Annotated in this window: 59 protein-coding genes and 1 tRNA gene (2 of these 60 running past the window's edge); 30 read left to right on the forward strand and 30 right to left on the reverse strand. The window is 72.3% G+C overall.

Going from position 1 to position 55,305, the window contains the following annotated elements; all coding sequences use genetic code 11:
• On the forward strand, positions 1 to 311 hold the 3' end of the coding sequence (locus ABUL08_RS14575; protein ID WP_350938407.1) for a MalY/PatB family protein. Its footprint begins 934 nt before the window's first position; only the last 311 of its 1,245 coding nucleotides appear in the window; its start codon lies beyond the left edge, outside the window; its stop codon occupies positions 309 to 311.
• Positions 312 to 495: 184 nt separating this feature from the next.
• Positions 496 to 1,455 carry a zinc metalloprotease gene (locus ABUL08_RS14580; RefSeq protein WP_350930457.1) on the forward strand — a complete coding sequence of 320 codons (960 nt, stop codon included), beginning with the start codon at positions 496 to 498 and terminating at the stop codon, positions 1,453 to 1,455.
• Positions 1,456 to 1,512: 57 nt separating this feature from the next.
• Here ABUL08_RS14580 and helR read toward each other — a convergent pair whose 3' ends face one another.
• Positions 1,513 to 3,666, reverse strand: a complete 2,154-nt coding sequence (gene helR / locus ABUL08_RS14585) for an RNA polymerase recycling motor ATPase HelR (protein WP_350930458.1) — start codon at positions 3,664 to 3,666, stop codon at positions 1,513 to 1,515.
• A 641-nt stretch (positions 3,667 to 4,307) separates the two neighbouring features.
• Between helR and ABUL08_RS14590 the strand changes: the two genes are divergently transcribed.
• On the forward strand, positions 4,308 to 4,997 hold the full coding sequence (locus ABUL08_RS14590; RefSeq protein ID WP_350930459.1) for a hypothetical protein: 690 nt from the start codon (positions 4,308 to 4,310) through the stop codon (positions 4,995 to 4,997).
• 7 nt (positions 4,998 to 5,004) lie between these two features.
• Here ABUL08_RS14590 and ABUL08_RS14595 read toward each other — a convergent pair whose 3' ends face one another.
• On the reverse strand, positions 5,005 to 5,733 hold the full coding sequence (locus ABUL08_RS14595; protein ID WP_350930460.1) for an NUDIX hydrolase: 729 nt from the start codon (positions 5,731 to 5,733) through the stop codon (positions 5,005 to 5,007).
• 369 nt (positions 5,734 to 6,102) lie between these two features.
• Here ABUL08_RS14595 and ABUL08_RS14600 point away from each other — a divergent pair, with 369 nt between their 5' ends.
• Genes ABUL08_RS14600 through ABUL08_RS14635 form a run of 8 tightly spaced genes read left to right on the forward strand, consistent with a single transcriptional unit; the run spans position 6,103 to position 16,258 of the window.
• A complete protein-coding gene (locus ABUL08_RS14600; protein WP_350930461.1) occupies positions 6,103 to 6,798 on the forward strand; it encodes a PASTA domain-containing protein in 696 nt (231 codons plus the stop codon).
• Entirely contained in the window at positions 6,786 to 8,804 is a 2,019-nt protein-coding gene (locus ABUL08_RS14605; protein WP_350930462.1) for a 5'-methylthioadenosine/S-adenosylhomocysteine nucleosidase family protein, read from the forward strand. Before ABUL08_RS14600 ends, ABUL08_RS14605 begins: the two co-directional genes overlap by 13 nt.
• A 43-nt stretch (positions 8,805 to 8,847) precedes the next feature.
• Positions 8,848 to 9,621, forward strand: a complete 774-nt coding sequence (locus tag ABUL08_RS14610) for a hypothetical protein (RefSeq protein WP_350930463.1) — start codon at positions 8,848 to 8,850, stop codon at positions 9,619 to 9,621.
• A complete protein-coding gene (locus ABUL08_RS14615) occupies positions 9,618 to 10,985 on the forward strand; it encodes a DUF4407 domain-containing protein (RefSeq protein ID WP_350930464.1) in 1,368 nt (455 codons plus the stop codon). Before ABUL08_RS14610 ends, ABUL08_RS14615 begins: the two co-directional genes overlap by 4 nt.
• Entirely contained in the window at positions 10,982 to 11,704 is a 723-nt protein-coding gene (locus ABUL08_RS14620; RefSeq protein ID WP_350930465.1) for a vWA domain-containing protein, read from the forward strand. Before ABUL08_RS14615 ends, ABUL08_RS14620 begins: the two co-directional genes overlap by 4 nt.
• A complete protein-coding gene (locus tag ABUL08_RS14625) occupies positions 11,697 to 12,842 on the forward strand; it encodes a protein phosphatase 2C domain-containing protein (RefSeq protein ID WP_350930466.1) in 1,146 nt (381 codons plus the stop codon). Before ABUL08_RS14620 ends, ABUL08_RS14625 begins: the two co-directional genes overlap by 8 nt.
• The gene (locus ABUL08_RS14630) at positions 12,835 to 13,956 is read left to right on the forward strand and encodes a hypothetical protein (protein WP_350930467.1); all 1,122 of its coding nucleotides are present in this window, start codon (positions 12,835 to 12,837) and stop codon (positions 13,954 to 13,956) included. Before ABUL08_RS14625 ends, ABUL08_RS14630 begins: the two co-directional genes overlap by 8 nt.
• 1 nt (position 13,957) lies before the next feature.
• Complete coding sequence (locus ABUL08_RS14635) at positions 13,958 to 16,258, forward strand: ATP-binding cassette domain-containing protein (RefSeq protein ID WP_350930468.1); 2,301 nt, start codon at positions 13,958 to 13,960, stop codon at positions 16,256 to 16,258.
• A 290-nt stretch (positions 16,259 to 16,548) separates the two neighbouring features.
• Here the strand turns inward: ABUL08_RS14635 and ABUL08_RS14640 are convergent, their stop codons facing one another.
• Positions 16,549 to 17,154, reverse strand: a complete 606-nt coding sequence (locus ABUL08_RS14640; protein WP_350930469.1) for a TIGR03086 family metal-binding protein — start codon at positions 17,152 to 17,154, stop codon at positions 16,549 to 16,551.
• A 36-nt stretch (positions 17,155 to 17,190) separates the two neighbouring features.
• Between ABUL08_RS14640 and ABUL08_RS14645 the strand changes: the two genes are divergently transcribed.
• A complete protein-coding gene (locus ABUL08_RS14645) occupies positions 17,191 to 17,646 on the forward strand; it encodes a MarR family winged helix-turn-helix transcriptional regulator (protein ID WP_350930470.1) in 456 nt (151 codons plus the stop codon).
• A gap of 60 nt (positions 17,647 to 17,706) precedes the next feature.
• Complete coding sequence (locus tag ABUL08_RS14650) at positions 17,707 to 20,979, forward strand: hypothetical protein (protein ID WP_350930471.1); 3,273 nt, start codon at positions 17,707 to 17,709, stop codon at positions 20,977 to 20,979.
• A gap of 17 nt (positions 20,980 to 20,996) precedes the next feature.
• On the opposite strand, the gene ABUL08_RS14655 is transcribed toward ABUL08_RS14650, so the two are convergent.
• A complete protein-coding gene (locus ABUL08_RS14655; protein WP_350930472.1) occupies positions 20,997 to 21,683 on the reverse strand; it encodes a hemerythrin domain-containing protein in 687 nt (228 codons plus the stop codon).
• Between the two features lie 172 nt (positions 21,684 to 21,855).
• Between ABUL08_RS14655 and ABUL08_RS14660 the strand changes: the two genes are divergently transcribed.
• Positions 21,856 to 23,046 carry a helix-turn-helix domain-containing protein gene (locus ABUL08_RS14660; protein WP_350930473.1) on the forward strand — a complete coding sequence of 397 codons (1,191 nt, stop codon included), beginning with the start codon at positions 21,856 to 21,858 and terminating at the stop codon, positions 23,044 to 23,046.
• A gap of 64 nt (positions 23,047 to 23,110) precedes the next feature.
• On the forward strand, positions 23,111 to 24,766 hold the full coding sequence (locus tag ABUL08_RS14665) for an FAD-binding dehydrogenase (RefSeq protein ID WP_350930474.1): 1,656 nt from the start codon (positions 23,111 to 23,113) through the stop codon (positions 24,764 to 24,766).
• 6 nt (positions 24,767 to 24,772) lie between these two features.
• On the opposite strand, the gene ABUL08_RS14670 is transcribed toward ABUL08_RS14665, so the two are convergent.
• Positions 24,773 to 25,684, reverse strand: coding sequence for an alpha/beta hydrolase (locus tag ABUL08_RS14670; RefSeq protein WP_350930475.1), 912 nt, complete (start codon positions 25,682 to 25,684; stop codon positions 24,773 to 24,775).
• A 62-nt stretch (positions 25,685 to 25,746) separates the two neighbouring features.
• Between ABUL08_RS14670 and ABUL08_RS14675 the strand changes: the two genes are divergently transcribed.
• Complete coding sequence (locus tag ABUL08_RS14675; RefSeq protein ID WP_350930476.1) at positions 25,747 to 26,292, forward strand: putative immunity protein; 546 nt, start codon at positions 25,747 to 25,749, stop codon at positions 26,290 to 26,292.
• Positions 26,293 to 26,314: 22 nt separating this feature from the next.
• Here the strand turns inward: ABUL08_RS14675 and ABUL08_RS14680 are convergent, their stop codons facing one another.
• The 9 genes from ABUL08_RS14680 to ABUL08_RS14720 form a co-directional block, all read right to left on the reverse strand.
• Positions 26,315 to 27,040 (reverse strand): tRNA-dependent cyclodipeptide synthase, encoded by a 726-nt coding sequence (locus ABUL08_RS14680; protein WP_350930477.1) that lies wholly within the window; start codon positions 27,038 to 27,040, stop codon positions 26,315 to 26,317.
• Complete coding sequence (locus ABUL08_RS14685) at positions 27,040 to 28,581, reverse strand: class I adenylate-forming enzyme family protein (RefSeq protein ID WP_350930478.1); 1,542 nt, start codon at positions 28,579 to 28,581, stop codon at positions 27,040 to 27,042. Before ABUL08_RS14685 ends, ABUL08_RS14680 begins: the two co-directional genes overlap by 1 nt.
• Before the next feature lie 473 nt (positions 28,582 to 29,054).
• Positions 29,055 to 29,294 carry a hypothetical protein gene (locus ABUL08_RS14690; RefSeq protein WP_350930479.1) on the reverse strand — a complete coding sequence of 80 codons (240 nt, stop codon included), beginning with the start codon at positions 29,292 to 29,294 and terminating at the stop codon, positions 29,055 to 29,057.
• 51 nt (positions 29,295 to 29,345) lie between these two features.
• The gene (locus tag ABUL08_RS14695; protein WP_350930480.1) at positions 29,346 to 29,873 is read right to left on the reverse strand and encodes a hypothetical protein; all 528 of its coding nucleotides are present in this window, start codon (positions 29,871 to 29,873) and stop codon (positions 29,346 to 29,348) included.
• Positions 29,874 to 29,968: 95 nt separating this feature from the next.
• A complete protein-coding gene (locus ABUL08_RS14700) occupies positions 29,969 to 30,481 on the reverse strand; it encodes a hypothetical protein (protein ID WP_350930481.1) in 513 nt (170 codons plus the stop codon).
• A gap of 299 nt (positions 30,482 to 30,780) precedes the next feature.
• A complete protein-coding gene (locus ABUL08_RS14705) occupies positions 30,781 to 30,954 on the reverse strand; it encodes a hypothetical protein (RefSeq protein ID WP_350930482.1) in 174 nt (57 codons plus the stop codon).
• Positions 30,951 to 31,169 carry a hypothetical protein gene (locus tag ABUL08_RS14710; RefSeq protein ID WP_350930483.1) on the reverse strand — a complete coding sequence of 73 codons (219 nt, stop codon included), beginning with the start codon at positions 31,167 to 31,169 and terminating at the stop codon, positions 30,951 to 30,953. Before ABUL08_RS14710 ends, ABUL08_RS14705 begins: the two co-directional genes overlap by 4 nt.
• Entirely contained in the window at positions 31,166 to 31,342 is a 177-nt protein-coding gene (locus ABUL08_RS14715; protein WP_350930484.1) for a hypothetical protein, read from the reverse strand. The genes ABUL08_RS14710 and ABUL08_RS14715 overlap by 4 nt, the downstream gene beginning before the upstream one ends.
• A gap of 213 nt (positions 31,343 to 31,555) precedes the next feature.
• Positions 31,556 to 31,876 carry a hypothetical protein gene (locus ABUL08_RS14720; RefSeq protein ID WP_350930485.1) on the reverse strand — a complete coding sequence of 107 codons (321 nt, stop codon included), beginning with the start codon at positions 31,874 to 31,876 and terminating at the stop codon, positions 31,556 to 31,558.
• Between ABUL08_RS14720 and ABUL08_RS14725 the strand changes: the two genes are divergently transcribed.
• On the forward strand, positions 31,863 to 32,624 hold the full coding sequence (locus ABUL08_RS14725) for a helix-turn-helix domain-containing protein (protein ID WP_350930486.1): 762 nt from the start codon (positions 31,863 to 31,865) through the stop codon (positions 32,622 to 32,624). The two genes, ABUL08_RS14720 and ABUL08_RS14725, sit on opposite strands and share 14 nt — an antisense overlap.
• Positions 32,625 to 33,276: 652 nt before the next feature.
• Positions 33,277 to 34,104, forward strand: coding sequence for a hypothetical protein (locus tag ABUL08_RS14730; protein ID WP_350930487.1), 828 nt, complete (start codon positions 33,277 to 33,279; stop codon positions 34,102 to 34,104).
• Positions 34,105 to 34,371: 267 nt separating this feature from the next.
• Here ABUL08_RS14730 and ABUL08_RS14735 read toward each other — a convergent pair whose 3' ends face one another.
• Positions 34,372 to 35,583 carry a helix-turn-helix domain-containing protein gene (locus tag ABUL08_RS14735; protein WP_350930488.1) on the reverse strand — a complete coding sequence of 404 codons (1,212 nt, stop codon included), beginning with the start codon at positions 35,581 to 35,583 and terminating at the stop codon, positions 34,372 to 34,374.
• A 392-nt stretch (positions 35,584 to 35,975) separates the two neighbouring features.
• On the opposite strand from ABUL08_RS14735, the gene ABUL08_RS14740 reads away from it, so the two are divergent.
• Positions 35,976 to 36,539, forward strand: coding sequence for an SMI1/KNR4 family protein (locus ABUL08_RS14740; RefSeq protein WP_350930489.1), 564 nt, complete (start codon positions 35,976 to 35,978; stop codon positions 36,537 to 36,539).
• Between the two features lie 5 nt (positions 36,540 to 36,544).
• Here ABUL08_RS14740 and ABUL08_RS14745 read toward each other — a convergent pair whose 3' ends face one another.
• A complete protein-coding gene (locus tag ABUL08_RS14745) occupies positions 36,545 to 37,051 on the reverse strand; it encodes a hypothetical protein (RefSeq protein ID WP_350930490.1) in 507 nt (168 codons plus the stop codon).
• Between the two features lie 67 nt (positions 37,052 to 37,118).
• On the opposite strand from ABUL08_RS14745, the gene ABUL08_RS14750 reads away from it, so the two are divergent.
• From ABUL08_RS14750 to ABUL08_RS14760, 3 genes are all read left to right on the forward strand, one after another.
• Positions 37,119 to 37,331, forward strand: coding sequence for a hypothetical protein (locus ABUL08_RS14750; protein ID WP_350930491.1), 213 nt, complete (start codon positions 37,119 to 37,121; stop codon positions 37,329 to 37,331).
• Between the two features lie 83 nt (positions 37,332 to 37,414).
• Positions 37,415 to 37,885, forward strand: a complete 471-nt coding sequence (locus ABUL08_RS14755; RefSeq protein ID WP_350930492.1) for a hypothetical protein — start codon at positions 37,415 to 37,417, stop codon at positions 37,883 to 37,885.
• Between the two features lie 163 nt (positions 37,886 to 38,048).
• Complete coding sequence (locus tag ABUL08_RS14760; protein ID WP_350938627.1) at positions 38,049 to 38,792, forward strand: SDR family NAD(P)-dependent oxidoreductase; 744 nt, start codon at positions 38,049 to 38,051, stop codon at positions 38,790 to 38,792.
• A gap of 98 nt (positions 38,793 to 38,890) precedes the next feature.
• Here ABUL08_RS14760 and ABUL08_RS14765 read toward each other — a convergent pair.
• Together ABUL08_RS14765 and ABUL08_RS14770 are read right to left on the reverse strand one after the other, a co-directional pair.
• A tRNA-Val gene (locus tag ABUL08_RS14765) sits at positions 38,891 to 38,965 on the reverse strand.
• Positions 38,966 to 39,017: 52 nt separating this feature from the next.
• On the reverse strand, positions 39,018 to 39,572 hold the full coding sequence (locus ABUL08_RS14770) for a TIGR02611 family protein (protein ID WP_350930493.1): 555 nt from the start codon (positions 39,570 to 39,572) through the stop codon (positions 39,018 to 39,020).
• Between the two features lie 272 nt (positions 39,573 to 39,844).
• Here ABUL08_RS14770 and ABUL08_RS14775 point away from each other — a divergent pair, with 272 nt between their 5' ends.
• A complete protein-coding gene (locus ABUL08_RS14775; protein WP_007457244.1) occupies positions 39,845 to 40,276 on the forward strand; it encodes an SsgA family sporulation/cell division regulator in 432 nt (143 codons plus the stop codon).
• Positions 40,277 to 40,363: 87 nt separating this feature from the next.
• Here the strand turns inward: ABUL08_RS14775 and ABUL08_RS14780 are convergent, their stop codons facing one another.
• Positions 40,364 to 41,140, reverse strand: coding sequence for a glucose 1-dehydrogenase (locus ABUL08_RS14780; protein WP_350930494.1), 777 nt, complete (start codon positions 41,138 to 41,140; stop codon positions 40,364 to 40,366).
• A gap of 143 nt (positions 41,141 to 41,283) precedes the next feature.
• On the opposite strand from ABUL08_RS14780, the gene ABUL08_RS14785 reads away from it, so the two are divergent.
• Positions 41,284 to 42,201, forward strand: a complete 918-nt coding sequence (locus tag ABUL08_RS14785) for a helix-turn-helix transcriptional regulator (RefSeq protein ID WP_350930495.1) — start codon at positions 41,284 to 41,286, stop codon at positions 42,199 to 42,201.
• Positions 42,202 to 42,208: 7 nt separating this feature from the next.
• Positions 42,209 to 42,664 carry an RrF2 family transcriptional regulator gene (locus ABUL08_RS14790; protein WP_242798259.1) on the forward strand — a complete coding sequence of 152 codons (456 nt, stop codon included), beginning with the start codon at positions 42,209 to 42,211 and terminating at the stop codon, positions 42,662 to 42,664.
• A 7-nt stretch (positions 42,665 to 42,671) separates the two neighbouring features.
• On the opposite strand, the gene ABUL08_RS14795 is transcribed toward ABUL08_RS14790, so the two are convergent.
• The 7 genes from ABUL08_RS14795 to ABUL08_RS14825 form a co-directional block, all read right to left on the reverse strand.
• Positions 42,672 to 43,286 (reverse strand): malonic semialdehyde reductase, encoded by a 615-nt coding sequence (locus ABUL08_RS14795; RefSeq protein WP_350930496.1) that lies wholly within the window; start codon positions 43,284 to 43,286, stop codon positions 42,672 to 42,674.
• Entirely contained in the window at positions 43,283 to 43,834 is a 552-nt protein-coding gene (locus tag ABUL08_RS14800; protein ID WP_350930497.1) for a flavin reductase family protein, read from the reverse strand. Before ABUL08_RS14800 ends, ABUL08_RS14795 begins: the two co-directional genes overlap by 4 nt.
• Complete coding sequence (locus ABUL08_RS14805) at positions 43,831 to 45,165, reverse strand: LLM class flavin-dependent oxidoreductase (RefSeq protein ID WP_350930498.1); 1,335 nt, start codon at positions 45,163 to 45,165, stop codon at positions 43,831 to 43,833. Before ABUL08_RS14805 ends, ABUL08_RS14800 begins: the two co-directional genes overlap by 4 nt.
• A gap of 10 nt (positions 45,166 to 45,175) precedes the next feature.
• Positions 45,176 to 46,030: an ABC transporter permease gene (locus ABUL08_RS14810; protein WP_350930499.1), complete on the reverse strand. Its 855-nt coding sequence runs from the start codon at positions 46,028 to 46,030 to the stop codon at positions 45,176 to 45,178.
• Positions 46,023 to 46,832: an ABC transporter ATP-binding protein gene (locus ABUL08_RS14815; protein WP_350930500.1), complete on the reverse strand. Its 810-nt coding sequence runs from the start codon at positions 46,830 to 46,832 to the stop codon at positions 46,023 to 46,025. The genes ABUL08_RS14810 and ABUL08_RS14815 overlap by 8 nt, the downstream gene beginning before the upstream one ends.
• Positions 46,829 to 47,863 carry an ABC transporter substrate-binding protein gene (locus ABUL08_RS14820; RefSeq protein ID WP_350930501.1) on the reverse strand — a complete coding sequence of 345 codons (1,035 nt, stop codon included), beginning with the start codon at positions 47,861 to 47,863 and terminating at the stop codon, positions 46,829 to 46,831. Before ABUL08_RS14820 ends, ABUL08_RS14815 begins: the two co-directional genes overlap by 4 nt.
• Positions 47,864 to 48,019: 156 nt before the next feature.
• Positions 48,020 to 48,097 carry a putative leader peptide gene (locus ABUL08_RS14825; protein ID WP_350938629.1) on the reverse strand — a complete coding sequence of 26 codons (78 nt, stop codon included), beginning with the start codon at positions 48,095 to 48,097 and terminating at the stop codon, positions 48,020 to 48,022.
• Between the two features lie 252 nt (positions 48,098 to 48,349).
• On the opposite strand from ABUL08_RS14825, the gene ABUL08_RS14830 reads away from it, so the two are divergent.
• Complete coding sequence (locus ABUL08_RS14830; RefSeq protein WP_242798252.1) at positions 48,350 to 48,529, forward strand: DUF4236 domain-containing protein; 180 nt, start codon at positions 48,350 to 48,352, stop codon at positions 48,527 to 48,529.
• Positions 48,530 to 48,640: 111 nt separating this feature from the next.
• Positions 48,641 to 49,156 carry a potassium channel family protein gene (locus ABUL08_RS14835; RefSeq protein WP_350930502.1) on the forward strand — a complete coding sequence of 172 codons (516 nt, stop codon included), beginning with the start codon at positions 48,641 to 48,643 and terminating at the stop codon, positions 49,154 to 49,156.
• Here ABUL08_RS14835 and ABUL08_RS14840 read toward each other — a convergent pair.
• Together ABUL08_RS14840 and ABUL08_RS14845 are read right to left on the reverse strand one after the other, a co-directional pair.
• Entirely contained in the window at positions 49,125 to 50,018 is an 894-nt protein-coding gene (locus tag ABUL08_RS14840) for a hypothetical protein (protein WP_350930503.1), read from the reverse strand. The two genes, ABUL08_RS14835 and ABUL08_RS14840, sit on opposite strands and share 32 nt — an antisense overlap.
• 24 nt (positions 50,019 to 50,042) lie before the next feature.
• Positions 50,043 to 50,564: a VOC family protein gene (locus tag ABUL08_RS14845; RefSeq protein WP_350930504.1), complete on the reverse strand. Its 522-nt coding sequence runs from the start codon at positions 50,562 to 50,564 to the stop codon at positions 50,043 to 50,045.
• Positions 50,565 to 50,614: 50 nt separating this feature from the next.
• Between ABUL08_RS14845 and ABUL08_RS14850 the strand changes: the two genes are divergently transcribed.
• Both ABUL08_RS14850 and ABUL08_RS14855 read left to right on the forward strand, forming a co-directional pair.
• On the forward strand, positions 50,615 to 51,076 hold the full coding sequence (locus tag ABUL08_RS14850; RefSeq protein WP_350938630.1) for a MarR family winged helix-turn-helix transcriptional regulator: 462 nt from the start codon (positions 50,615 to 50,617) through the stop codon (positions 51,074 to 51,076).
• Positions 51,077 to 51,134: 58 nt separating this feature from the next.
• Complete coding sequence (locus ABUL08_RS14855) at positions 51,135 to 52,664, forward strand: tetratricopeptide repeat protein (RefSeq protein WP_350930505.1); 1,530 nt, start codon at positions 51,135 to 51,137, stop codon at positions 52,662 to 52,664.
• A gap of 10 nt (positions 52,665 to 52,674) precedes the next feature.
• Here the strand turns inward: ABUL08_RS14855 and ABUL08_RS14860 are convergent, their stop codons facing one another.
• Positions 52,675 to 54,108, reverse strand: a complete 1,434-nt coding sequence (locus ABUL08_RS14860) for a sensor histidine kinase (RefSeq protein WP_377521778.1) — start codon at positions 54,106 to 54,108, stop codon at positions 52,675 to 52,677.
• An 8-nt stretch (positions 54,109 to 54,116) separates the two neighbouring features.
• Positions 54,117 to 54,776, reverse strand: coding sequence for a response regulator transcription factor (locus ABUL08_RS14865; RefSeq protein ID WP_350930506.1), 660 nt, complete (start codon positions 54,774 to 54,776; stop codon positions 54,117 to 54,119).
• 97 nt (positions 54,777 to 54,873) lie between these two features.
• Here ABUL08_RS14865 and ABUL08_RS14870 point away from each other — a divergent pair, with 97 nt between their 5' ends.
• Positions 54,874 to 55,305, forward strand: the beginning of a protein-coding gene (locus ABUL08_RS14870) for a LolA family protein (RefSeq protein ID WP_350930507.1). 720 nt of this gene lie beyond the right edge of the window; only the first 432 of its 1,152 coding nucleotides appear in the window; it begins with the start codon at positions 54,874 to 54,876; the stop codon falls past the right edge of the window.

The raw sequence follows: 55,305 nt of genomic DNA on the forward strand, positions 1-55,305 counted from the left end.
ACCTGCCGACGATCCCCTACCACCGCCCCGAGGGCACCTACCTCGCCTGGCTGGACTGCACGGGCCTCGGCATCGCCACCGCGCCGCCGGTGGACGGGCCGGGCGTGGTCAGCGACCTCGCCGGGCCGGCGCAGATGTTCCTCGACCGCGCGCGGGTCGCGCTCAGCTCCGGGCACGTCTTCGGCACCGGCGGGACGGGCTTCGTCCGGCTCAACTTCGGCACCTCCCCCGCGATCCTCACCGAGGCCGTCACCCGGATGGGCCGCGCGGTCGACGCGCACCGGGCCGCGCCGGTCCGGCCCGCCGAGTAACGCGCCGGCCACCCCGGTCGCTGTTCGAACGAAGGCCGCCGTCCCGGCGGCCGGGGCCTGTCGTTCCCGTCCGCGACGTGTTCAAATACCGGGACGACCAGCTCAGTGGCCTTGCCGCGCGGCGGACTCCTCCCCTACCCCCGCCGCGCGAACCCCTTCATCCCCATGCGCGAGAGGTGCAAGTATGCGCAGAAGATCTACCTTTCAGCTGGCGGTCCTGACCGCCACCGCGGCGACGTTCCTGACCGCCGGCGGTGCCTCCGGTGCGCTGGCCGGCGCCGCGCCCGCCGCCCCCGGCAAGGGTGTCGCGGCGTGCGAGCCGGGTGCCGGCGGGAGCAGCGCGGCCCGGGTGGCCGAGGGTGCCACCGCCAAGGAGCCGGAGCTGTACTCCAAGAACGAGGCGAACGCCTACGGCGTGATCAAGGATTCGCCGCGCCTGCCCAACGGCAGCGTCACCATCCCCACGGTCTTCCACATGGTCTCCGACCACCCGCTCAGCGCGGCGGAGACGACCCGGTGGAACACCCTGATCGCCAACCAGATGACGGTGCTCAACGACTCGTACTCGGGGAAGACGGCAGCGGACGCCTCCGACACCCCGTTCCGGTTCGACCTGGTCGACACGACCTGGACGGTGAACAGCGCCTGGTACACCGTCGAGCCGGGCAAGAACGAGCGGGACATGAAGAAGGCGCTGTACACCGGCGACGCCCGCACCCTGAACGTCTACGCGGCGAACATCGGTGGCGGCCTGCTCGGTTGGGCGTACTTCCCGAAGGGCTACAACAACGGCCGGGACTACATCGACGGCGTCGTGATGCTGGACGAGTCGATGCCGGGCGGCACCGCCGGCAAGTACGCCCTGGGTGACACCCTCACGCACGAGGTCGGGCACTGGCTGATGCTGGAGCACACCTTCGCGCACGGGTGCGCCGCCTCCGGCGACTACGTCGCGGACACTCCCCGTGAGGCCGCGCCGCAGTTCAACTGCCCGGTCGGTGCGGACACCTGCACCGCCCCCGGGCTGGACCCGATCCACAACTTCATGGACTACACGCAGGACTCCTGCATGAACATGTTCACCGCCGGCCAGGCGGACCGGATGAGCGACGCCTGGGTGGCGTTCCGGGCCGGCGGCCAGTAACCGCACTCCGAAAGGGGTGACGGGCCGCGGCCCGTCACCCCTTTTCGCGTACGCGGGTCAGGATCCGGTGAGGATGACGAGTTGCCGGGTCGCCCGGGTCATCGCGACGTAGCGGTCGACCGCCCCTTCGACGCCGGCGCCGAACCCCTCCGGGTCCACGAGGACGACCAGGTCGAACTCCAGCCCCTTCGACAGCTCCGGGGTCAACGACCGGACCCGGGCCGTACCGGGGAAGGCGGGGTCCCCGATGACGCAGGCCGTCCCCTCAGCGTGCGCGGCGACCCAGGCGTCGAGCACCGGACCCAGGTCGGCCACTGCCCCGTGTACGACGGGGACCCCGCTGCCCCGGATCGAGGTCGGCACGTTGGCGTCCGGCAGGACCGCCCGGATGACCGGTTCGGCCTCGGCCATGATCTCCTCCGGCGTCCGGTAGTTGATGCTCAGCGAGGCCAGGGTGATCCGGTCGAACCCGACCCGGGTCAGCCGTTCCCGCCACGACTCCGGGAAGCCGTGCCGGGCCTGGGCGCGGTCCCCGACGATGGTGAAGCTCCGGGACGGGCAGCGCAGCAGCAGCATCCGCCACTCGGCGTCGGTCAGTTCCTGGGCCTCGTCCACGACGATGTGCGCGAACGGGCCGGCGAGCCGGTCCGGCTCGGCGTCGGGCAGTACGGCCTCGTCGACCAGCGCGTCCTGGAGGTCCAGTTGGCGCAGGCTCGACAGCACCCCCTCCCCGTCGTCGTAGGTGTGGGCCGCGATCAGCTCGTCGACGACCGTGGACATCCGCTCGCGTTCGACGGCGACGACGGCGTCGTGGCGGCGGCTGCGCCGGGACGCCTCCGGGTCGCCGAGCCGCTGCCGGGCCGCGTCCAGGAACGGCAGGTCGGAGACCGTCCAGGCGGATGGGTCGGCGCGCTGCAGCCGCCGGATCTCGTCGGCGCTCAGCCAGGGGGCGCACCGGCGCAGATAGGCGGGCACCGACCACAGGTCACCGACCACGTCGGTGGCCGCCAGCAGCGGCCAGGCCCGGTGGAAGGCCGAGCGCAGTTCGGTGTTGCGCAGCAGCGACCGGCGGAGCAGGTCCTCCGGCTCGTCGCCGTCGTACTTCCCCAGCAGGATGGTGAGCAGCTCCGCCCAGATCTCCTCCCGCACCTCGTTGTGCGGGGCACCGGGTCCGGCCGCCTCGAACGCCTCGGCCCAGTCGTCGGCGCTCAGCCGGACGTCGGTCTCGCCGACGGTGACCGTCATCCCCCGGGCCGGCGGCTTCTCATAGAACCGGACCGCCGCCTCCACCGCCGTCACCAGCTCCGCGGCCGACTTCAGGCGCGCCACCTCCGGGTCGGCTTCGCGCGCCGCCGCGGCTCCCTCGGGCACGAGGTCCCGCAGGGTGCAGATCTGCACGTCCTCCTCGCCGAGGCTGGGCAGCACGTCGGAGACGTACGCCAGATAGGGCTGGTGCGGGCCGACGACGAGCACGCCACCCCGGCGCCGGCCGAGGTGCGGGTCGGCGTAACGCAGGTAGGCGGTGCGGTGCAGGGCGACGACGGTCTTCCCGGTGCCCGGGCCCCCGTCGACGACGAGAGCGCCCCGCGATCCGGCCCGGATGATGGCGTCCTGGTCGGCCTGGATGGTGCCGAGCACGTCCCGCATCCGGGCCGACCGGTTGCCGCCGAGGCTGGCGATGAAGGCGGACTGGTCGTCGAGCGCGGCGTGCCCCTCCCACCCGTCCGGGCTGAACACCTCGTCCCAGTAGTCGCTGATCCGGCCGCGCGTCCACCGGTACCGGCGGCGACTGGTCAGCCCCATCGGGTTGGCGTGGGTGGCCCCGAAGAACGGTGCCGCGGCCGGCGAGCGCCAGTCCAGCAGCAGCCGGCGACCCGCGCTGTCGGTGAGGCCCCGTCGTCCGACGTACACCGGCTCGGGGTGCTCCGCGCCGACCATGTGCCCGATGCAGAGGTCCAGCCCGAACCGGCGCAGGGCGCGCAGCCGGGCCTCCAGCCGCCGGACCTCCATGTCCCGCTCCACCGCCTGCCGGCCCTTGCCGGCGGGCGACCGGCGCACCGTGTCGAGGCGGTCGGAGAGGTCGGCGAGGACCTGCTCCAGGCTCCGGGCGATGGCCGCGAAGTGCCGCTCGTCGGCGGCGATCAGCGCCGGGTCGGCCTTGTGGGCGAGCCGGTCGGGCAGGTCGAACGCGCTTCCGGTCAGCGGATTCATTTCCGCCCCCCGCTGATCGTGGAAAGCACGGGCGCGGCGGATACCGCAAACCACGGTCGAACTCCCCCGTTCGACCCGCACCTCGACGGCAAAACTAGCATTCGTGACTTCCATTTCTGCAGGTCCCTGCCTCGGCCGACGATTTTGCAGCAGGACCGGGGTCTTGCCGCAAGGCCCGGGGTGCGATATACCTTGAAAATGAAGGGAGCGCTTTCTCCCTCTTCCTTGAATCCCCTCGTCGCTTCTCGTCGTCCCCGCGCGGCGGACAGTTCCGCGTTAACGGGCGGTGCGCCTGCCGCGCGAGCGGCGAGCCCGGCGTCCGAGTCGGTCAGGGACTGCATAAGCGGGGTGTCGTCGGGCGGTCGACGACAAGCCTCCGCAGGTTCTGGGCAACGACATCAACCGCCATAGCGCTGACCCTTCCACCGGCGGACCGGCGCGCGCCCCGCCGGAGCCACCTTCGATCCCCCCGGTGACTGGTTGGCATGTGCCAGAGTCGCTACATGCTCCCTGACTCCACAGAGCACAGTCGTCGGCCTCACCGTGCCGCAGATTCGTGGTCGCACTGGATCTTGGCCGACCTCCGACGGGGTCGGAACCTCGACCTGTACGTCGCGGTCGTGGTAACGCTGGGCATCGCCGTGCTGAGCGTGCTGAGCGTGGTGGACGGCAGGATCGTTGCGGCAGCGACGCTGTCCGTGCTGGCGGTAGTGGTCACATCGGGCCTGGCAGGAAGGCACCAGTCGGAGGCGATCGGGCAGGCGCTCGACCGGCTGGCGGCCGCATCCGACCGGCCAGTTGGGGCAGAGCGGTTTCTTGCCACCCGAATGCCGGCACTGGATGCCGACGCGGCGGTGGCTGCTGACATCCGCCTCGTCGGGGTCACGCTGACTCGTACCGTGCGGGATCTGCTGCCGGTGCTCGAGCGGCGCCTTGCGGCCGGTGCACGGGTGCGGGTGCTGTTGATCGACACGGACAGCGGCGCGAAGGTGGAGGCGGTGGCCCGTAGCCGGAAGGCCGACGCAGTCGGCTTTTACCAGAACCGGGTTACGGCTACCAGCCAGTTGCTTCGCGTACTCGCCTCGGCGGCCCCTTACAACGACGGGTTGCAATTGCGCTTGCTGCCGTTCGTGCCTGCCTTCGGCATGTGCCTGATCGATCCGGATGAGCAGCACGGGAGGATACACGTGGAGATCTACCAGCACCGGACCCTGGCGGCGGATCCGGCCTTCACGCTGAACGCGGACCGTGACGGACATTGGTACGCACTGTTCCGGGACCAGTTCGACACTATGTGGGAGAGCGGGCGACCGGTCACCCTGACCGGGTGACCGAGGTTCACCGATCGGCGGGGTGCCCCGGCGATTCGGTCCCGTGCATGGCCTGCCGGAGCATCGGCGGATGCAGCATCGTCGCCGGACCGCGTCGATAGAGCTTGGCCGGGCGGCCGAGACCGGACGTGGTACGCCGCCCGGTGGGGACGATGAAGCCGTCGGTGTTGAGCACCTTCCGGCTGAAATTGCGCTGGTCCAATGCGGTGCCCCAGAGCGCCTCGTAGACACCGCGCAGGTCGCCGATGGTGAACTCCTCGTCGCAGAACGCGGTGGCCAGAGTGGTGTACTCGAGTTTGGTCCGCGCGCGCTCGACGGCGGCGGCCATGATCCGGGCGTGGTCGAACGCCAGGTCCGCCTCCCCGTCGAGCATCCGGTCGACCGACTCCCAGGAGGCCCCCGCGGCGTCCGAGCCGGCCCGTGGGACCGGCAGGTCGGGAGCCACGGCGAGGTATGCCACGGTGACCACCCGTCCGCGCGGATCTCGCCGCGGGTCACTGAACACCTCGAGTTGTTCCAGGTGCAGGCCCGTGAGTCCGGTCTCCTCCGCCAACTCCCGCACGGCCGTCTCATCGACGCTCTCGTCCGCCCGAACGAACCCGCCGGGAAGCGCGGGGCACCCGAGGAAGGGTTCGTTGCCGCGCCGGATGACCAACACCTCCAGCCTGCCCTCGCGCACGGTCAGAACGGCAAGGTCGGCGGTGAGGCGAAGTTCGGCGTGCGGACGATCGGTCACCGGGCCAGCCTAGATGTTGTCGCATTGACATGAAAGAGCGACGCCTTTACTGTCGAACTGACATCAAAGGCGTCGCTCCACCGCGTCGAGCGAGCGCCTGTCCCGCATCCGACAGCGTTCCGACCAAATAGGACGACCATCGCCGGTCCGATTGACGGGACCGACCCCCACGACCCTCCCTCTTCGCCACGCAGTTCGACGCGCCAAACGCCACGAACGGCCGTCGTCCGACGTGATCTCGCACCGTTACCGTTCGGTCCACCCACCGCGACAGTTGCGCAGCGTCACGTACTTGGTGACGCCCGGTCCCCGCGAAGCACCTCCCGCTCATGGACATCCCTCTCCTGCACCACGATCGAGGTGACAGCCGTGCACCAACCGCCCTTCCTCCGCGGCTCGGTGATCGTCGCCGGGCTCGTCACGACCGCGATGACCCTCGCCGCGTGCGGCGGCAACGACTCCGAGCCGGTCCGGACCCAAGGAGCACCGGCCTCCACCAGCGGCCTGCCCATCACCCCGTCCCAGGCCGCGCCCGAGGTGCCTCTTTCCTCGGCTCCTCCGCCGACCCAGGCGGTGACGGTGCTGCCGAACGTGACCGGGAAGCGACTCAGCGAGGGTGAGGAACTGCTCCGCGCGAACGGTTTCCTCGCCGTCCGCGCCGTCGACGCCAGCGGCGAGGGGCGCACGATCCTGGAAAAGAACAACTGGGTGATCACCCGGCAGGACCCCGCCGCAGGCGCCGAGGCTTCCGCCGAACTGACCGTCACGCTCACCGTCCGGCGTCCCACCGATCAGGAACCGCCTCCGGTCGTCCGCAAGGGTGTCGTGCCGCGCGTCGTCTGCCACGACCTGCAGGACGCCCAGGATGCGCTGCGCGACGCCGGGTTCTACCTGCTGCTTCCCCGGGACGGCCTGGGGCAGGGACGGATCCCCCTGGTCGATCGCAACTGGATCGTCGTCGGGCAGTCCGCGCCGGCCGGCAGCACCCCAGAGCCCACCGAGAAGATCGAGCTGACCGTGGTCAAGTTCGGGGAGCCCACCGGGAACTCGAAGTGCCCGAGCTGAGCCGAGCACCGAGCTGGGCGCAGTGCCGCACCGCCGCGCGCTCCGTGTGGAGCACCGAGTACGCCCGGGAAGCCATCGACCTGGTACGGCCGCGTGGCCCCCTGGGGATCATCCGTAGCCGCGGACCGCTGCCTCTGATGCTCTACGTCGCCGCGCGGGACGGGCGTCTGGTGTGGAACGGCCCGGAATCGCTGGCGATCCTCCAGCCGCCGGGCGACATCGCCCTGCCGGCGGTGGGCGGTCTCCGACTCGGTGTGCTGAGACGGCTAGCCCGTGCCTGGGACATCACCCTATTCGCGGTGCCGCCCGCACTGATGCTGGTCGGTGCCGCTCTCGCCGCCCTGTGGCACGTCACCACCGCCGGGACGGGGTCACGCGCCGCGGTTCTGCTGCTCGCCGTCGGCGCGGTGGCGTACCTCAGCGTGCTCCTGACCTGCCTGGTCGTTACCGGCCTCGGCTGGTTCTATCGGGAGTTCGGCCGACCGACGCCGCCCGACGAACGGATCGCCGCGGAGCTGATGCCCGGCCAGCGGTGGACGTTGGTGTTCTGCCACCACGTCGACGACCGCCGGCCCCGGCTACTGCTGGAGCTCGCCCGGCAGCAGCTCGCCGACCTACTCCGCAGCGACGTCGAGGAGTACGGCCGCGACGTCGGGACGGAGATCCCACTACTGAACGTGACCGAGACGCTGGTCTGCCTCCAGCAAGGTGTGACGACGCAGTCGATGCGCGACGTGGTCGACGCGTGGACGGAGCAGGACCGGATCTTCGGTGCAAACGCCGGGGTCACCGTGAAGATGGCAGGGTATCCCGCCGCCCGCCCACCGAACCGGCTCGTCGACCGTGGCGGCTTCCTCTTCTGGTACCTCGCCGGGGAGGCGGTGGTGGTCACCGTGGCCGCCCGGCTCGTCGCCGACCAGGAACGCGCCGCCTGCGCCGCCCCCTGTACGACGCACCCGGTCGACTACGGACGCGCTCTGCACTGGCTCGGCAGCCGGCTCTTCTTCACCGACCCGTACGGCCTGACGCCGGCCACCCATCAGGCCTGGACGCTGGGGCTGCTGACCAGCCTCATGTCGTTGATGGGCGTCTTCGTCACCATCACCGCGGCGCAGCAGTACCTCCGGGTCCGCCGCACCCTCCAGCAGCGAATCGAGAGGAAGATCGCCATGGCCAATCGCCGTACCCGGACCCTCATCATCGTGGCGACCGACGAGGAGAACCAGGCCGTCTGCGAAGCGGCGCGGGAGGTCACCGGGTGCCAGCCGGAGCTCGACTTCCTTCCCCACCAGACGGTGCAGCGACTCGGGACCATCAGCCGTACCGAACTCATGCTCGTGCAGGTGCGACCCGGCAGCGTCGGACCGGGCTCGGCCGCCATCTCTGCCGCAGCCCTGGTCTCCCAGCTCGAGCCGCACTTCCTGATCCTCACCGGCATCTGCTACGGCCTGCGCCCCGACAGGCACGAGTTCGGCGACATCCTGGTCTGCGACCAGCTGCGGGCCATCGACCACCGCAAGGAGGCCGAGCCCGCCGGTCACCGGCCCGGCACACCGTTCGGCAGTGGGGCCGAAGCCGCCGCCGCGTTGGCGGAGACCCCCGCGCCGGCCGGATCGCGGACGGTGCTCATCCGGGGAGACGCGGTCACGCCGTCCACCACCCTCCTGAGTCGGTTCAGGGCCGTCGCGCAGACGTGGACGAGCGGCGGCCGGGTCCACTTCGGCCCAATGCTTTCCGCCAGCACCCTGGTCAGTGCCCGGTCGCTGCGTGACGAGCTGCACGAGCAGCAGCCGGAGGCGCTCGGTGGCGAGATGGAGGGCGCCGGGGTCTACGCCGCGGCGGCCCACGCGAAGGTCGACTGGATCCTCGTCAAGGCGATCTGCGACTGGGGCTTCGAGAAGGGCGACGACTTCCACGAGCGGGCAGCGCGCAACGCCGCGCGATTCGTCGTACGGGTCGCCGAGGAACGCGGCTTCGACCTGGCGCCGCCGCGTGGATCGATCTGACCGCGGAAAGCCCCGCACCACCACCGGAAAGGCCGACATACCGATGAGCACCCAGAACGACCGGGTCCGCGCCGGCGATCTGCCCCGGGAACAGGGCTACCCGGTCGTGGACTCCGCGGAACTCGAACCGGTCGTGCGACGCCCGTTCCGTCGTGCCCGCCGTTCCCTGCACGAGATTCCCCGGCAACCGCCGGGTACCGTCCTGGTCTTCCAACTCGGTGACGCCTACGAGGTGCTGCCCGACCCGGACCTGCGCCTGGACGCCGCCCTCGTGGTCGACGCCGTGGCCGTGGCGGTCGTCTCCACCAGGCACACCCTGCGCGAGGTCACCGCCTACCTGCCTAGCGCCGATCCCCGTACCTGCGTGGCGTTGCGGGCGCGCTTCCACTGCTGGGTCACCGATCCGCAGCTGGTGCTCGACGCCGGTTGCTGGGACGTCGAACCGTTCCTCACCGACCACCTGGTCGCCGACCGTCGACTGCGCTTCATCACGCAGGCCACCGATCCGCACACCGGCTGGCAGGTCTTCCACCGCAACTCGACCGCCCGGATCTTCGCCTACCACGACCTGCACCCGCTCGTCGTGCCCGGGCTGCGGACCCGGCTGGTCGACGTGGCGGTCGAACCACAGCGTCTCGCCACACCACCCCGGCCGCGCGACAGCACCCGTCCGGCCGACGTACCACCGGTCCCCGATGACGGTGGTGCGGGGCGGAGCCCGGCCACCGACGGCGCCTCGATGGCGGACGGGCCGGCCCCGATGGACGGAGACCCCGCCTTCACGCCCGACAACTACACCTGGGGAGAGAACTCGTGACCGAGCACGGACGCCGACGCGGCATCGGGCGGGCTCTGCGCATGCTCACCGGTGTCGAGGAGGCCCTCCTCGACACGGTGCCGAGCGAACGCGCGCGCTACACGGCGATGGGCGGCGTGGTCCTCGGGACCGCGCTCATGGCCATGTTCTCCATGACCGTGGCGCTGTACTGCGTCTTCGACGGCTTTCAGCCCGCCATCCTGCTGTTCGTACCGGTGTGGGGGGCGTTCATCCTCTTCCTCGACCGGTGGCTGATGTCGAGCATCGCGGGGCCCCGCCTCGGAGAGCGTTTTCGCAAGCTGCTGCCCCGGCTGATGCTCGCCGTCGTCTTCGGTGTGATCATCGCCGAGCCGTTGCTGCTCGGGGTCTTCCACACCGCCATCAAAGAGCGGATCAAGCACGATCGCAGCGACGCGGTCCTGCAGCGCGAGAGCGACCTCAGGCAGTGCAACCCGCTGCCAGGCGCCACGAAGGAGGAACTCCAGAAGGCCGACGAAGCGAAGTGCGACAAGCTGAAGCTCTCCGTCGCCGCCAGCTTCCAGGCCAAGGAGAAGGAGCTCGCTGAGCTACAGGCTCAGGCCACGGAGCTCAAGAAGGACACCGACGCCGACGACGCCGAGTACGCCCGCCTGGAGGCACTGGCCCGTAAGGAGTGCAACGGCACAGATGATCCGGAGACCACCGGCGATTTCGGAGAGGGGCCGAACTGTCGCCGGCTGCGCGGCGAGGCCGACCAGTTCCGGCGGGACCAGCGGATGGACGCCAACCACCGCAAGCTCACCGACCTCAACAACCGGATCGTCACGCTGACCGAGGAGCTCGCCACGGAGCGCGCGGACACCGGGCGGCTCATCACCGACCGGATCGACAAGGAGAAGAATGCCTACCGGTCCGAGCAGAAGGGCATCGGCCTGCTGGAGCGCCTCGCCGCCCTGCGCGACCTGGTCGAGGAGAAGAGCCAGGTACGCGCCGCCGAGTGGGGCCTGCGGCTGTTCTTCATCGCGGTGGACGCCCTGCCGGTGCTGCTGAAGTTCCTCAACGGCTTCAGCGCCTACGACCACGTCGTCACCGACCGGTTGACCGGACAGCGTCGAGCCCAGCGGGTGGCCAGCGAAACCGAGCGCCGACGCCTGGTCATCCAGGAAGAGCTGGCCCGGCACCAGATGAACGCCGAGCACGCGGCCGCCCTCGACAAGGTGGAGTTCGACGCCCGGATGCGGCACGTCGACGTCGAACTCCTCCGCGAACAGGCCACCGACTCACGCGCCGAATACCTGCTCCACGACGCGCCGACGATGCCCCTACCCGTACCACCGGGCGACCCGGCACTGGACATCGACCCCGACGGGGGGCGGCACCGGTGAGCGTAGCTGTCGCAGAACGCAAGAAATACCCGATCTACATCGTCCTCGACGTCTCGGACTCGATGCGCCGCGGCACGGCCGGCGCCCGGCCCCCGCTGGACGAGTTCACCGAGATGATCCCGGACCTCATCATGTCGCTGGCCGAGTCCCGGGCGCTGGCGACGACGGCCTGGATCAGGGTGATCGCCTTCGGAGACCGCCCCGAACCGCTGTGCCGGATGACCTCGCTCGCCGGTCCCGTCCAGGTGGCCGGCCCACCGGACGCCGTCCAGACGGACTACGTCGGCGTCCTGCGTTACCTGCACGAACAGGTCGGCCCCGACATGCGCCTGATCGAGGAGGTCGGCAACGGGCGGGATCACCGGACCAAGGTGGCCCGACCGCTGGTCTTCTTCATCACCGACGGGGCACCGTACGCGGACCACCGGTACCAGCACCCGAACGAGTGGATGCCCTACCGGGACCGGCTGGTCGGGCCACCCGTGCAGGCGCGGATCGCCGCGATCGGCCTTGTCGGTGCCCACCCGCGCACCCTGTGGACGCTGGCGACCGGCAGGCCGGGCGGGCAGCGCAACGCGTTCATCGCCGAGCCGCAGGCGTCGGGGGACGGTCTGGCCCGCAGCGTCATCGAGGTCATCCAGCGCAGCATCACCCTGTCGGTCCGAGCCGGCGAAATGATCATCGACACGCCACGCGGGATGCGCCGTGTGGATGGATGACGCCGTCCTGACCGCGGCGGCGCTGCTCGTCGCCGGCGCAGCCGTGTACCTCGGGGCGCTCATCGGCTGGCCCCGGAGCTGGCCGTTCCGCCGGCGCGACGCCGGGCACCACGACGACGGCAGGGCGGGCATCGCCGTCGTACCCTCGGCGAACGGTGCGCCGACGCAGGGCCAACCCGGCCGGCCGGCGCCGGGCCGCGCGGGCGGGTCGGCGCCGGAACCGGCCCCCGGCGGCGTCATGACCTCCCCCCGCCTCCCCGGCCGGCAGACACCGGCGGTACGTCGCTTCGTCATCGAGCCCGGCACCGACAGCCGGGAACCGGAGTCCCGGCTGCCCGCCCAGGTGCTGACCACCAGCGGCTGGCACGGATCGTTCTTCCACGGCACCTGCGGCACCGCCTCGAGTCCTCGCCCTACCGCTCGGCTGACCGTGCGCGGCGCGACGCTCCGCGGCGCCACCCATGCCAGCCTCGGCACCGAGGGACAGGACGCGATCGGAGCCGCGTGGGACGAGGCACGGTCGGCGCTGTACGTCGCCGTGGCCGACGGCCTCGGATCGCTGCCCAGGTCCGGCCGGGTCGCTGCCGAGGCTATCCGCGCCACCTTGCACCTCTGCGTCCACCGGCCGCCCGCGCTCTCGTTCGCGGACAGCGGTGAGCGGTTGTTCGAGGCCATCGCCGACGGCATGGTCCGGTCCCTGGCCGCGGATGCGGGAGTGCTCGACGGGGCCTGCACCCTTGTGGTGGCCGAGGTGCTGCCCCGCTTCGACGGTGCCGAGGTGACGGTGCACGGCGTGGGCGACTCCGAGGCGTGGGCACTCTACGACGGCTGCTGGGAGCCGCTGCACCACGAGCGAGGCGGGGCTGACAACGCCACCCGGGACCTGCCCGCCCACAGCCGCCCGCAGACCCGCAGCTTCCTGCTCTCCCCCGGCTCGGTGCTACTCCTCGGGACCGACGGCTTCGCCGCTGGCCTCGACACCGGCACCTCACCGCTCGCCCGGGGACTCGCCGAGTATTGGCGGACCCGTCCGTCGTGGCTGGAGTTCGTCAATCACGTGAGCTTCGTCGACGAGTACTACTCCGACGACCGCTCGGCGATCGGCGTGTGGATCGGCGAAGGGGATGCCCGTGACTGAACGGAATGAGCCAGACGACATTCGGGTGCCGCAGGCGGAGCTGCGCCGTCTGGTCGACGAGGACGTGCTCATCGAGGACGGCGGCAACGCGGTCATCTACTGGTGCGAGTACCGCCAGCAGAGGTACCTCTACAAGCGCTTCCGCGAGGAGCACCGGACCGCCGTGGACGAGGCCGCGCTGGTCCGGCTCGTCCGATGGCGCCGTGCCCTGTCGCCGGCGTCGCGTACGGAACTCGACCAGCTCGCCGCATGGCCGCGCCACGTCGTGTACACCGACACCGGTCAGCTCGGTGGAGTGCTGATGCCCGCCGCCGGACCCCGCTACTTCCGGCCGGTCCGGGACGGTCGACGCACCCCCCGTGGCCTGTACGAGCTCATCGGCTCCCCAAACCGTCCGGGGGCACCCCTGGCGGTACGGGTCAGCGTGCTGGGTCGGCTGATCAAGGTCGTCCGGTGGCTGCACCGCCAAGGCGTCGTCGTCAACGACCTGCAACCGGACAACCTGCTCTACCACTGCGCCGAGTCCGGTGCGGCCGTGTACGCCGTGGACTGCGACTCGATGGTGTCGCCGGCGCAGTGGGGCCGCACCGGCCCGTTGGCCGTACCGGACCTGATGAGCGAGGTGCTGCCGGTCGACACCGAGCCTACCGTCGAGACCGACCTGACCAAGCTCTTCTGGATCGTCGCCAGGGTGCTGCTCGACGAACCGTCGGCGATCGGCATCGGACCACGGGATCAAGCGCTCCTGCTCGGCGCCGTACCCGCCGCTACCCGCCGGCACATGACGGCGCTCCTGCACGATCCGACCGACCAGGCCTCCTGGGCGGCGCTGGCGACCGAGTGGAACGTGCCGCTGCCGCCTCGGTCGTCACCGCGTCGGCCGCCGGAGCCCGTCCCCGCGGCACTGCCGAGGTGGAGTCACCGGGGTGGCTGGTTGCCGCCGGGGTGGTCGTACCGCCCCCCGCCGGGCCCGCCGGTGCTGCCCGCGCGGCTCAACGGTAAGCGGACGGCGCGCTCCGTCCGGGTGGCGGTCTCCGCACTCGTCGGGTCGGCAGCGGCCGCGATGACGCTGTTGTCCGTGCTGATCGTGCAGCTGGTGCTGGGAGGACGGTGAGATGAGTTCGTTGCGAGTCCTTGTTGACGGGCAGGAGGTCGAGCTGCCGGAGGACGTGCACTACCTCCTGCGGGACGGCGAGCGGTTGACCGTCAGTCCGACGCCGGCCGACGCGGAACCGGACCGGCAGCTCGGCTTCTTCGTACCGATCCTCGGGCGGTGGTTCTTCCACGCCGACAACGTGCCGGCCGCCCGGGTGCTGCGCATCGACGGGGCGGCAGTCCGCAACGTCCGGCAGGAGCTGCCCACCGGCCGGGTGACCGAGGTGGCGTTGACGACCGACGTGGCCACCCGCCCGGTGAACCCACGCCGGCCGGCCGACGGCGATCACACCCCGGCACCCCCACCGCCCCCGCCGGTCCACACCGCTGCGCCACCCCGTGGCGCAATCAGGTATGTCATCGGCCGGGTGGGCACCAAAGCAGACATCCCCGTTGACGACCCGCTGGTCCGCGCCCGCCACGCCACCGTCCGTATCGACAGCAAGGGCCGCTGGTGGATCGCCGGCGAGCTGTACGTCGACGGGGTCCGACGGATGTCGGCGACCCTCACGGACGGACAGGTCTTCGTCGTCGGGCAGACCGCCGTCACCGTGAGCCCGGACCTGCTGCCGAACGCCCCCGGCCAGACGGGACCCCGCCCCGGCGTCCGCGAGCTGCGCAGCGGGGAGTTGCGACGCCCCACCACTGAGACCGGCCTCGCCGTCCGCCTCGACCATGTGACGGCCGTCGGGGACAAGGGCAAGGTGCTCCTCGACGACGTCAGCCTCGACATCGCCCCCGGGCAAGTGGTTGCCGTGGTCGGCCCGTCCGGCGCCGGCAAGTCCTCCCTGATCAAGGTACTGATGGGCGAGCTGACGGAGACGTCTGGCAAGGTCCACCTCGGTCCGGGTACGGATGGAAGGACTGATCCACAGCTGCGCCGGCGACAGGTCCGGTATGTGCCGCAGGGCGACGAGGACCTGTTCAAGACGTTGACGGTACGGGAGACGCTGAGCTATGCGGCCCGCCTCCGCGCCGCTGCGGACACGCTGCCCCGGGAGATCGATGACCGGGTCGGGGATGTTCTGCGCCGGCTGGGCCTGGACCAGCCGGCCGATCTCCCGGACCGTCGGGTCGGCAACCTGTCGGGCGGGCAGCGCCGGCGGGTGTCGATCGGCACGGAACTCGTCGGCAGCCCGCAGCTGCTTCTGCTGGACGAGCCGACCAGCGGCCTCGACCCCGGCAAGGACCGCGCGATCATGGCCGACCTCCGGGCGGTGAGCGTCACCTACCACTGCACGGTGCTCATCGTCACCCACTCCACGGAGCATCTCGGCCTGGTGGACAGAGTGGTCGTCGTCGCCAAGGGCGGACGCGTCCACGACGCGGGTCCTCCGGAAACGGTGCTGCGTACGCTCGGCCACGCCACCTGGGCCGACCTCATGGTGGAACTCGACCGGGAACCGGCAACGCCGGAGAACCGGCCGGTCACGGCGGGCAGCACGCCACCACGGAGCCCGCTGCCCGCCCGGTGGGACCTGGCCGGGCTCCGCACCCTGCTGCACCGGCAGTTCACGCTCACCTCCCGGCGGGGCCTCAGGTCCCTGGCGGTGCTGCTCGCGGTGCCACTGATCTGTACGGGCTTCGCGGTCGTCGCCTCACCCGACGGGCTCCGGCCGGGGGCGGAAATGGGGGCGGTGCTGGCCATCCTCGTCACCGTGGCGGCACTCACGGGGGCCGCCCTGACCTACCCCGACATCGTCGGCGACGAGAAGACCCTGCGCCGTGACTTCCGGGTGGGTGTCGAGACAGCGCCAATGATCCTCGCCAAGGCGCTCGTCTACTCCGGCGTTTGCGCCGTCCTGGCCGGTGTGGTCACCGTGGCGTTCGCACTGGTCCGCGCGCTGCCTCCGATGGTGTACGGCGTGCCACCGCTCGCCATGCTCTACGGCGTGGTCCTGCTGACGATGCTCGCGTCGATGGGGCTGGGCATGTTCATCTCGGCGGGCTCCCCGAGTCTGGAACGGGCGGTCACGTGGAGCACGCTGCTGGCCGTGACGCAGGTGGCGCTCAGCGGCACCCTCTTCCGGCTCGGCGGGGTGATCGGGGTTGCCACCGGCGTCCTGCCCACCCGGCTGGGGCTGGCCGCCGTCGCCTCCTATTCCGACCTTAACCGGCATCGCCGTCCTGCCCTGTACGAGGACTGGATGTGGGACAGCGGCGTCGGCAGGTTCTGGGTCCTCAACATCATGGCCATGCTCGTGTTCCTGGTCGCCGTCGCCGGTGCGGTCCGGCTCCTGCACCGACGATGGACACGATGACCGCAGGAACCGGGCCGCCGCCATGATCAGCACGCCGGACAGAACCGCACCCAAGGCCCGCTGAGCGCCGGCGTACGTCGTCGGGTCGGTCCCGCGGGTAGTAGGTCAGCGCGCTGCCGTGCCCCAGCCACCGGCGCAAGCCGAGCGAGAAGCCGCGGGCCCGATCGTCGGCGACGTCGGTGAGCCCCACCTGGTCGAGCACGTCGTCGATCCGGTGCTCCGCGCATCACGTAGCGGCGCATCCACTACTTCGGACGGCCGGCGACCTCACGTCGCCCGCTGCGGACCGACTAGTTCTCCGGCCAAGACGCGGAGCGGCCGACCAGCGCGAGGATCCGTGCCAGTGGCTCGCCGTCGTCGGGTACGGACAGTCGGGGGGCGAAGGCAGCGCCGGGGGCGAGCCGGCGATCGTCGTCGGGAATCGCCTCGGCGACGGTGACCGCCGCCCGCAGCAGCTCCGCCGGCAACGCGAACGGCAGCGCGAGGGAGCGGGCGACGTCCCAGCCGTGCACCACGTAGTCGATGAAGTGGAAGCTGATCGCCTGCCGGCCCGGCACCCGGACCCCCTCGCCGAACTCGGGGAGGGCGAACGTCCGGTCGAGCACGCCGGGCGCCCGGAAGGCGGCGATGACCTGCTCTGCGGCGTCCGCATGGTCCGCCGCGGGGCGGTCGCCGAGGGGGCGGACCCGCCACTCGTCGAGGGAGGCGCCGTCGCCACGGGCCGAGGCGGCGAAGCCGAGATGCTGCGCGGTCAGGTGCGCCAGCAGGGCGGCCAGGTCCCAGCCGGCGCAGGGCGTCGGCCGGCCCAGGTCCGCCGGGCGTACGCGTTCGACCAGCGCCACGGTCGCCCGTACGGCTGCCTCGTCCGCCGCGCGGAGATCCGGAATAGTATGCATACGCTTACGGTCTGCTGAAGCGTACGGTATGTCAAGGTGTATCTTCCCGAGGTGACCGCCGTACCCCCTCGTGACCAGGACGACCGGCCCGACCTGGCCGCCGTGGTCACCCGGCTCAGTCGGGCGCTCATCGCGCGGGAGCAGCCGATCCTCGCGGCGCACGGCGTGTCGATGTGGGGATACGTCGTGCTGACCGCGCTCGACGAGACACCGCTGCGCACGCAGGCGGCCCTGGCCCGCACCATCGGCGCCGACAAGACCCGGATCATCGGCGTGCTCGACGACCTGCAGGAGCGCGGCCTCATCCGACGGCAACCGGACCCGGCCGACCGGCGGGTGCACCTGCTCCGGCTCACCCCGGCCGGTCGTCGGTTGCGGACCAGCACGCAGCGGGCCATCCGGCAGGAGGAGGACCGCCTGCTCGACCGGCTGCCGGCGGCGGATCGGCAGGCGTTCCTCCGGGTGCTGCGCACCCTCGACCCACGGAGCTGACGACCACCACCCGGCGGGAGCCGGGACAGCGGGTCTCGTGCCGGTGCGCTCGCGGGCACAATGATCACCGTGCTCGCCGCCACCCGTACCCTGCTGACGTCGCTCGATCCGCTGCCGTACCGCGAACGGATGCGCCGCCTCGCCGCCTGGGCGCGCACCGCGCCCGACCGGGCGCAGGTCTGCGCCGACCTGCGTGACCAGGGCTCCTACCAGCGACACCTCGCGCTGGTCGCGGCGCAGGTGACCCGGGACGCCGACGGCATCGCCGCCGCCGCGCACGACCCGCACCCGTCGCTGCGGGGCGCCGCGCTCACCGCGGCGCTGCGGGCCGGCCTCCCGGTCGGTGGCCTGGCCGACCGCTCGGCGACGGAGCGGCGCCGGATCTACCGGGCCCTGCGCCGTCGGCACCTGCCGGCCGTCGCCGACACGCTGATCACCGAGGTCCGCGACCGGTTCGGCGACGACGAGGCCGCCACGCTGCTGCCCGCCTGCGGCACCGACACGGTACGGGCGCTGCTGCCCGACCTGGAGCACGCGGTCAGCCTCCACCGGCTGGTCCGCCGGCATTCCGGCCCCCTGCTGGACCGGGTCCGCGAACGGCTCGCCGGGGCCCCGCCCGAGCTGCGCGGCGGGATCTGGGGACGGTCCGCCGGCGCGGTGCTGCGCTGTGCTCCGGCCCAGGCCCTCGACCTGCTCGAACGGTACGCGCCGGAGGCGTCGCTGCCCGGCCCGCTCAGCGCGTACGGGGTGCTCGCGGCGTACGACGCGTTTCGCGTCGTACGGCTGCTCGGCACGCCCGGTCGCGCGGCCTGGCTGCGGCGGACCGCGCTGCCGCCCGCCCTGCTGCGTCGCCTCGCGGCGCTGCCCACCGAGGAGCTGGCGCCGCTCGCCGGCCGGTTCCGGGACCACGGTCCGGCGCTGGCGGCGCTGCTGGACGCCGTCGCACCGAGCCGGCGCGGGGAACTCCACGACCGGGCCCTGGCCGGGGTCGACCCGGCGGTGCTGATCCCGGCGGCCGAGGTCATGGAGGTGCTGCCCGCGGCCGTGCGGATCCGCGAGGCGACCCGGGTGCTGGCCCTGGCGGTGACCCGCGAGCGGGAGGCCGACGTGCGCGCCTGGAGCGCCTACCTGGCCTGGCCGGACGCGTCCGCGGCACTGGCCGGGGCGCTGCGCTCCGGCGACGCCGACGAGCGGGCGCACGGCTGGGCGCTGCTGGTGGCGGCCGCCCGCCGCACCCGCGACCCGCAGGCGGTGGCCGAGGTGGTCGACCGGCTCGGCCGGCTGCGCAACGAGCAGGACCCGGTACGCGCCGCCGCGCTCGGTGCGCTGGCGACGGTGGCCCCGGTGCTCACCGCCGGGACGGCGACCGGGTTGACGCGGCTGACCACCGACGCGGTCGAGGCCCGCGACGCCTCCGCCGCCACGACGGGTGCGCTGAGCACGCTCGCCGCCGACGTCCTGCGGCACCACGTCACCGTGCCGCCCCTGCGCGAGTGGGCACTGCTCACGATCGACCTGGTCGGCACCGGTGCGAACGTGCCGGTGCTGCGCCGCTTCGACCAGGTGCTGCGCCGCGGCCAGGAGACGGTGGTCTTCGACCGGCTGCACGGCTGGGTCGAGGCGGCCATGGCCCGCGGCCGGTACGGTCCGCTCTTCGCGCTCACCCATGCGCTCGGCCGGCGCGCCCGGCGGCTGCCGCCGTTGCAGGACCTGCTGCGGCGGGCGATCGGCCCGCGCACCCTGCCCTCGGTGGCCCGCACCGCGATCGGGCTGTGGCTCGACGACCCGCGGACCCGCGCGGAACGGGTCGCCGAGGTGCTCCGGATCGACCCGTCGACGGTGACGATCCACCAGGTGTGGGTGACGGTCTGCACGTCCCGCACCGACCTGCTCGACCGGGTGCTGGACCGCGCCCCGCGCGGCCGGTTCGTGGAACCGGGGACGCGCTGGGTGCCCGGCCCGGCGTTCCGCCCCGATCGCTGGCTGCCCCGCCAGCAGGCCCGTTTCGTGGCCCTCCAGGAGCTGGTCGTGGCCGACGCCGGGCAGGGGGTCTGGCAACGGGCGGCGGCGATCCGGGCCGCCGCCGGCGTTCCCGGCGCGGGCCGCGAGCTGGTGCTGCGCCACCTCGACGCCCCCGAGGTGCCGATCGCCGAGGCGGCGCTGACCGCGCTGGCGCAGACCGACCGGCCGGACGAGGCGCTGCCGGTGCTGCTCCGGTACGCCGACAGTGACCGGACGCGGGTGGCGCTCTTCGCGGCCGGTCGGGCCGCCCGGTTCGTCCCGCCGGCCCCGCTGGCCGAGGCGCTCGGCGCGGTGCTGACCGGCCCCGCGAAGGTCACCAGCCGGAAGGAGGCGGCGCGGTTGCTGGCCCGCTACGGGCCGCCGGAGGTGCTGGCGACGCTGCTGGCCGCGTACACCGATCCGGACGCGCACCGGGACGTGCGGGCGGCGATCGTCGCCGCCGCCCGGCGCCGGCTGGAGATCGAGGCGAGCTGGACCATCCTGCGCCGCGCGGTCGACGGCAGCCGGGAGGAGCGGCGTGCCGTCCTGTGGGCGCACCCGTACGCCATGGCGGAGCGGCACCGCCCGCGCTACGCGGCGCTGCTCGTCGACGCCTGCCGCGCCCCCGACCGGGAGGTCCGGCGGGTCGCGTTCGGTCAGCTCGGGGAGTGGTCGCCGTGGCTGGTCGGCAGCACCGACCTGGTCGTGGACCGGCTCACCGACCTCGGCGAGACGCTGGTGCACCTCGGCGTGGCCAACCTGCTGCGGGCCGGCGGCGACGCGGCCTTCGGCGCGGCGCTGGCCCGGCTCGTGGAGCGCGACGCGGATGACACCCGACCTGCCGGCCCGGCCGCCGACCGCCCGGCCCGACGGCGGATCGACGTCGTCGCCCGCGGCGCGGTCATCCGGGCCCGGAGCCGCCCCGCGCAGGCGGACCGGAGCGCCCTGGTGGAGTCGGCGCGGTGGCTGGCCGGTCGTCCCGGCTTCACCGGTACGGCCGCCGCGCTGCTGGTGGACCTCGGCCGGCTGGACAACCTGGACGAGGTCGCCGACCTGTGCACGGGCCGCCCCGTCCTCGCGGTCCGCACCGCCGACCACGTCGGCGCGCGCCTGCGCGACCTCGGCGAGTCGACCGACCCGGCACTCCTCGCCGGCACGGTCGGGCGGCTGGCGGGGCGGGGTGACCTCGCCGGAGGGCTCTTCGCGGTGGCACTGGTCCGGTACGGGGCCGGCGTCGGCTGGCCGGACCCGTGGCGGAACCTGCTGATCGGACTGCGCGGGCACCCGGACGCCGACGTCCGCGAGGAGGCGTACGCCGTCGACATGAGCTGACCGGTGCGGCGGCCCGGTCAGTCGCCGAAGACGACGGCCTCCCGGCGGCGGAAGCCCGGACGCATCGCGGCGAGCAGCAGCCGCAGCACCGGGCCGGCGATGGCGCGCAGCTCGTCCATCTCCGCCGGCTCGGCGTAGCGTTCGAGCCGGGGCAGTTCGAAGCGGATCGAGCCGCCCCGCCGGACGGCGCGCTCCACGGTGGTCCAGTCGGCCACGCTGACGTACCGCCGGATCACCGGGAAGAGCAACCGCTCCTCCTCCTCGATGTGCGCGTCGAGCAGGTCACTCAGCCGGGTGAGGCCGGCGGCGAGCCGCGCCGCGACCGTACGCGCTCGCCCCTGGTCCGCGGCGGCGGAGGCGAGGACGGCGACCAGCTCGTCCGCCCCGGCCCGCACCTCGTCCAGCACCGGGTCGAGCGCCGCGTGGTCGGCGCTGAGGTTCCGCAGGTCGACCGCCGCGCCCGCCGAGCGCTCCAGCACCGGCCAGAGCACGTCGTCCTCGGTCTGGTGGTGATGGTGGATGCCGGTGCAGAGCAGCCGCAGATACGTCCGCAGGGCCGTCGCCCGGCGGCGGTCGTACGTGATCCCACCGGCGGCCACCCGGTCGAGCAGCTCGGCCAGCCGCCGGGTGTCGGCCCGCATGGTGCGATGGTTGACGCGAAAACCGAGGAGGTTCGGCTCGGCGCGGGGGGTGGTGGTGCCCATGTTCCGCGACCCTACGCCGCCACTCACCACAGGGGACTCCCGCAGGCCGGGAACCAGGGAAAAGACCCGAAAGCGGCCGTGGTGTTCCGCGCCGAGGTCCGTCGCCTCTTCCTCGCCCGCACTAGAGTTGTCAGTCACTGACAAGACTGCGGACTCCCCGTGAGGTGCCCTGATGGCTGGTGCCCCGTTGCGCGGCCGGGTGCGGTCCGAGGTCCTGCAGCGGCAGGCCGAGATCGCCGAGACGGTCGTGGCGACCATCGTCGCGCAGATCCCCGCGTACGCCGCGCTGTCGCCCGGCCAGCTCGACGAGGTGCGCGCCATCGCGTCGTGGGGCACCGGCCGGGTGCTCGACCTCTGGGTGGCCGGTGGTGAGCTGTCGCCGGAGGACCTGCGCCGGTTCCGGGGCATCGGTGCGGCGCGGGCCCTCGACGGCCGACCCCTGCCGGCGGTGCTGCGCGCCTACCGGCTGGCCGGGCAGGAGGTGACGTCGCGGGTCGAGCGGCTCGGCGGGGACCGGCTGGCGGTCGCCGACATGATGGACCTGGCCCGGCTCTGGATGGCGTGCATCGACGCGCTCTCCGAGGCGATCTGGGAGGGGTACGCCTCCGCCACCGAGCGGGTCGGCGGCGACCGCTCGCACGCCCTGGGCGACCTCGTCGACGACCTGCTGGTCGGCCGTCAGGTCACCCGTACCGGGCTCGCCGACCGGGCGCGCGAGCTGGGGGTCGACATCCCCGACCGGCTGACGATGCTGCTGCTGCGCCCGGCCGACGCGCACACCGAGGTGACCCTGGAGGCGCTCGACGCGTACCTGCACGCGGCGCCGGGCGCCCCCGCCGGAGGGGTCCCGCTGCGGGTCCGCGACGGGCTGGGCATCGCGCTGCTCGCCACCGGCGGGGAGCCCGACACGGCCGGCCTGGCGCAGCGGCGGTGGCGGGGCTGCCGGCTGGCGAACCTCACCGTGACCGAGCTTCCGTCCCGGTTCCGGCTGGGCACCAACCTGCTCCGGTACGCCCCCGCCCGGGCGTTCCGGCCGGACCGGCCGCTGCTGGCGGAGGCCGACGCGCACGTCGTGGGCCTGCTCACCCGGCATGCCGACGCGGACCCGCACCGGCTCGCCGCGCTGGTGCTGGCCGGGGTGCAGCCCGGCGGGCTCACCCACCTGACCGAGGGACTGGACGCCTTCCTCGCCACCGGCTCGGCCAGCCACGCCGCCGAGTTGCTGGGGCTGCACCCGCAGACCATGCGCTACCGGCTGCGCCGGCTGCGCGACCTGACCGGCCGCGACGTGCGCGACGCGTGGGACCGCCTGGTGCTGGAGTCCGCGCTCCTCGTCGCCGGCCCCTTGTCACCCGGTGAGTAACCAGCTTGTCCCCGCCGACAATCATCGTTGCGGTGCCGGTGACCGCCCCCGCAGGCTGGCCGACGTGAACGCAGACGTCATCATCGTGGGCGCCGGGATCGCCGGCCTGGTCGCCGCCGCCGAGGTCGCCGACGCCGGGCGCACCGTCCTGCTGGTGGACCAGGAGGGTGAGCAGAACCTCGGCGGCCAGGCGTTCTGGAGCCTCGGCGGCCTCTTCCTGGTCGACAGCCCCGAGCAGCGCCGCCTCGGCGTCCGCGACTCCCTCGAACTGGCCCGGCAGGACTGGTTCGGTTCCGCCCAGTTCGACCGGGCGGACGACCGCTGGCCGCGCGCCTGGGCGGAGGCGTACCTGGACTTCGCCGCCGGTGAGAAGCGCTCCTGGCTGCACCGGATGGGCCACCGGATCTTCCCCGTGGTGGGCTGGGCCGAGCGCGGCGACGGGCGGGCGACCGGCCACGGCAACTCCGTGCCCCGGTTCCACATCACCTGGGGCACCGGCCCCGGTGTCGTCGCCCCCTTCGAGCGGCGCGTCCGCGCCCACGCCGACGCCGGCCGGGTCACCTTCGCCTTCCGGCACCGGGTCGACGGGCTGATCGTGGAGTCCGGTGCCGTGGTCGGGGTGCACGGCACGGTGCTGGAGCCCACGACGGTCGCGCGGGGCCGGCCGAGCAGCCGGGTCGCCGTGGCCGAGTTCGCACACCGGGCGCAGGCCGTGATCGTCACCAGCGGCGGCATCGGCGGCAACCACGACCTCGTACGCCGGGCCTGGCCGGCGCGGCTCGGCACGCCGCCCCGGCGGATGGTCTCCGGCGTCCCCGCGCACGTCGACGGCCGGATGCTGGGCATCGCCGCCGACGCCGGCGCCCACGTGATCCACCCCGACCGGATGTGGCACTACGTCGAGGGCATCCTCAACTGGGACCCGATCTGGGACAACCACGGCATCCGGATCCTGCCCGGCCCGTCGTCGCTCTGGCTGGACGCCGCCGGCAACCGGCTGCCCGCCCCCTACTTCCCCGGCTTCGACACCCTCGGCACGCTGCGCCACCTGCGCGCCACCGGATACGACTACTCCTGGTTCGTGCTGACCCAGAAGATCATCGAGAAGGAGTTCGCGCTCTCCGGCTCGGAGCAGAACCCCGACCTGACCGGCAAGGACCTCAGGCTCCTGCTCTCCCGGGTGCGCTCCGGTGCGCCGGGGCCGGTGGAGGCGTTCAAGCAGCACGGCGAGGACTTCGTGGTGGCCCGCACCGTCGAGGAGCTGGTGGCCGGGATGAACCGCATCGCCGACGACGACGTGCCGGCGCTGAACGCGGCGGCCGTCCGCACCCTGATCGAGGAACGCGACCGGCAGCTGGCGAACACGTTCACCAAGGACGCCCAGGTGATGGCGATCAGGTCCGCCCGCACCTATCGCGGCGACCGGCTCATCCGGACGGCGGCACCGCACCGGCTGCTGGACGAGGCGGCGGGTCCGCTCATCGCGGTGCGGCTCCACATCCTGTCCCGCAAGACCCTCGGCGGTCTGGAGACCGACCTGTCCGGGCGCTGCCTCACCGGCGACGGGTCGGTCCTGCCCGGCCTCTACGCGGCCGGCGAGGTCAACGGCTTCGGCGGCGGCGGGATGATGGGCTACAACGCGCTGGAGGGCACCTTCCTCGGTGGCTGTCTCTTCTCCGGTCGTACCGCCGGGCGTGCGGTGGCCGCCCAGGTCGGCTGAGCGGCCCTACGGCCGGGTGATCCGGTCGCGCAGCCAGGTGTGGACGCCGTCGAGCGCCGTGCGGGCCAGCGCGACGGGGTGGCCGGTGAAGCCGTGCGGCGCGTCGGGATAGACCCGGACCTCGACGTCGTTGCCGGCCGCCGACAGCCGACCGGCGAGCGCCAGGTTGTCCTCCAGCAGCACGTCGGCGCTGCCCACCACGAGCAGCGTCGGGGGAAGCCCGCCGAGGTCGGCGTAGACGGGTGAGATGTCGGGTCGGGTGCGGTCCGTGACGTGGCCGGCGTACGCCTGGATGAAGTACTCGTCGGCGATGCGGCGACCGGCCGGGGTGCGCCCGCTCAGGTCGTACGTGCCGAACTGGAGTGCGGCGCCGACGAACCGGCCGACGGCACCGCCGTCCCGGAGCCGGAGCAGGGTCACCAGGGCGAGAGTGGCGCCCGCCGAGTTCCCGCCGATGGTCAGCCGGGACGTGCCGAAGCGGGCCTCGGCCCGGTCGACGAGCCAGCGCGCCACCGCCTCGCAGTCGTCCGGTGCCGCCGGCCAGGGGTGCTCGGGCGCCAACCGGTAGTCGACGCTGACCACGGCGAGCTGCCGGGCCTCCGCCAGCTCGCGGTTGCGCCGGTCCCCGCGCGCGGCGGACTCCAGATAGAAACCGCCGCCGTGGATGTCGAGGTGGACGCCGAGCGGCGGGCCCCCGGTGGGGGTGAAGATCCGGACCGGAATGCGGGTCTCCGGGACCGTCTCCTCGACGGGGGGCGGATCGGCGACCGGCGGGGCCGCCCGGCCGGCCCGTGCCGCCGCCAGCTCCGCCGGCGAGGCGGGACCGCGTCCCGCCACCCGCGCCCGATAGAAGGCCCGGGCCTCCTCTACCTGCTCGGCGGGCACGTCGACCAGCAGTGCGTCCAGCGCGAGTCGCACCGGCCCTCCCCCGTCACTCGGCTCTCGTCGCCACGCTACCGCCGGCCCCCGACAATGGACGCGTGCCGGATGACCCGACGATCGACCTCTCCCCCGCCGAACTGCGCGAGGTCGCCCGCTACGCGGCGGCGTGCGCCCGGCCCGCCCTGGCCGTCTACGAGGCCGACCACCCCGCCGATCCACGCCCCCGGGCCGCCGTTGACGCCGCCCAGGCGTACGCGGAGGGAGCCCGGCGGAGCAGGGCGCTGCGCGACAGCGCCTGGGCGGCCCAGCGGGCGGCCGGGGAGGCCCGCGACGCCGGGCGGCCGGCGGCGAGCGAGGCCGCCCGCGCCGCCCTCGCGGCGGCCGGCGCGGCGTTCCTGCATCCCCTGGCGAAGGCGACCCAGGTCAAGCACATCCTGGGCGCGGCCGCCCATGCCGCCCGCGCGTACGAACTCGACGCGGGGGACGACCCCACGGTCGGTGCCGACCACCTCGCCCGGTTCCGGGTTCTCGCCCCACCGGTCGTGGTGGACGTGCTCCGGCGCTACCCGGCCGCCCCCGACAAGGGCGGCCGGGTCGGCGAGCTGATCCGTCAGTTGGACACGTCACTGCGGTCGGCGGGGTGACCGGACCGGCCGGGCGGGAGTGTCACGTGGCGGGGTGGATGGTCGCGTACCCCTGGCGGGGTGACGGCTCCAGCACGGACCGGCCGGCGAAGATCAGCTCCGCCAGCGCGAGCCGCTGGTGATAGAAGTTCAGCGACGACGGGGCCTCGAAGATGTCCGCCGAGGCCAGGAAGAAGGGCAGCTCGGCGAGGAGGTACTGCATCGCCTGCTCGATCCGTTCGGGCTCGGGCGGGCCGTCGTACCCCCGGCCGGCGAGCACGTCCATGCTCATCTCCCGGCACGTCTCCCACAGGGCGCGGTCCTCCCGCAGGGCCCGCTCGCACTCCGCGAACCGCTGGCGGTAGACGTCGTGGGACGTCAGCTCCGACATGCGGTGCAGGCCGTCGCGTTCCCGGGGCCCGCCGGAGGCCTGCCAGGCCCGGGCAACCCGGTTGTACGACACGTTCGCCTCGTCGCGCGCCTTGCGGTTCGCGCGTCGCGGCTCGTAGCCGAGGGCGAGGTAGGTGTGGTGCAGCGCCGAGTCCGGGATGATCACGTCGACCCGCTCGAACTCGGCGGTAAGCCAGCCGAGCAGGTCGGTGAGCCGCGACACCTGGAAGTAGCTGTTGCCGGGGCTCACCCCGCACACCACGTGCCTGCGCTGCTCCCAGATCGCGTGGCTGTCGTCGGTGAACGGTTCGACGACGAAGGGCCCCCGGCGGTGGACCGGGTTCCGGCTCCGGTGGGCGGTCTGTCCGTGCGCCGCCATCAGGTCCACCGACCGGTTCCGGGATGCTCGGCCTCGTCGAGGTAGCGCCGCCGCAGCTCCTCTCGGATGATCTTTCCGGTGCCGGTCCGGGGCATGTCCTCGGCGTCGATCACGATCGGCTCGGCCATCGGGGGACGGCCGCGGCTGACCCGCTTCCACAGTTCCCCGTCCAGCTTCCCGTCGGGGGTGGCGACGATCGGCACCGGCGGCCCGTCGGGCACCGGCAGCAGCGCGACGTCGTGCCCGCCGGGCAGCCGGTCGACGAGGATGTCCTCCTGCTCGAGGTTGCTGCCACCCGGGACGTAGTTGACCTCACGGTCGATCAGCATCAGGGCGCCCGTCCTGCTCTTGATGCCGATGTCACCGGTGTTCCACCACTCGCCGACCGCCTTCTCCTGCCAGCGCTCGGGCTCCTTGTAGTAGCCGATGCAGCGGGCCTTGGTGCGGGCGAGCACCAGCCCCGGCTGACCGTTGGGCACCGGCTGGAAGGTCTTCGGGTCGACCACCTTCAGGGCGACGAAGCCGGGCATGGGCCGGCCCACCCGGCGCGGGCCGGGAAGCTCCTCGCGCCGCTTGTTGGCCGTACGCCGGGTCACGAACGTCATGCCCATCCCGCCGGTCTCCGACTGCCCGTAGCCCTCCCGCCAGAGCGGGAACGGGTGCCGCGAGGCGTTGAGGAACGGCCGGATCGTCGACCACCGCACCCCGTCGAAGTTGCTGATGAACGCGCGCACCGAGGCGAACGCGTCGCTGCGCGGGTCGTTGGCGAGTTTCTCCAGCCGGACGTAGTCGATCGGCAGCGCCTCGATCACGGTGGGCCGGTGCTGGTGGAACATCGGGCCGACCACCTCGGGGTCGCTGTCGCTCATCACCAGCACCTTGGTGGGCGACAGGGTGAGGGTCGAATAGAGCCAGGTGAAGGCCCGGGCGTGCACGTACGGCGTGAACATCGCCACGACGTCGTCGCGGCCGAAGGTGATCGGCGGCAGGTGACGACACTCCAGCCGGGCCATCTCGCGCTGGAGCTTCGCCGGCGTGTACATGATGAGCTTCGGCACGCCCGTGGTGCCGGATGTGTGGGTGAGCATCATCAACTCGTCGTCGGGGCGCGGGGCGGGCGTCGGGTCGGTGCTGCCGTAGAGCTCGGCGAAGGAGAGCGCGCTGGAGTCGCCCTCGTCGAGGGAGAGGGTCTGCTCCGCGAACGCCGACAGCAGGGCGCCGTCGCTGCCCTTGCTCGCCAGCAGCCGCTGGTTGCTGACCAGCAGTTTCGGCTCGACGCGTTCGAGCAGCGCCCGGGTCGGGTCGGGCGGCAGCAGACCGGACACCATGACGGGGATCGCGCCGATCCTGACCCCGGCGGAGGCGAGCAGCAGGCAGTCGAAGTGGTTGTCCTTGTAGACGACGAACCTGTCGCCGGATCGGAGCCCCGCCGCGTACAGCGCCCCGGCCGTCCTGCGCACGATCCCGGCGAGCGCCTCCAGATCGAGGACCTCCTGCCTGGCGGGATCGATGTCCAGGGGCCGACTGGGGCGGAAAATCATCGGCTTTCCCACTTCGGCCCGACGGTCGAAGAGGAGGCCGACGCTGGACTCCCATAACCTGAGATTTGCCACCATTCCTCATTTCCCGGATCGCTATCCAGTCAGTGCGATCAATACCGTATTGTCGGCGTCGGGCCTTCGTCAAGGAAGAGAGCAAGGACGAGGGTGCGCATCTTAATCGATGTCGGTGGATTGTGCAGGGCGCCGGAGTAAGCCGCTCCCACCTGCTGTTACGCCCGATCGACGGGCGCTCCCCGAGCGGCTTCCAGCGCTTCGGGTTAACATTCTTGACCACCTGTTCCCACTCTATTAAACGAGCGGGTGCCGGTGACGAAATCCACAGACGCACGTGTCCTGCGCTCTCGGCGCAGGGTGCCGCACGTGCGCGGAAAGAGCAGCGCAGCCGACTGCTCACCACCGAGAATCGACAGCGCCAGTCCGATCCGAAGCCGTGTTTAGCTCCGACCACGCATTCACCGGCGACGAATTAGGGATGGCGTGATCCAGGCGAGCGCCACGAGCAGGAACCAGCCGCCGGGGTTCGACGGCGCGAGCACCAGGGCGACGACAGCGCCGAGTGCGCCGAAGAGCCACATCGTGCGCGGCGGCAGCGGCCGCTCGGCCGCATCCGGAACAGGGGCGTCGGGGTCGTCCGAGGTCAGGAGGCGATCCTGGTGACGGCCCGGCACCTCGTCAAGGCACGAAGCCGCCACCCCGCTGACCTGATCGACTCGTCCTCCGAACGGGAACCGGGCAGGTGCCCGTCAGTGGTCGTTGAGCATGAACACGAGCGTCCGGTGCTCGACGTCGAGGAACGCGGTCCGCCACCGCGACGACGGGGCGGCCTCGTCGTACGACCGACTGTGCAGCCACCGTGGTCCGCTCGGCAGGAACGGCACCAGGGCCGGCCACACGTCCACCGGGTCGCCGGGCTTCGCCGGCACGAAGTCGTAGCGCTCGGCCAACGCCCGGGCGTCCTGCGGCCGGAGCGTGACCACACCCTGGTACGCCCAGTCGGTGGGGCCGGGCACCCGGGAACACGGGTCGGCCTGCGTACGCACCTGCCAGTGGATCTCCGGGTAGTCGCCGAGGTCCGGCAGCTCCCCGGGAGGGTCCCAGCGGTCGGTGCGTACCTTCGCCTCCGCGGCCGTCACGGAGTCCTGGCAGGTACGCGTCTGCGCCTGGTCGTCGCCGACGAGCCGGAAACCCGCCCAGGCGCAGCCGACGAGCGCCAGCAGCAGCACCGCGGCGGCGCCGGTCACCACCGCCAGCAGCGGCTTGCGCGTCTTCATGGCCCCGAAGCCTAGGCCCCCCCGACCACCGTCACCGTCCACACCCCACGCCCGCCGGCGCACCGCGAGGCCCGGTCGCCACCGACGCCGATCCGTCAGGATCCGGTCGCCTGATATCTGCGCAGCGCAGCCTCGGTGAGCTGGATGAGATACCGGCCGTCCCCGGGTGTGTTGCCCTGCTCCTGGACGACCACCAGGTCGGTCCCGATCCGGACGAGGATGCTGTCACAGCGCAGGATGCCGGTGCCCGACGTCATGGTGCAGCCGACCCGAAGGCTCTCGTCGCCCAGCGGCGGCCCTGCCGACACCGTGAAGCGGTAGCTGCCGCCGACCCGGCCGGAGGACGCGACGGTGGGGCACCGCCCGAGGAACGTCCGCAGGTCGCTCATCGCCCGTCGGGCACCCGCATCGGCGTACGTCCGGAGCACCTCGGTGCCCACCCAGAGGCCGTCGGGGCCCGCGTCGACGCTGAGCGTCGCCCCCGCCATGGCTGCCGGGGTGCCGGTGAGCCGGCTGGCCGACAGCAGCGGGATCAGCTCCGCACAGGGCGCGTCGGCAGCGGGCCGGTGCTCTCCGGCGTCGGACGGCATGACGGTCGCGATGTCCACCGCGAGTCCGGCCGGCCCCGCGTCCGCCGTGACCAGGCGGGCGGAGAGCGCAGCCGAGTAACCGCGCCCACCGGTCGACGGGACCGTAGGGGACGCCGCTGCGGTGACGCCGGCCGACTGCGCCGTGGGCGGGATCGTCCCACCCGCCGGTCGATCCGTCGACGGACCGCACGCGGTCACCAGGCAGACGGCCAGCACCGCCCCTGACCACCGCAGCACCATCCTGAGCACCGGGCCGGCTCCACCTCTCCCCCGCGGGACGCGTCAGGCTAGCAGCCCACCCGTCCCGCTCGGTGACCTCAGACGAGCCGCTGGAGGCGGACCTTCGGGCGCTCGTTCCTGAGGTGGCCGTACTTGTGCTGGCGGACCTGCTCGGCCCAGGCCTCCTGGTCGTCGTCCGGGTCCGGCGGGACCCACCGGTGGGAGCCGTCGCTGTAGTGGAACTTCTCGTCCCCGCGCCGCAGGATGCTCACCGCAGCCACCCCAGGAACCGCCGGTGCAGCGTCCCCGCCGGCACCTGGTGCAGGTCCTCCGCCGCCCGCGCCAACTGCGCACCCAGATACAGCGCGAGCGACACCCGGGCGTCGGCGAACTCCGCCCGCAACTCCCGCCGCCGCGTCTCGCACGGCCACGGCCCGCCGCAGCCACCGCAGGTCCACACCGGCGGCACCGGCCCGTGGCTGCTCACCCGCGACCTCCGAGCACGGTGGCGGTCCACCGCCGCGCCTGCCGGCTGGTCGCCCACTCCACCTGCCAGCACGGGTACGGCGTGAGCCGCCCCCACCACGCCCGGCACCCACCGCACATCCCGTCCACACCCGCCAGGTGTACGCGCAGAATCCGCCGCTCCTGTTCGGTCACGACTTCTCCCCCGGCCAGTGCGCACCGCTGATCGGGATTCGGTGCCGGCTCCGACAGGGCAGCTCCGCGCCACAGCGGCACACCCATCGCCACCGTTGCCAGGACCACACCGGCCGATGCCGCCGCGCCAAGGTCATCGCGACCGCGGCCAGGTACTCCCCGTAGGACACCCGAAGAGGTCCGGTCGCCCTCCGTCGCCCGACTCGCAGCAGCTCAGGGCTGATCACGACGCCACCGCCGATCCGGCACCGCCCGGCTGATCTCCTCCGCCGGTATCCGCTCCGCCTCAGCCTCGGCGAGAAGCCGCCGCTTGGCCGCCTCCCGCTCGGCCGCCTGAATCTGCTCACCTCTGCCCGTCACCGGCTCGTCGTCATCTCCCGGCATTGCCACCTCCGTCAGCGGAACGCGGCGGCCACTGACCGCCGCCACTCCACAGTGGCGTCGGTGTGTCGCCGGTCGCGACGGCATGAAAGCCGACATGTCGGCAACATTTCCGGCGACATTAAGGCGACACGGCGCTATGGTGTCGGTCATGACCGCCCCCAATACCGCCCTACGCGCCGTCCGGACCGGGATGCGCATGAGTCAGGACGACTTCGCTCGCGCGCTCCAAGCCGCCGGCCACCGCGTCGGCGAGCCCAACGACGCCAACAAGAGACTCGTTCAACGGTGGGAGTCCGGGGCGATCGCTGCGCCACGCCCCGTCTACGCGCGCGCCTTGGAAGTCGTCACCGGATTGCCCATCTCACTGCTGGGCTTCGCTGCGGTGCCCGGAGGCCATGTCGCCGATGACGCGCACGGGGGCCACGACCTGACGTCTCCCATGTCCAGCTTGGCCACGCCGACGCCGGCCTCCCGGCCGACCACGGTCCACAGCTCGTACGAGGGCGTCTGGCTCAGTCGCTATCAGTACTACTCCAGCGGCCGGGGCGACTCCTTCGCCGGGCAGCACTTCGTGGTGCTCCTCCAGCACGGCGACCGGCTGACCGCGCGCAGCCTGCCCGGATCGGCGTCATCGTCTCTCTCGCTGGACCTGACCGTTGACGGTGCCGTCGTCACGGGCACGTGGGTGGAACAGACCGACCCGGGCGGTTACTACCGAGGCGCCAGATACCACGGTGCGATCCAACTGATCGCCGAGCCGACGGGCCGACGGATGGCCGGAAAGTGGATCGGCTTCGGCAAGGACATGGACGTGAACACCGGCCCATGGGAGCTTGTCTTCCGCGATGCTTCGACCTCCAAGGCGACGCTCGATCGCTACAACACGACGGCGACGTAGCGCAGACTACGTCGCGACTCTTCGACTTCCCGGTCGTAGCTCTGAGCCCTCTACCCGAGCGTCTCTGGCCTTGGACTGCCATCCGACTCCGCTTGGGGAAGAGTGTCTTCGTCCATCCAGTTTCTGCCGAACTTGCTGTCGACAACTATGCCGTGGCACGCATCTGTCACTGGCGAGGGCGGCTCGCCTGGTCGCGACGAGCCGTTTCGCCTCGGCACTCCACGCGGTCGTCCAAGCGACGGAACCGGCCACCCAGTTCTCCCAAGCAACTCGGATGAGCGCCATACGGCCGCGTCGGCTCCCGGGCCGGGAAGAAGGCGAACACCTCGCAGCCGGAAGGTTACTGCCCACCGGGAGGAAGTTCGGAAGCCAATCGACGTCCAGCAGAGGGCACGCCAGACAGCAAGACGTCACTGGCTCTTCTGCTTGACCCGCCACGGCAGCAGTGAGATGGCTGTTGACCTGCTGTTTCTTCGGGTGCTGCTGGTTGCCGTCAGGAGCTTGGCATCTCTCCGTTACCTTGTATGCCGCATGGGGAGGTGAACGTGTGAGAAATGTCGCTCTCGCGATATTTTGCGGCTTAGTCGGTACTGGTCTCTTGCATGTCTTTTATAGAGCAGTGCGGCTTGAGTGGCCGTCCAACTACGTCACAATGACAAGGACCTACGGCCTAATCATCAACAGATCTGTGCAACGGTACCTCTTCTTCATACTGTGCCCGGTCTACCTCGCCTCATTGCTGGTATCAACGACCGCCGCCCGCGAACATGCTCCCGCTTTCGCTGCGGCACTTATTGTCGGCACAGGGCACAGTTTCCTCAATCACGGAATTCCCATGATCCGCGTACTACGAAAAGGATCACGCAGAATCTGGAGCGCCGAAACACTATTCCAGTTAACACTTGCAGCGCTATCTGCGGGGGCAGCCCTTCTCGGCGGGCTGGGCCCCGGTCCATTCGGTTTCATAGTCCCACCCATAGATGAATTCTTTAAGGCGCTGTGGACCGCAGTATTCGTCGCAGTAATTGGCGTGGTAGTGCTGAACGTAACGCGAGACCACAACGGACCTCAAGACCTGTTTGATATCGCAGAGCGCGAGGCCCCTTTTCATCTGGTCGAGTACTCTAGGCAAAGATCCAAAGAGTCAGGCGTCGACGAAGACCTACTACTCGCCATTCTCTATACAGAGAATTTGCAGAGGCCATCATGGTTCAGAAGGCTAGAATACATCAAGGGCGCAGTATTCCCTGGGGGCTCGTATGGGATTATGCAGGCATCCTCGCCACATCCAATATCAGACGAGCAGTCCATCGACGTTGCGATTGACAAGTACCTACGTGATGTCGAGATCCCGATCCATCCCGACTATGGCATTCCTGACCGAGAAGCGCTTGAGCGCACACTTCGCAAGTACAATGGGAGTTCAGCATTTGTCGAGCTAGCCGCAGGGATGTATGAGAGGCTGAAACGCGGATATTAATAGTGAGACCATGATTTGGGCGTGCGCCCTATCAGCCCTTGACCCAACCAAGCATCTCGGGAAGTTAACGTTCTTCGCCTAGCGCATCTACCCGCCGAGCGCAGGGACGCTAGTAGCGTCCTGCGCAGCGAAGGCCGTCAAATTAGTCGCTAGCAGTCGTCAGCAGCTGAATTGCGTGCCGTACTGCTGGCTGAGACTGCTCTTCTTTCCTCGTTCGTCAGCTACGGTCGGTGGCAGGGCGGAACGGGTACGGTTCCTACCCCTCGATCAGGAAAGCAGGCCGACCTTCAGCGCGAGGTCACGGGCGTCGTCGCGGGTGGAACGCGGGCCGTCGAGCAGGTCCAGGGTGATCTGGCGGGCGTACCCGTTGAAGCGGATCGTCTCCGGTGCCGACTCGTACGCCTGCCGGAGGGTCGCCACGGCGGCCTCCGCGTCGTCCTTGCCGTAGTGCGCCCGCGCGATCTCGATGAGGTGGCGTGCCCGGCGCGGCCTCGACGGGATCGCCGCCGAATCATGGCGGCGCGCCTGTCGCAGCGCCTCACCCGACTTCTGCAACTCCACCGCCACCGTTACCGCGTGAGCGCCCATGATGACCTGGGAGAACGAGGTCTGCGGCTGATAGAAGCCCTGCGGCAGGCGCTGCGCCACCCGATCCGCGCGGTCCCAGTACCGCCAAGCCCGGCCCTCCTCACCGGCACGGGCGGCGGTGTAGGCGGCCTCGAAGTTCAACGCGCCCCACAGCGCCAGCAGGTTCGTGTTCCCGTCGGCCACCCGCGATTCCAGAGCCGACAGGACGTCCAGCGTCACCGCCGTCGCGGTGTCCCAGTCACCCGCGTCCCGATGCACCTGACACAGGAACCATCCCGCGCACGCCAGCGCCTCCGGATCACCGGACTCCTGCGCCGCCACCATCGCCCGATCCGCCACCCGCCACAACAACTCGGCAGCGGGTTGGTACGCGAGGAACATCTGCGTCAGCCCGAGCGTCTCCGCCAACAGGGCCTGCGCCCGTCGGCGCTCGTCACCCTCGTACGCCAGCGCGGCGCGCTGCACGTCCCGCAGTAGCCCTGGCAACAACCCGCCCAGCACCGTACGGTGATCGGACGCCTGATGGCGCGCCCGCCACGCCAGCGCAAGCCGCTCCCCCAGGCTGGCCAGCGACTCCGCCGGAGCCTCGCCGGAAGGCGTCAGGCGGTTCACGGCGTCCCGGACCGAGGCGAGCGCCGGATGCTCCGGCCCGTTCACCACGGCGGACCGGTCACTCAACTCCCCGACCAGGGCCGACACGTCGACCTTGAGGGCGCGCGCGATGCGATCCAGCATGTGGACGCGCGGCGGCAGGATCCGGTCGGTCTCCACCGCCTTGACCCACTCGGCACTGCGGCCCACCAGTCCGCCGAGCACCGCACGGGTCTTCCCGGACCGCTCCCGGTAGACCTTCAACCGCTGCCCGAACGTCAACTCCGGCAAGGAATCCATCCCGGACCTCCTCATAGCGCGGGATGCGCCACCGACCCGACGGCCGCCGTCGAACCAACGCTACCGAGCGGCCCCTCTCCTCATAACCCCTCACACGCCAGCCACGCTCCGCCGACTGCCCGCTCACCGGCTACCACGGCCAGTGCCTCGCCAGGTGGGCCGGATCGTCGCCCGGTGACACCACGAAGGCGTGCTCGCCACTGTCATCGCACACCAGCAACGGCCCGGCCCCTGACGCCAGCGCCACCCCCGGCAGCCAGCACCGCACCGCCCGACGGCTTACGGAAACCAGCAAATGCCAACTCACGGCCCGATCGTGCCATCCGCGCGGGTACCTCGACGGTTCGATGCGCCCTGCTGGCGTTGACAGACCCTGCTGATATTCCTGTCTCATGCACACCGACCGCGCCGTCCCGGAAGACCTCGCCGCACTCCGCGCGGCCCTCCACGTCGATGACGACGGTGAGTCGGCGCTGGGTTGGGAGAAGGTACACGCCTTCGAGGCGGCGCAAGGCGTCGTCCTGCCCGAGCCCTATCGGACGTTCGTCGCCGAGATCACCGACGGTTCGCCCTCCGGGCCACCGCACTACGGCCTCGTCGGGTTGGCGGAACTGCCCCGCGACTGGCGTGACGACCCGTCGGCACGCTCGCTGATCCGGCCCTTCCCGTTGACCTCCAGTTGGCTGTGGGAGAACGAGCCATGGCCGGATGAGGAGATCGATTCGCTCGTCGAGCAGGTCTGCAACGACGGGTCGATCGTGTTGGGCACTGACGGGTGCGGCATGTACTGGCACCTCATCGTGACCGGTCCACACCGAGGGCACGTCTGGAACATCAGCGGTGAGGGCGCGGTGCCCTTCGGCGCGGAGTTCGGGCACACCACCGGTGAGGCGGGCTTCGCCGGCTGGGTCAGACACTGGGCCGCCAACAAGCCCTGGTTCGACGCGGCGCGGTGAGTGGATCAGTAGCCCGGTTCGCCACCAGCGGCGAGCCGCGCTGCTGCCGCGGCTGGTGTGTCGTCGTAGCCGGGCCGGGCCAGGAGCACCGACTGGAAGAAGTAGCCCTGTTCCTCGTCCGGGTCGTCGTCTGCGGCGAACGGCCGCCACAGGGCGAGGTACAACTCCCGCGCGGTGAACCCGTCATCGTCCTCGTTCGGCGCGAGGTCCACATGGCGACGTAGGCGCTCCACCACGTCCAGCGCGGGCAGCCCGAACAGGTCCACGTCGCGGTACCGCACGACATCCTGTTCGGTCGGACGCCACAGCTCGATCGCGTTGACGCGGTCCCTCGTCGGACCGACTCCGAAGCCCACGCTGAAGCCGAGGCCGCTCGGCAGGTGCAGGGCGACCTCGCCGTGAGCGGTGGGAGTCAGCGGCCCCAGCGTCCGGAGCGCGGCGCGGGCCTCGTCGATCCTCATCCCGAGCCGCAGCGGGCCGACCCCGTGTGGCGGATCCAGTACGAGTTCCATGCGCCGATGGTCGCAGCCCCGTCGTGGCGCGCCAGAACCGGTCCGCCGAGGTGGATGCATCCTCCGAGTGACCGTCGACGACCTGACTGTCACGGTTCCGTGTTGCGAGGCGGCGGTCGCGCTGCACACCCTGTGGTTTGACCGGCCGAGCGGCTTTGCTCGCTTCGAGATCGCCGTCGCCAACCCGGTTCGGGCGGAGCACGAGTTCACCGCCGATGAGATCCGCGCCGTCGAGGCCATCCTGGGCCATCCACTCCGACAGATCGTCGCGCACATCTAGCGGACGACGAGCGGCGTGCGGTCCGGGCCAGCGGCAGGGACTCCGCCTTCGGGAAGTGATGCCGGTCGTCGTACCGTACGGTGGTGAGAACGGGCCGTACGGTCGCCGCTGTCTCCATCGCCGTCGTCGGCGCCTGGATTGCGCTGTGTGCCCCCTGCGCCGGGCTCTGGGCCTACCTCGGCCCGGTGGACTACTTCGGCTGCGGCGCCGAGCGCCCCGCGAACATCACCGCGACCGACCTCGTCGGCTCCTACGTCACCCAGGACGGTGGCCGACTGGAGCTGTCTGCGAACGGACGGTTCAAGGCCGACGCGCTGAACGTCTCCGACGACGTCGAGTCCCGCTCACCGGTGTCCGGGCCCGGCACCTGGGCACTCCAACCCGCCGGGCGCCGACCCGGGGACATCACGCTCTCCTACGATTACTCCCCGCCCGGCGTCAACGGCGGCTACGGCGATTCGCTCAACATCTCCGGTAGCCGCGGCGACCCCTGGCTGTACTGGTACGTCGGTGATCACGACGGCTGCGACCTTTACCGCTTCGACCGGGCCTGACAGGCACCGATCAGCGACCCCCGGCCGGTTGCTGGGCATGCCTCATCTGGGCGACGGAATCAGCGCCGGACCGTCGTCCGCCTGGGCCGTTGGTACCGGTGACGCGAACGCGGCGTCCGATCACCGCCGGACGGCTGGCCTTCTGTCGACCAGGCTTGCCGTCATGAACAACGCACTTGACGGCAAGGTAGCTCTCGTTACCGGTGGTGGCCGGGGCATTGGCGCCGCGGTCGCCCTGCGCCTGGCCGAGGACGGCGCCGATGTGGCGCTGACGTTCCAGCAGAATCAGCAACGCGCCGACGACGTGGTGGAGCAGATCAAAGCCGCGGGACGGCGGGCGATCGCCGTGCGGGCCGACAGCGCCGACCCGGCGGCAGTGGTCGCCGCGGTGGATCGGGTCGCCGGCGAGCTGGGTCGGCTGGACATCCTGGTCAACAACGCCGGCGCGTTCCTGCTCGGACCGCTGGAGCAACTGAGCCTCGACGAGTTCGAGCAGACCGTCGCGGTCAACGTCCGGGCACCGTTCGTCGCCTCGCAGGCCGCGGTGCGTCACATGTCGGCCGGTGGACGGGTCATCAACATCGGCAGCAACATGGCCGAGCGGACGGTCTTCCCGGGCTTCTCGCTGTACGCCATGAGCAAGACCGCCCTGATCGGCCTGACCAAGGCGCTCGGACGCGAGCTGGGCGGCAGGGCGATCACCGTGAATATGGTGAATCCGGGGGCCACCGACACCGAGCTGAACCCCGCCGACGGCCCCAACGCCGACACGATCAACGGGTTCACCGCTCTCGGCCACTACGCGCAGCCGGCCGACGTGGCCGCCGCGGTGGCGTTCCTCGCCAGCCCGGACGGGCGTTACATCACCGGGGCGACGGTCCACGTCGACGGCGGCTTCACCATCTGATCAACGGCTCACCGCCGTCCTGCCCACCCTCACGCACACTGACGAGGGAATCAGCAAGAGGCACCCTCTTCCGAGGGTGCCTCTTCTGCGTATATCCATGGTGGGCGATACTGGGATCGAACCAGTGACCTCTTCGGTGTGAACGAAGCGCTCTCCCGCTGAGCTAATCGCCCTCAGCGCTGAGAACTCTACCTGATCGAGAGCCCGGACCAAAAACCCGGGTGGTCAGTGCGTGGCGAGGTAGTGCAGCGCCCGGGCCACCAGGTCGATGCCGAGGCTGTACTTGAGCGACAGCCACACCACGACGGCCACGAAGACCAGCCCGACCGCCCCCAGCACGAACCGCACCGGCAGTGACCTGCTCGTCACCCAGCGGGTCCAGGCGTGCACGTGGCGGCGGGTGAATCCGAGCAGTCGTCGCGCCCAGTGGAACTCGACGGCCCAGATGCCCAGCCCGGCGATCACCAGCAGCCAGCCGGGCCCGGGCAGCGGGATGAGGGCGATACCGACAGTGACGACGATGGCGCCGGCGATCCCGATGAAGATCTTGAGAGTGATCCGACCGGTGGGGTTGGCCCGGATCAGGTCGAGGGTGGTGTGCACCCGACCCCGCCAGCCGGTCCGGCGCCGGGGGGCGACGACGGTGGCGGCAACCCGGCGCGGGTCGCGGGAGCCTGGCTCGGTGGACACCCCGTACCCCCGCCTTTCGGCTGCTCGGGCCGCACCTTTCGGTGGGTCGGCCGTGGTCGTCGGCTCCACTGAGGAACGCTCAGTGACCATTTCACCCCCAGTGTGGCCCGGGACCGTCACCCCTGCGGACGACTGGACGTTACCGGAGTAAGTCGACGACTGAACCACCCGATGCCGGGCGGGATCACGCACTGGGCAGAACCGGAAATCCTACAAGAATTTTCACATTCTAGCGGGCTTTTCGACCCCCTTCCCACCACTGGGTGAAGTCAGCGTATGGCGGAGCGTAGCCAGGAGTAGCACCTGAGTATGGGAAAAGCGGGACACGCGCGTTCCGCAGCGGTGCCGGGGGGAGAACGTCCATGAGTGTCATCCGACCGACGACCGTAGAGGTCGAGACGTCGCTAAGGCTCGTCGCGCCTGACGCCACCGCATTGCCGGTGCGTGCCAGTCTGCGTTACGACCCTGCTGACCCGTATGCGGTCCATGTCCTGTTCCACGCCGAATCAGCCGGCGGCGAGGCGGTGAGCTGGTCGTTCGCGCGCGAACTGCTGGTCACCGGGCTCGACGAGCCGGCCGGCATCGGCGACGTCCGGGTGTGGCCGTGGGCCACCCCGCGCGGCGACTTCGTCGCGCTCGCGCTGTCGTCGCCGGACGGCAACGCCCTCTTCGAGGTCCCGCGCAGCGTCCTCGTGCGCTTCCTTCGCCGGACCTACGTCGTCGTCCCGCGCGGCCGCGAGGCCGAGCACCTGGACGTCGACACCGCGGTGAACCGGCTGCTCGCCGGTCGCTGACACGCCCACACCCGGGGCCGCGCGGATCTGCCGAGTCCGCGCGGCCCCGGGCCATCACCCATCGGGTACGCGGACAGCGTCCCCGCCTCAGCCGTGCGTGGTGATCCCACCGTCGACGGGGATCACCGCCCCGGTCAGATAGGCGCCGGCCCGGGACGCCAGGAAGATCGCCGTGCCCGCCATGTCGTCCGGTCGCCCGATCCGGCCGAGCGGCACCTGCTGCTCGATCGCGGCCCGCGACGCCGGGTCGTCGAGCGCGAACGCCATCATCCTGCTCTCGAACGGGCCGGGCGCGATCGCGTTGACGGTGATCCGCTCGGCGGCGAGCTGGTGGGCGAGGCTGCGGGTGAGCATGTGCAGGGCGGCCTTGGTCGCCGAGTAGGCGTACACCTCCATGAACGGCACCCGGAGGCCGTCGATCGACCCGATGTTGATCACGCGGGCCGGGTCGTCGGCGTCGGCTGCCGCGCGCAGCGCCGGCAGCAGCGCGGTGGTGAGCCGGAAGACGGCCTTGACGTTGACCGCCCAGAGCTTGTCGAACGCGGCCTCCGGGTACGCCTCCAGCGGCGCGCCCCACGTCGCGCCGGCGTTGTTGACCAACACGTCGAGCCGGTCGGTGCGCTCGCACACGGCGGCGGCCAGCCCCTGCGCGCCCTCGTCGTGGCTCAGGTCGGCGGGGATCGCCTCGCACCGCCCCTCGGCGGAGAGTTCCTCGGCCACCCGGGCGCAGACGTCGGCCTTGCGGGAGGAGATGATGACGCGCGCCCCGGCCCGTACGAAGCCCCGGGCGATCATCAGCCCGATCCCCCGCGACCCGCCGGTCACCAGCACCGTCTTGTCCTGGACCGAGAACAGCTCCGTCATCCGCATCCTCTCGCAGGCCGGCGAGGCTCCACGGGCCCCGGCGCTACCGATCGGTAACCTAATCCGGCCGTGACCACGGCGACAACCCCTGCCCTGCGACCCCGGCCGAGATGCAGGGTGCAGGTTGTCCGGTTAACGTCGGGATGATGGTCACTCCCGGTCAGCTCTCCCCGGCAACCCGCACCGACCGCCAACCCCTGACGCCCGGCACCGACGACATCGGCACCGGCGCTCTCGCCGACCTGGCGCCCGAGCCCGGCTGGCGACGCCCGGTGCTGGTCGACGCCGACCTGCTGATCCTGGTCAGCGGCGGACACGGCAGCGCCGAGCTGGACTTCCGCGCGCTGCCCTGCCGCCCCGGCACGCTGCTGCGGGTCCGCACCGGTCAGGTGCTGCGCTGCCTCGGTGCCCAGCTCGACGCGACCGTGGTGCGTTGGGGCGCGGGGACACTGCGCGGGCTGGACGTCGACCCGGACGCGGTGCCGGCGTACCGGCAGCTCGCCGGGGAGGACGAGGACGCGGTGATCAGCGAGGTGACCCAGCTCGCGGTCGACGCCGAGCGGCACCGGGACGTACCGGCCGCCCGGGCGCTGCTGCGACACCAGCTCGCCGTGCTGCTGCTGCGGCTCAGCCTGCTGCCCGGCGGGCCGGACCGGCCGGCCCCGCGTGGCGAGTCGCTCACCTTCCACCGGCTCTGCCGCGAGGTGGAGCGCGGCTACCAGCACACCCGCCGGGTCGAGGACTACGCGGCCCGGCTCGGCTGCTCGGTGCGTACCCTCACCCGGGCCTGCCTGGCGGTGACCGGTCGCAGCGCGAAGCAGATCATCGACGAGCGGGTGGCGTTGCAGGCCAGCCGGCTCCTCGCGGCCACCGACGAGCCGATCGCCGGGATCGGCCGGCGGCTGGGTTTCCCCGAGCCGACCAACTTCGGCCGCTTCTTCACCCGCGAGGTCGGCATCAGCCCGGGGGCCTTCCGGGCCGCCCGGGAACAGCCCCTGGCTGTCCGCATGGTGCGCCCACGCCGGCCCGCCGACACCGCCGTCGGCAACGGGCGGGCATGATGACGGGGTGCAGATCTCCGCGCGCGGCGACTACGCGGTCCGGGCGGCCCTGAGCCTGGCCACCGCGTACCCCGCCCTGCTGTCGACCCAGGTCATCGCCGCCGAGCAGGACATGCCCCGCAAGTTCCTGGAGGCCGTCCTGGCGGACCTGCGCCGCGCCGGGATCGTCCGGGCCCAGCGCGGCGCCGAGGGCGGCTACACGCTCGCCCGCCCGCCCCGGGACGTCACCATCGGGCAGATCCTGCGCGCCGTGGACGGCCCGCTCGCCGGGGTGCGCGGCGTCCGCCCCGAGGAGACGCAGTACGCGGGCGCGGCGGAGAACCTGCCGCGGCTCTGGGTGGCGGTGCGCGCCGCCGTCCGCCAGGTCGTCGACGAGGTCAGCCTCGCCGAGATGGCCAGCGGCAAGCTCCCCGGGCACGTCCGGAAGCTGATCGCCCGCCCGGACGCCTGGGAACCCCGCTGACCACCGCTCAGAGCGTGCGGACCACCTCGGCGTAGTCCAGTCGGGGCAGCCGCTCCCACCGGGGACTCCCGGCGGGCCGGCCGATGTTCATCAGCAGCAGCACCCGGTGCCGCCCGTCGGGGAAGAACTCCCGCTCCACGCCGGCCGCGTCGAAGCCGGCCATCGGTCCGGCCGCCAGCCCGGCGGCCCGTACGCCGACCACCAGGTAGCCGATCTGGAGCGCGGCGTTGAAGCGGGCCTGGGCCTCCCGTCCGGCGGGGTCACCGGCGAACCAGTCCCGGGCCTGCGGCTGGTGCGGGAACACCCGCGGCAGCCGCTCGTGCCAGTCGACGTCGGCGGCGAGCACCGCCACCAGCGGCGCGCCCGCCGTCTTCTCCCGGTTGCCCGCGCTGACGTACGGCAGCAGCCGCTCCCGGGCCGCCGCCGAGCGCAGCAGCAGCACCCGCAGCGGCTGGGCGTTCAGCGCGGTCGGGCCGTGCCGGACCAGTTCGTGGATCGCCTCGACCTGCGCGTCGTCGACCGGTTCGGCGGTGAACGCGGTGGCCGTCCGGGCCGCCCGGAACAGCAGGTCCTGGGCGGCCCGGTCCAGCGTGAGCAGGTCCGGCGTCGGTGGCGCGGTCACCACGGGCCGAGGGTGGTGGTGAAGCCGCCCCGGTGGTGCACCAGCGGGTCACCGTCCGCCCCGGTGCCGAGCGCGAGCGGCTCGCCGAGCACGATGGTGTGGTCGCCGGCGTCGATCCGGCGGACCACCCGGCACAGCAGCACCGCCAGGGCGGCGTCGATCAGCGGCACCCCGAACGGGCCCTGCCGCCACCCCGGGTGGGCGGCGTACCGGTCGATGCCGCTGGTGGCGAAGATGCGGGCCACCTCCTGCTGGTCGGCGGCGAGCAGGTGCACCGCCAGGTGCTCGGCCCGGTCGACGGTGGGCCAGCTCGACGAGGACCGGCCGAGGCAGAACGAGACCAGCGGCGGGTCCAGCGACACCGAGGTGAACGAGGTGGCGGTGAACCCGGCCGGCGGCAGCGCGGGCAGGTGCCGGTTCGGGGTCAGGCCGGGCGCGGTGACCACGGTGACCGTGGACGCCTGCCGGCGCAGCAGGCTGCGGAACAGATCGCTGTCGACGGGGCGCAGCTCCAGGGTGCCGGTCTCCGGCCGGTCCACGGTGGTCACGCCGTCACCAGCTCTCGGGCGGCGTACGCGCTGGCCGGGCGGGGCAGCCCGTAATGGTCGCGCAGCGTCCGGCCGGTGTACTCGTGCCGGAACAGTCCGCGCCGGCGTAGCAGCGGCACCACGTGGTCCACGAAGGCCTCCAGTCCGTGTGGCAGCAGGGGTGGCATGACGTTGAAGCCGTCGGCGGCGCCCTGGGTGAACCAGAGCTCGATCTGGTCGGCGATCTGCTCGGGCGTGCCGGCGACGACCCGGTGCCCGCGACCGCCGCCGAGGCGGCCGATGAGCTGCCGGATGGTGAGCCGCTCGCGGCGGGCCAGCTCCACCACGAGCTGGTAGCGGCTCTGGTGCGACTGCACGGCGGAGACGTCGGGCAGGTCGGGCAGCGGGCCGTCCAGCGGCAGCGCGGCGAGGTCGATCCCGGTCATCCCGGAGAGCTGGGCGAGGGCGTGCTCGGGCACGATCAGCGCCTCCAGTTCGGCGGCGAGGGCATGGGCTTCCGCCTCCGTACCCCCGATCACCGGGGCGATGCCGGGCAGCACCTTGACCAGGTCGGGGTCGCGGCCGGCGGCGGCGGTGGCCCGCTTGAGCGCGGCGTGGAACGCCTGCCCGTCGGCGAGGGTCTGCTGGGCGGTGAAGACGGCCTCGGCGTAGCGGGCGGCGAAGGCGATCCCGTCGGCCGACGAACCGGCCTGCACCAGCAGCGGCCGGCCCTGCGGCGGCCGGGGCGTGTTGAGCGGCCCGCGCACCCGGAAGCTCTCCCCCGCGTGGCCGACCTCGTGCACCCGGTCGGTGTCGGCGAAGACGCCCGCCGCGGGGTCCAGCACCAGCGCGTCGTCCTCCCAGCTGTCCCAGAGCTTGGTGGCCACGTCGACGAACTCGGCGGCCCGCCGGTAGCGGTCGGCGTGCGCGGGATGGTCGTCGAGGTTGAAGTTCCAGGCCTCCCGGGACTGGGCGGAGGTGACGATGTTCCAGCCGGCCCGACCGCCGCTGAGGTGGTCCAGCGAGGCGAACTTCCGGGCCAGGTTGAACGGCTCGTTGTAGGTGGTGGAGGCGGTGGCGATCAGGCCGACGTGCTCGGTGACGCCGGCCAGCGCGGCGAGCAGGGTCAACGGCTCGAAGACGGCCTGGATGTTGTGCCGCACGGCGGGCCCGACGGCGAGGCCGTCGGCGAGGAAGACCGAGTCGAGGGTGCCCCGTTCGGCGATCCGGGCCAGCTCCTGGAAGTGCCGGACGTCGGCCACCCGGCGCGGGTCGACCAGCGGGTGCCGCCAGGCCGCCTCGTGGTGGCCGACGCCCATCAGGAACGCGTTGAGGTGCAGGGTTCGGGACATGGTCTTCCTCTCAGGCGGTGGGGTCGACGCGCCAGGTGGAGAAACGACGTTCCCCGGCGACGAGAAGCTGGTTCACGACAAGTCCGATGGCCGAGATCGTGATGATCCCGGCGTACATGTCGGGGATGGCGAAGTTGTACTGGGCGTAGTTGACGAGGTAGCCGAGCCCGGCCTTCGCCCCGACCATCTCGGCCGCGACCAGCACCAGGATCGAGTACGCCCCGGCCAGCCGGACGCCGGTGAAGATCGTCGGTACGGCCGCCGGCAGGATCACCTTCTGGAACAGCCGCAGGTGGTTGAGCCCCATCGAGCGGGCCGAGCGGACCAGCAGCGGGTCGACGCCCTTCACCCCGGCGATGGTGTTCAGCAGGATCGGCCAGGAGCAGGCGTAGAGCACCAGGGCGATCTTGGAGGTCTCGCCGAGGCCGAGGATGAGCACGAAGACCGGCAGCAGCGCCAGCGCGGCGGTGTTGCGGAACACCTCCAGCAGCGGGCTGAGCAGGTCGGCGAGGGGCCGGTACCAGCCGATCAGCAGGCCGAGCGGGATGGCGGTGAGCACCGCCAGGGCCAGCCCGGTCAGCGAGCGGGTGAGGCTGGCGCCGACGTGGTCGGCGAGCTGGCCGCTGGTCGCCAGCGCCCACCAGGCGGCCAGCACCTCCGACAGCGGCGGCAGGAAGACCCGGTCGACCAGCCCGGCGCGGGGCGCGGTCTCCCAGATCGCGGCGAGGGCGAGCAGCGCGGCGCTGCGGTGCAGGGCCCGCCCGCCGAGCGCCAGCAGCCGGGCCGGCGCGCCGGGGGCGGCTGCGGCGGGGACGGCCGGACCGGCGACGGCCAGCCGGGCGGGACGTTCGGCGAGGTCAACCAACGCGGGCCTCCTGGGGTCGGGCGGCGCGGACCTCGTCGCGCAGCAGGGTCCAGATCTGGTGCCGGTGGTGCCGGAAGGCGTCCGAGGAGCGGACGTCCTCGACCGCGTCCCGGTCCCCCAGCTCGATGTCGATGACCTGCTTGATCCGGCCGGGCCGGGACGTCATCACGGCGACCCGCTGGCCGAGGTGCACGGCCTCGTCGATGCCGTGGGTGATGAAGACGATGGTCTTTCCGGTGGCCTGCCAGATCCGGACCAGCTCGTCCTGGAGCGAGTCGCGGGTCTGCGCGTCCAGCGCCGCGAAGGGCTCGTCCATCAGCAGCACGTCCGGGTCGTACGCGAGGCTGCGGGCGATGGCGACGCGCTGCTTCATGCCGCCGGAGAGTTCGTGCGGGTAGCGGTCGGCGAAGCCGGTCAGCCCGACCAGGTCGAGGTGCGCGGCGATCAGGTCGGCCCGCTCGGCGCGGGGGACGCCCTTGGCCTCCAGTCCGAACGCGACGTTGCCGGCGGCGGTGCGCCAGGGCAGCAGCGCGTACTGCTGGAAGACGATGCCCCGGTCGAGGCCGGGACCGGTGACCGGCCGCCCGTCGACGAGGACCTGCCCGGAGGTCGGGGTGGCCAGGCCCCCGAGCAGGTCGAGCAGGGTGGACTTGCCGCAGCCGCTGGGCCCGACGACGACCAGGAACTCGCCGGGGCGTACGCCGAGGGTGAGCTGGTCGAGTGCGGTGACCGCGCCGCCGCCCGCGCGGCGACCCGGGAAGACCTTGCTGACCCGGTCGAAGAGGATCTTGTCGGTGCTCACGCGCCACCACCGCCGGTGGCGAACGGGTTGAACTCGTTGGTGTAGATGTCGCGCGGCTTCGGTCGTTCGCCCTTCAGCTCGCCGGCGTCGGCCAGCCAGTCGATCCAGGTGGCGAACTCCTGGTCGGTGATGACGCCGCCCTTGCCGGCCACGCCGGTGGACTTCCAGTACTTCACCAGCGCCGGGTCCTCGTTGCGGCCCCGCTTGGCGATGATGGACTCCAGCCGGGCCACCACCGTCTCCCGGGGCTGGGTACGCGCCCACTCGATGGCCTTGCCGACGCCGCCGACGAAGGCCTTGACGGTCTTCGGGTTGCGCTTGATGAAGTCGTCGCGGAACACGTACGCGCCGGCGCTGAACGCGCCGAGGAGTTCGTAGTCGGTGAAGACGGTGCGGATGCCGCCGTTGGCGACGGCCTTGTCGCGGATCACCCCGCCGAGCACGGCGACGTCGATCTGCCGGGCGCGCAGCGACTGCTCGGTGTTGACCGGGGGCAGCGCCACCAGCTCCACCTTGGCGATCTCGGCCGGGGTGAGGCCCCCCTTGACCAGCCACGTCTTCAGCACCGCCTCGGCGTGCGCGCCGAGGGTGTTCATGCCGACCTTCTTGCCGATCAGGTCGCGGGGGCCACGGATCGGGCTGCCGTCCAGCACGTAGTAGCCCTGGAAGGTCTGCGCGTCGGAGCCGTAGTAGCTGACCACGGCGGTGATCGGGGCGCCGGCGGTGGCGAGCTTGACGATCGCCCCGTTGAACGCGCCGCCGAAGTCGCTCTGCCCGGTGGCGGTGGCCTGGATGTCGGCCGGGCCGCCGGTGACGTTGCCGATCCACTTGAGCTTGACGTCGCCGAGGTAACCGAGGTCGGCGGCGAGTTCGGGGAGGGTCACCTGGCCGACCGAGCCCTGGTAGCGCAACTCGGTGACCTGCTTGCCGTCGGCGGCGGCGTCGGTGCCGCAGCCGGCGGTGGCGGCGAGGGTGAGCAGGGCGACGGCGGCGGCGAGGGTACGCCGCAGCGGATGACGGGATGAGGCCATGGAGGGGTCTCCTGATCTGTCCACGGTGCGGTGGAGGGGGCCCACGAGGGGCGCGAGCGCACAGCGCACCGGGCCGGGCGACGGTGCGCCGGCAGCCGGTGGGGAGGTGCGGGAAGAGAGCGACGACGGGTGGCCGAGCCGGTGGAACCGGTCAGCTCAACAGAGCGCGCTCGCGTGCCGGACCAGGTCGACGTGCACGCGAGCGGTGAGGTGGAGCTCGTCCCGCTGCGACATGGCCTCATGCTGCCCGCCGCTCTCCGACCCGGTCAACGCTCTTCCACGAAGTGAGATTTTCACCGCTGACTTTGTTACAACCCGTCCCCACCAGCATTTACGACCCCTTAACACCTACCCGTTGACTAGAGATTCTGACGGGCGTACCGGGGCACCGTCCAGTGCGGATCCGAGCGGGTTTCGCAGACCGTCGGTTCGGGCATGTTCGATGCCGCAGACGCAGGGAAGAACACGACGAGAGAGGAGCCCACGATGGGCATTCAGTTCCGGAAGCGCCAGAAGTACGGCCCGCTGATCCTCAACTTCACCGAGAACGGCTTCTCGTCGTGGAGCGTCAAGATCGGTCGCTGGTCCTGGAACTCGAAGTCCCGCGCCCACCGTGTGGACCTGCCGGGCCCGCTGTCCTGGAAGCAGGACAAGTCCCGGGCGTGACGTCCCGAACTCGAACGGGGTGCCGGTGGTTCACCGGCACCCCGTTCGGCGTCCGGGGGCACCTTCGCCGTTCCGCCCGGGCAGCCCGTCGACCCGGCGGAGAATCGCGGCATGGCCGACGACTCCTACCGACGGGAACAGCGACGGGCCGCGGTGGCCGCCGCGCTGCTGCTGCTCGCCTACTTCCTGGTGCCGGTGGAACGTGACCCGAACGGGCTGCGGCTCGCCCTGCGCTCGGTCGGCACCCTGCTCCTCGTCGTCGTCGTGGCGCTGCTGGTCACCGGCCAGGTCCGCCGCCAGCTCCGGGCCGCCCCACCCACCGGCGACACCGAGGTACGCCAGCTGATCCGGCTCGCCGTCCTGCTCCTCGCCGGGGTGCTCGTCTTCGCCCTGGCCGACTTCGTGGTGGCCGACAGCCGCCCCGGCCAGTTCGCCAACCTGGACACCCGGATCGACGCGCTCTATTTCGCCCTCGCCACGCTCACCACCATCGGCTACGGCGACGTGCATGCCCAGGGGCAGATCGCCCGGGTCGTCGTCTGCGCGCAGATGCTGTTCAGCATCGGGGTCGTCACCACCGGGGCGTCCATCGTGGTCAAGCAGCTGACCCGGCGTCCCCGGGGCTGATCAGCACGTCGCCGCCGAGCCGACCGTGCTCCGGGTCCCGGCCGACACCGCCGGAGGCGAGCAGCGAGGTCAGCGCCCGGCTGGTGTCGGCGGCCCGGTAGACCGTCGAGGTGAGCGTGAAGCGGCGCAGCTCGGTCACCGTACGCGGGCCCGAGCGGGCGAGTTCGGCCAGCAGTTCACGGCGCAACGGGCCGGGTTCCGGGTCGAGGGTGATGTCCAGCAGCCGCCCCGCCGGGTCGGCGGGATCGCGGTAGCGGACCCCGGCGTACTCGTCGGCCGCCCAGAGCGCGTCCTTCAGCGCCTCCAGGCTGCGGTCCGATCCGGTGGCGAACCCGAGCCGGCGGGCCGGCCCCTCGGCGGGCACCAGGTCCACCTCGGTGACCAGCGGGAAGCCGGCGTCGGTCAGCGCCGGCCGCAGCGACCGGCCGGCGTCGGTGACCAGCAGCAGTTCGGCGGGGCGACCGGTGGTCGCGGCGGCCAGCAGGGCCGGCGTCGGGTCCCCGCCGTCGACCAGGGTGAGCAGCGGCGCGCCGGCCGCGCCGGCCGCCTTCAGCGCCGGCGGCAGCCGGTCCGGGCCGCCGGGCACCACGTGCACGGCGACGTCCGTGGGCAGGGTCGCCTCGATCGGTCCGAGCCGGGCCGGCAGGTCCGGGGCGTCGGCCAGCACCAGCACGGTGAGCCGCCGGCCACGCAGCCGGTCGGCGAACTCGGCCACCACCCGCAGCGCGGCGTCCGCGCCACCGGCGTCGCTCCCGGCGTACGCCAGGGCGAGGGTGGCCCGCCGGGAGCGGTGCAGCGCTCCCGGCAGCCAGTGGTCGAGCTGGCGGACGAGCAGTTCGCGCAGGACGGCGTCGGTCGGCATGGTGCCGTTCTACCGCACGGCCGGTCAGGCCGGGACGGAGATCCCCACCCCGCCGCGGGTCTGCCCGCCGTAGCGCTGCCGCTCGGCGTCCAGGTCGAGCCGGCCGATCCGCTTGCGGGCGGCCAGCGCGCCGGAGTCGAGCAGGTCGGCCGGGATGAGCCAGACGATCTCGAATTCGAGGCCGTCCGGGTCCTGGCCGTAGAGGCTCTTGGTGGTGCCGTGGTCGGAGGCGCCGACCAGGGCCCCGGCGGCGGTCAGCCGCTCGGCGGTGGCGGCCAGCTCGTCGAGGGTGTCCACCTCCCAGGCCAGGTGGTAGAGGCCGACGGTGGCCCGGCCGGCCTGCGAACGGCCCGCCGCCGCGCCGATCTCGAAGAGACCGAGGTCGTGGTCGTTGGTCGAGTCGGGCGCCTGGAGGAAGGTCGCGCCGCGGAACCCGTCCGGGGTCATCGCCACCGGACGGAAGCCCAGCACGTCGCGGTAGAAGGCGACGCTGCGCTCGAGGTTGCTGACGTAGAGGACGGCGTGGTTGAGCCGGTGGATTCCCATGTCCTCCACGTTAGCGCGGTTTCGTTGAGCGTTCAACAATATCCGCTATGATGGCGGTCATGACCCGGTGGCTGGACCCCGACGAGCAACGCACCTGGCGGGCCTTCCTGACCGCCTCCCGGGCGCTGGCGGAGACACTCGACCGCGAGCTGCAACGCGACGCAGGCATGCCGCACGCCTACTACGAGATCCTGGTACGGCTCTCCGAGGCGCCCGACCGCCGCCTGCGGATGAGCGAGCTGGCCGAGGCCACCGGCTCCTCCCGCAGCCGGCTCTCGCACGCCGCCACCCGGCTGGAGGCGTCCGGCTGGATCCGGCGGGAAGACTGCCCGACCGACCGGCGCGGGCAGATCGCCGTCCTCACCGACGACGGCTTCGCCGCTCTCGCCGCCGCCGCACCCGGACACGTCGAGGGCGTCCGCCGGCACCTGTTCGACGCCCTCAGTCCCGCTCAGGTCGACCAGCTCCGGCGGATCAGCGAGGCCCTGGCCGATCACCTGACCGGATCCTGACCGATCAAGGTCGGCTCGGGGGGTTGTACTTATTGTCGCCGGACGAGCACGATGGGGCGTGTCCTCCGGCTTCGGTGAACTGACTGTCCAGGCGCACCATCTGGTGTCCGCAGGTGACCTGGCCGGCGCTCAGCGGCTGCTCGCCGACGCGCTCAGCGACGCCGACCCACGCCCGGCCAACGCCTCCCCCGAGTTGGCCGAGGCCGCCGGCCTCCAGGCGAGGGTGCTGGTCGCCCTCGGCGAACCGCACGCCGCGCGCGGCTGGGCCGCCTTCGCGTACGCGGCCACCTCCCGGCTGCACGGGCGCTCCGACGAGCGGACCGTCACCGCCGCCGCCACCCTCGCCGCCGTGCTGCACCGGGTCGGCAGCGACGCCCGGGCCGCCCGGCTCTATTCCGACGTGATCATCGAACTGACCGCCCGGGACGGGCCGGAGTCCCAGCGGGTGCTGGCCGCGCACGCCGACCTGGCCACCGTGGAATACGCCCGCGGCCAGTGCGAGATCGCCCGCGACCGGCTCCAGGACGCCTGGGAGCTGCACCGGGAGGTGTACGGCGACGGCCACCCCGCCGGCATCAAGATGCTGGCCCGGCTCGGCGCGATGGAACGCGACTGTGGTGAGTTCCTCGCCTCCCACGAGCACCTGGCCCTCGCCGAGGAGCTGTGCCGGCTGCACCTGGCCCCCGACGACCCGCTCGCCGGTCAGGTGGCCGGGCTGGTCCGGGCCGCCGCCGACCCCGACCACGTCTGCCCCGCGCCGGAACCACCGACCCGCCAGCCGCCGATCGTGCCGGCCGCCCGGGTCCCACCGGCCGACGAGGGGCCACCCGAGCCGCCGCCGCACCGCCCGGCTGAGCCGGTCGCCCCGCACGCCGCACCGTCGGTGCCCAACCCGCGGCTGTCCGAGGAGGACGACGACGGCTACCGGAACCCGACGGACGACGGCTGGTGGCCGCCGGAGCAGACCTTCGACGAGGCGTACCGGCCGGAGGAGGCCGCGCTGCCGCCGTCCGTGGTCACCCTCGCCGGCGACCAACCCGACGGCGTACGCCGGGTCGGTCCGGCGTACTCGCCGGAGGCGGCGTCCCGGCTGCTGCCCGTACCCGTGCACCGGCCGGCCCCGCCGCCGCCCGACCGCGGCCGGTGGCTGCCGCTGGTGGTCGGTGGGGTGGTCGTGGTGCTGCTCGGCGCGGCGGCGGTGATCGCCGGGGTGTCCCGGGTGGACCACTCCCGGGACGCGCCGACGACGCCGCGCCCGTCGACGACCGCCGCCTCCCCCGGTGCGGCACCGCCGAGCGGCGGCGCGCCCGCCTCCCCCGGCACCCCGCCGGGCGCGGTGACGCTCACCGACCGGCGGGACAACATCGCCCTGCGCTGGAGCTACCCGACGGGCGGGGAGGGACCGGTGGTCGTCTCCGGCGGTCGCGCCGGCCAGGACCCCCACCCGTTCCAGCAGCTGCCCGCCGGCACCACCAGCTGGATCGTGTACGGCCTCGACCGCACCACCGACTACTGCTTCACCGTCGCGGTGGTCTGGTCGACGGACACGGTCGCCCGGTCGAAGCCGGTCTGCACCAGACGCCGCTGACCACCCGGGCTCAGCCGAGGTCCGGCTCGACCAGGGCCGGCAGCGACACGCTCACCCGCAGCCCCGGCCCGTCACCGGCCACGCCGTCGGCGGCGGCGAGTTCCACCGTGCCGCCGGCCCGGCGGACCAGTTCGCGGACGATGGCCAGGCCCAGGCCGGAGCCCCCGGCGTCCCGGGCGCGGGCGTCGTCCAGCCGGGTGAACCGCTGGAACACCCGCTCCCGGTCGGCCACCGGGATTCCCGGCCCGTCGTCGGTCACCGTCACCCGGTGGTACGCCGGACCGCCGTCCCGCTCGGGCGCGGAGGGGCCGGTGACCGTCAGCACCACCTCCGAACGCGCGTGCCGGACCGCGTTGTCCACCAGGTTGGTCAGCACCCGCCGCAGCTCGTCCGGGTCCCCCTCGGTCCAGCGTGGCCCCTCCGGCGACACCACCCGTACCGGTGGCGACGGGCAGCGGTCGGCGACCTCGCGCAGCAACCCGCCCAGCTCGACCGGCCCGACGACCCGCGTTCCCGGGCCGGCCACCGGCTCCTCGTCCAGCCGGGCCAGCAGGAGCAGGTCGTCGACGAGGCGGCCCAGCCGCTCGGCGTCGGCGAGCAGGTCGTCGGCGACCGCCGGCCAGTCCGTCCGGTCCGCCAGCCGCCGCGCCACCTCCAACTCGGTACGCATGTTCGTCAGCGGGCTGCGCAGCTCGTGGGCGGCGTCGGCGAGGAAGGCGCGCTGCCGTTCCCGGGTCGCCGCCAGCCGGTCCAGCATGTCGTTGAGGGTGACCGCCAACCGGTGGATCTCGTCCCGCGCCGCCGGTACGGGCAGCCGCTCCGACCCCGCCCGCCCGGTGATCTCGGCCGCGCCGCTGCGCAGCGCCTCCACCGGGCGCAGCGTCGCGCCGACCACCCGCCAGGCCACCAGCGCGAGCCCCGCCACCAGCAGCGGGAACCCGACCAGCAGCAGGGTACGGACGACGTGCAGGCTGTGCCGGACGTCGGCCATGGACTTGCCGACCACCACCGTGAGCGGCTCCGCCGGGGTGCCCGCCGGTACGGTGACCACCCGGGCCGGCCCGGTCAGCCCGAGCCGTCGCCCGTCGACCACCAGCCGCTGGCGGCCTCCACCGGCGAGCTGGTCGGGGCGGAGCATCGGGACCAGCCGGTCGGCGTCGATGGAGGCGGCCCGGATCCGCCCCTGGGCGTCGACGACCTGGACCCGGAGCTGGCCGCCGGCCACCGGCAACGGGTCGGGCAGCGCATCGGAGGCGGCGAGCAGCGCGACCGCGTCGGCGGTCCGGAACGCCTCGGCGTCGACGGTGCGCTGGAGGGTCCAGCCGAGCGCGCCGACCAGCAGCACCCCACCGAGCGCGAACCCGACCGCCAGCCCGAGCACGCCGAGCGCGGTCAGTCGAGCCCGCAGCCCGGGCACGCCGAGCGCGGTCAGTCGGGCCCGCAGCCCGAGCCTCACCAGGTGGCGAGGCGGTAACCGGCGCCCCGGACGGTTTCGAGGCGGTCCCGACCGATCTTGCGGCGCAGGTAGCCGACGTAGACCTCCACCGCGTTCGGGGCGGTGTCCACGCCCGCGTCCCAGACGTGGTCCAGCAGCTCGATCTTGGAGACGACCTGCCCGGGGCGGCGCATCAGGTAGTCGAGCAGGGCGTACTCGCGGGTGGTGAGGGCCACCTCGGCGTCGGCCCGGGTCACCCGTCGGCGGGCCGGGTCGAGCCGCAGGTCACCCACGGCGAGCACGGCGGGGCGTTCCGGCGCGCCCCGGCGCAGCAGCGCCCGCAGCCGGGCCAGCAGCACCACGTACGAGAAGGGCTTGGTGAGGTAGTCGTCGGCCCCGCAGTCCAGCCCGTCGGCCTGGTCGTACTCGCCGTCCTTGGCCGACAGCATCAGCACCGGCAGCCAGTGCTCCTCGGCCCGCAGCCGGCGCACCACCTCGTAGCCGGAGAGGCCGGGCAGCATCACGTCCAGGAGCATCGCGTCGTAGCCGCCGTGCCGGGCCGCGTCCAGACCGGCCGGACCGGTGGCCGCCACGTCCACCGCGAAGCCCTCGGCCTGCAGGCCGCGCTGCAACGCCGACGCGAGCCGCGACTCGTCCTCAACCACCAGCAACCGCACGCCACCAAGGGTGCCACCCGACGACACCCCCTTAGGGGATCTCCTCAGCGCGCTCACAGCGACCGGGGTGCAGCATGGCGGTCAGGAGGTGTCCACCATGTCCGTACTGAACAACCGTGCCGTGCTCCGCTGGCTGGTCCCGGTGACCGCGGGGGTCGCCGTGATCGGGGGCGGTGCCGCCGTCGGCACGTTCGCCGCCGACGCCGAGCCGGCGCTGCCACCGCGTACCGCCGCGCAGCTGCTGGTCGACCTGCAGACGTCCCGCCTCGACGGGCTCTCCGGAACCGTCGTGCAGCGGGCCGACCTGGGCCTGCCGCAACTGGCCAACCTGGCCGGGGTGGCCGGCGGCAACGAGCTGACCACCCTGCTGACCGGCACGCACACCCTGCGCGTCTGGTATTCCGGCGAGGAGCGGCAGCGGGTCGCCCTGCTCGACACCCTCGGCGAGCGGGACGTGATCCGCGACGGCCGGGACCTGTGGGTCTGGGACAGCCGCAGCAACACCGCGAAGCACCGCACCCTGCCGAAC

Source organism: Micromonospora sp. CCTCC AA 2012012 (assembly GCF_040499845.1).
In the GTDB taxonomy this organism is placed as follows: domain Bacteria; phylum Actinomycetota; class Actinomycetes; order Mycobacteriales; family Micromonosporaceae; genus Micromonospora; species Micromonospora mangrovi.

Excerpts from the sequence above, each read along its gene's own strand:
- ABUL08_RS14695 (WP_350930480.1), bottom strand. The coding sequence starts at position 29,873 with ATGAAGACGCGCAAGCCGCTGCTGGCGGTGGTGACCGGCGCCGCCGCG.
- ABUL08_RS14680 (WP_350930477.1), bottom strand. The coding sequence starts at position 27,040 with ATGGCGGCGCACGGACAGACCGCCCACCGGAGCCGGAACCCGGTCCAC.
- ABUL08_RS14775 (WP_007457244.1), top strand. The coding sequence starts at position 39,845 with ATGAGTGTCATCCGACCGACGACCGTAGAGGTCGAGACGTCGCTAAGG.
- ABUL08_RS14760 (WP_350938627.1), top strand. The coding sequence starts at position 38,049 with ATGAACAACGCACTTGACGGCAAGGTAGCTCTCGTTACCGGTGGTGGC.
- ABUL08_RS14835 (WP_350930502.1), top strand. The coding sequence starts at position 48,641 with ATGGCCGACGACTCCTACCGACGGGAACAGCGACGGGCCGCGGTGGCC.
- ABUL08_RS14780 (WP_350930494.1), bottom strand. The coding sequence starts at position 41,140 with ATGACGGAGCTGTTCTCGGTCCAGGACAAGACGGTGCTGGTGACCGGC.
- ABUL08_RS14625 (WP_350930466.1), top strand. The coding sequence starts at position 11,697 with ATGGATGACGCCGTCCTGACCGCGGCGGCGCTGCTCGTCGCCGGCGCA.
- ABUL08_RS14720 (WP_350930485.1), bottom strand. The coding sequence starts at position 31,876 with ATGACCGACACCATAGCGCCGTGTCGCCTTAATGTCGCCGGAAATGTT.
- ABUL08_RS14685 (WP_350930478.1), bottom strand. The coding sequence starts at position 28,581 with ATGATTTTCCGCCCCAGTCGGCCCCTGGACATCGATCCCGCCAGGCAG.
- ABUL08_RS14640 (WP_350930469.1), bottom strand. The coding sequence starts at position 17,154 with ATGCATACTATTCCGGATCTCCGCGCGGCGGACGAGGCAGCCGTACGG.
- ABUL08_RS14850 (WP_350938630.1), top strand. The coding sequence starts at position 50,615 with ATGGCGGTCATGACCCGGTGGCTGGACCCCGACGAGCAACGCACCTGG.
- ABUL08_RS14725 (WP_350930486.1), top strand. The coding sequence starts at position 31,863 with ATGGTGTCGGTCATGACCGCCCCCAATACCGCCCTACGCGCCGTCCGG.
- ABUL08_RS14655 (WP_350930472.1), bottom strand. The coding sequence starts at position 21,683 with ATGGGCACCACCACCCCCCGCGCCGAGCCGAACCTCCTCGGTTTTCGC.
- helR (WP_350930458.1), bottom strand. The coding sequence starts at position 3,666 with ATGAATCCGCTGACCGGAAGCGCGTTCGACCTGCCCGACCGGCTCGCC.
- ABUL08_RS14635 (WP_350930468.1), top strand. The coding sequence starts at position 13,958 with ATGAGTTCGTTGCGAGTCCTTGTTGACGGGCAGGAGGTCGAGCTGCCG.
- ABUL08_RS14730 (WP_350930487.1), top strand. The coding sequence starts at position 33,277 with ATGACAAGGACCTACGGCCTAATCATCAACAGATCTGTGCAACGGTAC.
- ABUL08_RS14610 (WP_350930463.1), top strand. The coding sequence starts at position 8,848 with ATGAGCACCCAGAACGACCGGGTCCGCGCCGGCGATCTGCCCCGGGAA.
- ABUL08_RS14840 (WP_350930503.1), bottom strand. The coding sequence starts at position 50,018 with ATGCCGACCGACGCCGTCCTGCGCGAACTGCTCGTCCGCCAGCTCGAC.
- ABUL08_RS14740 (WP_350930489.1), top strand. The coding sequence starts at position 35,976 with ATGCACACCGACCGCGCCGTCCCGGAAGACCTCGCCGCACTCCGCGCG.
- ABUL08_RS14785 (WP_350930495.1), top strand. The coding sequence starts at position 41,284 with ATGATGGTCACTCCCGGTCAGCTCTCCCCGGCAACCCGCACCGACCGC.
- ABUL08_RS14820 (WP_350930501.1), bottom strand. The coding sequence starts at position 47,863 with ATGGCCTCATCCCGTCATCCGCTGCGGCGTACCCTCGCCGCCGCCGTC.
- ABUL08_RS14770 (WP_350930493.1), bottom strand. The coding sequence starts at position 39,572 with ATGGTCACTGAGCGTTCCTCAGTGGAGCCGACGACCACGGCCGACCCA.
- ABUL08_RS14805 (WP_350930498.1), bottom strand. The coding sequence starts at position 45,165 with ATGTCCCGAACCCTGCACCTCAACGCGTTCCTGATGGGCGTCGGCCAC.
- ABUL08_RS14830 (WP_242798252.1), top strand. The coding sequence starts at position 48,350 with ATGGGCATTCAGTTCCGGAAGCGCCAGAAGTACGGCCCGCTGATCCTC.
- ABUL08_RS14745 (WP_350930490.1), bottom strand. The coding sequence starts at position 37,051 with ATGGAACTCGTACTGGATCCGCCACACGGGGTCGGCCCGCTGCGGCTC.
- ABUL08_RS14660 (WP_350930473.1), top strand. The coding sequence starts at position 21,856 with ATGGCTGGTGCCCCGTTGCGCGGCCGGGTGCGGTCCGAGGTCCTGCAG.
- ABUL08_RS14845 (WP_350930504.1), bottom strand. The coding sequence starts at position 50,564 with ATGGGAATCCACCGGCTCAACCACGCCGTCCTCTACGTCAGCAACCTC.
- ABUL08_RS14580 (WP_350930457.1), top strand. The coding sequence starts at position 496 with ATGCGCAGAAGATCTACCTTTCAGCTGGCGGTCCTGACCGCCACCGCG.
- ABUL08_RS14825 (WP_350938629.1), bottom strand. The coding sequence starts at position 48,097 with ATGTCGCAGCGGGACGAGCTCCACCTCACCGCTCGCGTGCACGTCGAC.
- ABUL08_RS14735 (WP_350930488.1), bottom strand. The coding sequence starts at position 35,583 with ATGGATTCCTTGCCGGAGTTGACGTTCGGGCAGCGGTTGAAGGTCTAC.
- ABUL08_RS14650 (WP_350930471.1), top strand. The coding sequence starts at position 17,707 with ATGATCACCGTGCTCGCCGCCACCCGTACCCTGCTGACGTCGCTCGAT.